The sequence below is a fragment of the Caenispirillum bisanense genome, assembly GCF_900230255.1.
Classification (GTDB): domain Bacteria; phylum Pseudomonadota; class Alphaproteobacteria; order Rhodospirillales; family Rhodospirillaceae; genus Caenispirillum; species Caenispirillum bisanense_A.
Map to the genome: position 1 here is coordinate 1 of NZ_OCNJ01000016.1, position 56,093 is coordinate 56,093.

General features: G+C 69.9%; 53 protein-coding genes and 2 tRNA genes (1 of these 55 running past the window's edge). 19 read left to right on the forward strand and 36 right to left on the reverse strand.

The window, feature by feature from the left end:
- Both CRP50_RS22675 and CRP50_RS22680 read right to left on the reverse strand, forming a co-directional pair.
- A partial coding sequence (locus tag CRP50_RS22675; protein ID WP_141415231.1) for an IS5 family transposase occupies nt 1-277 on the reverse strand: 277 nt, incomplete at its 3' end.
- Between the two features lie 73 nt (nt 278-350).
- On the reverse strand, nt 351-935 hold the full coding sequence (locus CRP50_RS22680) for an NUDIX domain-containing protein (protein WP_245913643.1): 585 nt from the start codon (nt 933-935) through the stop codon (nt 351-353).
- 146 nt (nt 936-1,081) lie between these two features.
- Between CRP50_RS22680 and pepN the strand changes: the two genes are divergently transcribed.
- Nucleotides 1,082-3,712, forward strand: a complete 2,631-nt coding sequence (gene pepN, locus CRP50_RS22685; protein ID WP_097281489.1) for an aminopeptidase N — start codon at nt 1,082-1,084, stop codon at nt 3,710-3,712.
- 7 nt (nt 3,713-3,719) lie between these two features.
- Nucleotides 3,720-5,516, forward strand: a complete 1,797-nt coding sequence (locus tag CRP50_RS22690) for an ABC transporter transmembrane domain-containing protein (protein ID WP_097281490.1) — start codon at nt 3,720-3,722, stop codon at nt 5,514-5,516.
- Here CRP50_RS22690 and CRP50_RS22695 read toward each other — a convergent pair.
- The 3 genes from CRP50_RS22695 to CRP50_RS22705 form a co-directional block, all read right to left on the reverse strand.
- Nucleotides 5,498-5,857 (reverse strand): Spx/MgsR family RNA polymerase-binding regulatory protein, encoded by a 360-nt coding sequence (locus tag CRP50_RS22695; protein ID WP_245913645.1) that lies wholly within the window; start codon nt 5,855-5,857, stop codon nt 5,498-5,500. The two genes, CRP50_RS22690 and CRP50_RS22695, sit on opposite strands and share 19 nt — an antisense overlap.
- Nucleotides 5,858-5,970: 113 nt before the next feature.
- Nucleotides 5,971-6,252, reverse strand: a complete 282-nt coding sequence (locus tag CRP50_RS22700) for a hypothetical protein (protein ID WP_097281492.1) — start codon at nt 6,250-6,252, stop codon at nt 5,971-5,973.
- An 82-nt stretch (nt 6,253-6,334) separates the two neighbouring features.
- On the reverse strand, nt 6,335-6,973 hold the full coding sequence (locus CRP50_RS22705; protein ID WP_097281493.1) for a LysE family translocator: 639 nt from the start codon (nt 6,971-6,973) through the stop codon (nt 6,335-6,337).
- 250 nt (nt 6,974-7,223) lie between these two features.
- On the opposite strand from CRP50_RS22705, the gene CRP50_RS22710 reads away from it, so the two are divergent.
- The 3 genes from CRP50_RS22710 to CRP50_RS22720 all read left to right on the forward strand — a co-directional run bounded on the left by CRP50_RS22710 (nt 7,224) and on the right by CRP50_RS22720 (nt 9,607).
- Complete coding sequence (locus CRP50_RS22710; protein ID WP_097281494.1) at nt 7,224-8,390, forward strand: cupin domain-containing protein; 1,167 nt, start codon at nt 7,224-7,226, stop codon at nt 8,388-8,390.
- A complete protein-coding gene (locus CRP50_RS22715; protein ID WP_245913650.1) occupies nt 8,383-9,306 on the forward strand; it encodes an SAM-dependent methyltransferase in 924 nt (307 codons plus the stop codon). Before CRP50_RS22710 ends, CRP50_RS22715 begins: the two co-directional genes overlap by 8 nt.
- 106 nt (nt 9,307-9,412) lie before the next feature.
- Entirely contained in the window at nt 9,413-9,607 is a 195-nt protein-coding gene (locus CRP50_RS22720; RefSeq protein ID WP_097281496.1) for a hypothetical protein, read from the forward strand.
- Nucleotides 9,608-9,641: 34 nt separating this feature from the next.
- Here CRP50_RS22720 and CRP50_RS22725 read toward each other — a convergent pair whose 3' ends face one another.
- The 5 genes from CRP50_RS22725 to ectB all read right to left on the reverse strand — a co-directional run bounded on the left by CRP50_RS22725 (nt 9,642) and on the right by ectB (nt 14,547).
- A complete protein-coding gene (locus tag CRP50_RS22725) occupies nt 9,642-10,451 on the reverse strand; it encodes a depolymerase (protein ID WP_097281497.1) in 810 nt (269 codons plus the stop codon).
- Nucleotides 10,452-10,454: 3 nt separating this feature from the next.
- A complete protein-coding gene (locus CRP50_RS22730; RefSeq protein WP_097281498.1) occupies nt 10,455-10,751 on the reverse strand; it encodes a hypothetical protein in 297 nt (98 codons plus the stop codon).
- 319 nt (nt 10,752-11,070) lie between these two features.
- Complete coding sequence (thpD, locus tag CRP50_RS22735) at nt 11,071-11,970, reverse strand: ectoine hydroxylase (RefSeq protein ID WP_097281499.1); 900 nt, start codon at nt 11,968-11,970, stop codon at nt 11,071-11,073.
- A gap of 107 nt (nt 11,971-12,077) precedes the next feature.
- Entirely contained in the window at nt 12,078-12,488 is a 411-nt protein-coding gene (locus CRP50_RS22740; RefSeq protein WP_097281500.1) for an ectoine synthase, read from the reverse strand.
- A 121-nt stretch (nt 12,489-12,609) separates the two neighbouring features.
- The gene (gene ectB, locus CRP50_RS22745; RefSeq protein ID WP_097281501.1) at nt 12,610-14,547 is read right to left on the reverse strand and encodes a diaminobutyrate--2-oxoglutarate transaminase; all 1,938 of its coding nucleotides are present in this window, start codon (nt 14,545-14,547) and stop codon (nt 12,610-12,612) included.
- A 560-nt stretch (nt 14,548-15,107) separates the two neighbouring features.
- On the opposite strand from ectB, the gene CRP50_RS22750 reads away from it, so the two are divergent.
- The gene (locus tag CRP50_RS22750; RefSeq protein ID WP_097281502.1) at nt 15,108-15,377 is read left to right on the forward strand and encodes a type II toxin-antitoxin system HicB family antitoxin; all 270 of its coding nucleotides are present in this window, start codon (nt 15,108-15,110) and stop codon (nt 15,375-15,377) included.
- 105 nt (nt 15,378-15,482) lie between these two features.
- Here the strand turns inward: CRP50_RS22750 and CRP50_RS22755 are convergent, their stop codons facing one another.
- The gene (locus CRP50_RS22755; RefSeq protein ID WP_097281503.1) at nt 15,483-15,731 is read right to left on the reverse strand and encodes a hypothetical protein; all 249 of its coding nucleotides are present in this window, start codon (nt 15,729-15,731) and stop codon (nt 15,483-15,485) included.
- Nucleotides 15,732-15,925: 194 nt separating this feature from the next.
- Between CRP50_RS22755 and CRP50_RS22760 the strand changes: the two genes are divergently transcribed.
- The 3 genes from CRP50_RS22760 to CRP50_RS22770 all read left to right on the forward strand — a co-directional run bounded on the left by CRP50_RS22760 (nt 15,926) and on the right by CRP50_RS22770 (nt 19,254).
- Entirely contained in the window at nt 15,926-16,381 is a 456-nt protein-coding gene (locus CRP50_RS22760; RefSeq protein WP_097281504.1) for a PAS domain-containing protein, read from the forward strand.
- A gap of 132 nt (nt 16,382-16,513) precedes the next feature.
- Complete coding sequence (locus tag CRP50_RS22765; protein WP_097281505.1) at nt 16,514-18,754, forward strand: DNA translocase FtsK; 2,241 nt, start codon at nt 16,514-16,516, stop codon at nt 18,752-18,754.
- Between the two features lie 89 nt (nt 18,755-18,843).
- Nucleotides 18,844-19,254: a hypothetical protein gene (locus CRP50_RS22770; protein WP_097281506.1), complete on the forward strand. Its 411-nt coding sequence runs from the start codon at nt 18,844-18,846 to the stop codon at nt 19,252-19,254.
- Between the two features lie 504 nt (nt 19,255-19,758).
- Here CRP50_RS22770 and CRP50_RS22775 read toward each other — a convergent pair.
- From CRP50_RS22775 to CRP50_RS22850, 16 genes are all read right to left on the reverse strand, one after another.
- Nucleotides 19,759-20,841 carry a LysM peptidoglycan-binding domain-containing M23 family metallopeptidase gene (locus CRP50_RS22775; protein WP_245913652.1) on the reverse strand — a complete coding sequence of 361 codons (1,083 nt, stop codon included), beginning with the start codon at nt 20,839-20,841 and terminating at the stop codon, nt 19,759-19,761.
- A 74-nt stretch (nt 20,842-20,915) separates the two neighbouring features.
- Nucleotides 20,916-21,572 carry a protein-L-isoaspartate(D-aspartate) O-methyltransferase gene (locus tag CRP50_RS22780; RefSeq protein WP_097281508.1) on the reverse strand — a complete coding sequence of 219 codons (657 nt, stop codon included), beginning with the start codon at nt 21,570-21,572 and terminating at the stop codon, nt 20,916-20,918.
- On the reverse strand, nt 21,569-22,351 hold the full coding sequence (gene surE / locus CRP50_RS22785) for a 5'/3'-nucleotidase SurE (protein ID WP_097281509.1): 783 nt from the start codon (nt 22,349-22,351) through the stop codon (nt 21,569-21,571). The genes CRP50_RS22780 and surE overlap by 4 nt, the downstream gene beginning before the upstream one ends.
- Nucleotides 22,344-23,621, reverse strand: coding sequence for a serine--tRNA ligase (gene serS, locus CRP50_RS22790; RefSeq protein WP_097281510.1), 1,278 nt, complete (start codon nt 23,619-23,621; stop codon nt 22,344-22,346). The genes surE and serS overlap by 8 nt, the downstream gene beginning before the upstream one ends.
- 69 nt (nt 23,622-23,690) lie before the next feature.
- Complete coding sequence (gene tatC / locus CRP50_RS22795) at nt 23,691-24,533, reverse strand: twin-arginine translocase subunit TatC (RefSeq protein WP_097281511.1); 843 nt, start codon at nt 24,531-24,533, stop codon at nt 23,691-23,693.
- A 3-nt stretch (nt 24,534-24,536) separates the two neighbouring features.
- Nucleotides 24,537-25,034, reverse strand: a complete 498-nt coding sequence (tatB, locus tag CRP50_RS22800) for a Sec-independent protein translocase protein TatB (protein ID WP_097281512.1) — start codon at nt 25,032-25,034, stop codon at nt 24,537-24,539.
- A gap of 77 nt (nt 25,035-25,111) precedes the next feature.
- Nucleotides 25,112-25,381, reverse strand: coding sequence for a twin-arginine translocase TatA/TatE family subunit (locus tag CRP50_RS22805; RefSeq protein WP_097281513.1), 270 nt, complete (start codon nt 25,379-25,381; stop codon nt 25,112-25,114).
- A gap of 103 nt (nt 25,382-25,484) precedes the next feature.
- Nucleotides 25,485-26,606: an ABC transporter ATP-binding protein gene (locus CRP50_RS22810; RefSeq protein ID WP_097281514.1), complete on the reverse strand. Its 1,122-nt coding sequence runs from the start codon at nt 26,604-26,606 to the stop codon at nt 25,485-25,487.
- A gap of 25 nt (nt 26,607-26,631) precedes the next feature.
- The gene (locus tag CRP50_RS22815) at nt 26,632-28,359 is read right to left on the reverse strand and encodes an ABC transporter permease (RefSeq protein WP_245913654.1); all 1,728 of its coding nucleotides are present in this window, start codon (nt 28,357-28,359) and stop codon (nt 26,632-26,634) included.
- 135 nt (nt 28,360-28,494) lie between these two features.
- Complete coding sequence (gene scpB, locus CRP50_RS22820; protein ID WP_097281547.1) at nt 28,495-29,166, reverse strand: SMC-Scp complex subunit ScpB; 672 nt, start codon at nt 29,164-29,166, stop codon at nt 28,495-28,497.
- A 63-nt stretch (nt 29,167-29,229) separates the two neighbouring features.
- Entirely contained in the window at nt 29,230-30,063 is an 834-nt protein-coding gene (locus CRP50_RS22825; RefSeq protein ID WP_097281516.1) for a segregation and condensation protein A, read from the reverse strand.
- Between the two features lie 9 nt (nt 30,064-30,072).
- Nucleotides 30,073-30,774, reverse strand: a complete 702-nt coding sequence (locus tag CRP50_RS22830) for a site-2 protease family protein (protein ID WP_245913656.1) — start codon at nt 30,772-30,774, stop codon at nt 30,073-30,075.
- Between the two features lie 2 nt (nt 30,775-30,776).
- Nucleotides 30,777-31,799: a beta-N-acetylhexosaminidase gene (gene nagZ, locus CRP50_RS22835; protein WP_416045220.1), complete on the reverse strand. Its 1,023-nt coding sequence runs from the start codon at nt 31,797-31,799 to the stop codon at nt 30,777-30,779.
- Entirely contained in the window at nt 31,789-32,898 is a 1,110-nt protein-coding gene (locus CRP50_RS22840; protein WP_097281518.1) for an SPOR domain-containing protein, read from the reverse strand. The genes nagZ and CRP50_RS22840 overlap by 11 nt, the downstream gene beginning before the upstream one ends.
- Nucleotides 32,898-34,697, reverse strand: coding sequence for an arginine--tRNA ligase (gene argS / locus CRP50_RS22845; RefSeq protein WP_097281519.1), 1,800 nt, complete (start codon nt 34,695-34,697; stop codon nt 32,898-32,900). Before argS ends, CRP50_RS22840 begins: the two co-directional genes overlap by 1 nt.
- On the reverse strand, nt 34,694-35,866 hold the full coding sequence (locus CRP50_RS22850) for a deoxyguanosinetriphosphate triphosphohydrolase (RefSeq protein ID WP_097281520.1): 1,173 nt from the start codon (nt 35,864-35,866) through the stop codon (nt 34,694-34,696). Before CRP50_RS22850 ends, argS begins: the two co-directional genes overlap by 4 nt.
- 178 nt (nt 35,867-36,044) lie before the next feature.
- Between CRP50_RS22850 and erpA the strand changes: the two genes are divergently transcribed.
- Nucleotides 36,045-36,401, forward strand: coding sequence for an iron-sulfur cluster insertion protein ErpA (gene erpA, locus CRP50_RS22855; RefSeq protein ID WP_097281521.1), 357 nt, complete (start codon nt 36,045-36,047; stop codon nt 36,399-36,401).
- 22 nt (nt 36,402-36,423) lie between these two features.
- Here erpA and CRP50_RS22860 read toward each other — a convergent pair whose 3' ends face one another.
- A complete protein-coding gene (locus tag CRP50_RS22860; RefSeq protein ID WP_097281522.1) occupies nt 36,424-37,137 on the reverse strand; it encodes a hypothetical protein in 714 nt (237 codons plus the stop codon).
- A gap of 167 nt (nt 37,138-37,304) precedes the next feature.
- On the opposite strand from CRP50_RS22860, the gene xth reads away from it, so the two are divergent.
- Together xth and CRP50_RS22870 are read left to right on the forward strand one after the other, a co-directional pair.
- A complete protein-coding gene (gene xth / locus CRP50_RS22865) occupies nt 37,305-38,087 on the forward strand; it encodes an exodeoxyribonuclease III (RefSeq protein WP_097281523.1) in 783 nt (260 codons plus the stop codon).
- A 136-nt stretch (nt 38,088-38,223) separates the two neighbouring features.
- A complete protein-coding gene (locus CRP50_RS22870) occupies nt 38,224-40,713 on the forward strand; it encodes a cation:proton antiporter (RefSeq protein ID WP_097281524.1) in 2,490 nt (829 codons plus the stop codon).
- A 45-nt stretch (nt 40,714-40,758) separates the two neighbouring features.
- Here CRP50_RS22870 and CRP50_RS22875 read toward each other — a convergent pair whose 3' ends face one another.
- From CRP50_RS22875 to CRP50_RS22910, 8 genes are all read right to left on the reverse strand, one after another.
- Nucleotides 40,759-41,628: a bacteriohemerythrin gene (locus tag CRP50_RS22875; protein WP_176525314.1), complete on the reverse strand. Its 870-nt coding sequence runs from the start codon at nt 41,626-41,628 to the stop codon at nt 40,759-40,761.
- 23 nt (nt 41,629-41,651) lie between these two features.
- Entirely contained in the window at nt 41,652-43,505 is a 1,854-nt protein-coding gene (gene ilvD, locus CRP50_RS22880; RefSeq protein WP_097281526.1) for a dihydroxy-acid dehydratase, read from the reverse strand.
- A 130-nt stretch (nt 43,506-43,635) separates the two neighbouring features.
- Nucleotides 43,636-44,538 (reverse strand): HAD-IIA family hydrolase, encoded by a 903-nt coding sequence (locus CRP50_RS22885; RefSeq protein ID WP_097281527.1) that lies wholly within the window; start codon nt 44,536-44,538, stop codon nt 43,636-43,638.
- Between the two features lie 16 nt (nt 44,539-44,554).
- Nucleotides 44,555-45,112, reverse strand: coding sequence for a hypothetical protein (locus CRP50_RS22890; protein ID WP_097281528.1), 558 nt, complete (start codon nt 45,110-45,112; stop codon nt 44,555-44,557).
- 15 nt (nt 45,113-45,127) lie between these two features.
- The gene (locus CRP50_RS22895) at nt 45,128-47,782 is read right to left on the reverse strand and encodes a valine--tRNA ligase (protein WP_097281529.1); all 2,655 of its coding nucleotides are present in this window, start codon (nt 47,780-47,782) and stop codon (nt 45,128-45,130) included.
- A gap of 117 nt (nt 47,783-47,899) precedes the next feature.
- On the reverse strand, nt 47,900-48,601 hold the full coding sequence (locus tag CRP50_RS22900) for a DUF2497 domain-containing protein (protein WP_322090863.1): 702 nt from the start codon (nt 48,599-48,601) through the stop codon (nt 47,900-47,902).
- A gap of 99 nt (nt 48,602-48,700) precedes the next feature.
- On the reverse strand, nt 48,701-50,131 hold the full coding sequence (locus tag CRP50_RS22905) for a TolC family outer membrane protein (protein WP_097281531.1): 1,431 nt from the start codon (nt 50,129-50,131) through the stop codon (nt 48,701-48,703).
- A 182-nt stretch (nt 50,132-50,313) separates the two neighbouring features.
- Nucleotides 50,314-50,970, reverse strand: a complete 657-nt coding sequence (locus CRP50_RS22910; RefSeq protein ID WP_097281532.1) for a protein-L-isoaspartate O-methyltransferase family protein — start codon at nt 50,968-50,970, stop codon at nt 50,314-50,316.
- Nucleotides 50,971-51,242: 272 nt separating this feature from the next.
- Between CRP50_RS22910 and CRP50_RS22915 the strand changes: the two genes are divergently transcribed.
- From CRP50_RS22915 to CRP50_RS22945, 7 genes are all read left to right on the forward strand, one after another.
- A tRNA-Cys gene (locus tag CRP50_RS22915) sits at nt 51,243-51,316 on the forward strand.
- A gap of 21 nt (nt 51,317-51,337) precedes the next feature.
- Nucleotides 51,338-51,412 (forward strand) — tRNA-Asn (locus CRP50_RS22920).
- A 34-nt stretch (nt 51,413-51,446) separates the two neighbouring features.
- Nucleotides 51,447-51,776, forward strand: a complete 330-nt coding sequence (hspQ, locus tag CRP50_RS22925) for a heat shock protein HspQ (RefSeq protein WP_097281533.1) — start codon at nt 51,447-51,449, stop codon at nt 51,774-51,776.
- A 270-nt stretch (nt 51,777-52,046) separates the two neighbouring features.
- Complete coding sequence (locus CRP50_RS22930) at nt 52,047-52,730, forward strand: hypothetical protein (protein WP_097281534.1); 684 nt, start codon at nt 52,047-52,049, stop codon at nt 52,728-52,730.
- Nucleotides 52,731-52,771: 41 nt separating this feature from the next.
- A complete protein-coding gene (locus CRP50_RS22935) occupies nt 52,772-53,455 on the forward strand; it encodes a hypothetical protein (RefSeq protein WP_097281535.1) in 684 nt (227 codons plus the stop codon).
- 111 nt (nt 53,456-53,566) lie between these two features.
- Nucleotides 53,567-54,628: an SLAC1 anion channel family protein gene (locus tag CRP50_RS22940; RefSeq protein ID WP_097281536.1), complete on the forward strand. Its 1,062-nt coding sequence runs from the start codon at nt 53,567-53,569 to the stop codon at nt 54,626-54,628.
- Nucleotides 54,629-54,738: 110 nt separating this feature from the next.
- On the forward strand, nt 54,739-56,093 hold the beginning of the coding sequence (locus tag CRP50_RS22945) for a bifunctional acetate--CoA ligase family protein/GNAT family N-acetyltransferase (RefSeq protein WP_097281537.1). The gene runs 1,357 nt beyond the window's last position; only the first 1,355 of its 2,712 coding nucleotides appear in the window; its start codon is at nt 54,739-54,741; its stop codon lies off the right edge, out of view.

Here is a 56,093-nt window from a genome sequence, read left to right on the forward strand (position 1 = left end):
TCATCACGATGTCGCCATCGTAAGCCTTTGATACCGCCTCAAGAAGACGGTCCCAGACCCCGGCTTTCCGCCACCGGACAAAGCGGTTGTAGCAGGTTGTAGAAGGGCCGTAGCGCTCCGGGATCTCGGCCCATGGCGAGCCCGTCCGAAACCGCCAGAGAATGCCATTCAGCACGCGGCGATCATCGACGCGGGGAACCCCACGCGGCTTGTTGGGCAACAACGGCGACAGGATTTCCCATTCGCGGTCAGTGAGTTCATAGCGGCGGCGCGTCATTCAAGGCTCCCTGGTTCGGGAACCTTGAATCACGACGGCCGCATAACGCCAAGGAAATTTATGAGTTTACGGCCTAGGCGATCCGCACCCCCGCCGGCAGGTGTCCGCGCAGGCTCAGCAGTTCCAGCCGTTGCAGCGCCGCCACCGCCATGGCGTCGGTGATCTCGCCGGCGGCGACCATGCGGAAGGCCTCGCTCAGCGGCACGCGGCGTACCATCAGGTCTTCCGTCTCCTCGGGCGCCGCCTCGCCTTCCGTCAGGCCCCAGCACAGGAAGATGATGGCCTGTTCGTCGGACAGGGAGTTGGAGAGGTCGAGGCGGATGAGTTCCTGCCAGTGCTCGGCCGCGAGCCCGGTTTCCTCGGCCAGTTCGCGGCGTGCCTCGTCGATGGGCGGTTCGCTCTTGCGCCCGCCGCCCTCGGGGATTTCCCACGAGTAGCGGTCGAGCGGATAGCGCCACTGGCCGACCAGCCACGTATGCCCCGCGTCGTCCACCGGCACCACGCCGATGGCGAGCCCCTTGGGCCGCACCACCCCGTAGATGCCGGGCGTGCCGGCGGGTGTGAGCACGGCGTCCTCGATCACGGTCATCCACGGGTTGTCGTAGACGACGCGGCCCTCGCGGCGGGTCCACGGGTTGCGGTGAACAGGATCGGTCAACGGCTCTTCCCTCGGGGGTGACGGTCGGGGCATGCTCCACTGCCGCTTGCAACGGCACAAGGGTTTTTGCCGTTGCGCCCTTTCCGCCGGGTGCCGCCCATCCCCACATGGGTGGAACGCCAGGACAGCCAGAACCGGAGGATTCCGTGAAGACCGAAGAGCGCCGCGTCATTCGCCTCAGCGAGTATGCCCCCTACCCGTTCCGCGTCGACTCGCTGGCGCTCGCCTTCGACCTGGACCCGGCCAAGACCCGCGTACAGGCGACGCTACGCCTCACCCGCACCGGCACGGCCGCCGACCTGGAGTTGGACGGCGAGGACATGACGCTGGTCTCGGTGGCGCTCGACGGCGAGACGCTGCCGGCCGACCGCTACACCGCCGGCGACGGCAAGCTGGTGGTACGCGGCGTGCCCGACGCCTTCACGCTGGATGTGGTGACCGAGTTCGCCCCGGCCGAGAACACCAAGCTCGAAGGCCTCTACGTCTCCGACGGCATGTTCTGCACCCAGTGCGAGGCGCAAGGCTTCCGCCGCATCACCTACTTCCCCGACCGGCCGGACGTGATGACGCGCTACACCGTCACCCTGCGCGCCGACAAGGCGGCCTATCCGGTGCTGCTGTCCAACGGCAACCGCATCGAGCAGGGCGACCTGGACGGCGGCCGGCACTTCGCCGTGTGGGAAGACCCGTTCAACAAGCCGTCGTACCTGTTCGCCCTGGTGGCCGGCGACCTGGAGCGCGTGCAGGACGGCTTCCGCACCCGCTCCGGCCGCGACATCGAGCTGAACATCTGGGTCGAGCACGGCAACGGCCCGCGCTGCACCTTCGCCATGGAGAGCCTGAAGAAGGCCATGAAATGGGACGAAGACGTCTACGGGCTGGAATACGACCTCGACCTGTTCAACGTGGTCGCCGTCTCCGCCTTCAACATGGGCGCGATGGAGAACAAGAGCCTCAACATCTTCAACGCCAAGGCCATCCTCGCCGACCCCGACACGGCGACCGATGCGGAATACGAATACGTAGAATCGGTGGTCGCCCACGAGTATTTCCACAACTGGACCGGCAACCGCATCACCTGCCGCGACTGGTTCCAGCTGTCGCTGAAGGAGGGCCTGACCGTCTTCCGCGACCAGCAGTTCTCGGCGGACATGCGCTCGGCGCCGGTCGAGCGCATCAACCAGGTGCGATCCCTGCGCGGCCGCCAGTTCCCCGAGGACGGCGGGCCGCTCGCCCACCCGGTGCGCCCCGACAGCTACATCGAGATCAACAACTTCTACACCGCCACCGTCTACGACAAGGGCGCCGAGGTCATCCGCATGATGCACCGGCTGCTCGGGGCGGAGGCCTACCGCAAGGGCATCGACCTCTACGTCGAGCGCCACGACGGCACCGCCGCCACCTGCGACGACTTCGCCGCCGCCATGGCCGATGCGGGCGGGCGTGATCTGAGCCAGTTCAAACTGTGGTATTCCCAGGCCGGCACCCCGCAGCTGCGGGTGACGGAAACCTATGAGGACGGCGTCTACGCCCTCACCATCCGCCAGCACACCGACCCGACGCCCGGGCAGCCGGACAAGCGGCCGCTGCACATCCCGCTGGAGGTCGGCTTCCTCGACCGCACCGGCCAGCCCCTGCCCGTCCGCCTGGAGGGCGAGGACACGGCCGCCGACAGCCGCGTGCTCGAACTGCGCGAGGCGGAGCAGACCTTCCGCTTCACCGGCCTCGCCGAGAAGCCCGTGCCGTCGCTCAACCGCGGCTTCACCGCCCCGGTGCGCCTGGTGGAAACGCCGCACACCGATGCCGACCGCGCGCTCCTGATGGCGCACGATCCCGACACCTTCGCGCGCTGGGAAGCCGGCCAGCAATACGCCGTCGACCTGCTGCTGAAGATGGTCGCCGCCCGCGCCGCCGGCAGCAACGAGGGGCCGGACACCGCCGCCTTCGTGGAAGCCCTCGGCAGCAGCGCCGCCGACGAGAGCCTCGACGCCGCCTTCCGCGCCCAGGTGCTGACCCTGCCGAGCGATGACTTCCTGGCCGAGCAGATGGCGGTCATCGACATCGACGGCATCCACGCCGCCCGGGAGGCCCTGCGGCGCGACATCGCCCGCGCCCACGGCGCCCTGTTCCGCCGCCTGCGCGACACCCACCGCGCCGCCGCCGGCCCCTTCGCCCCGACGGCCGAGGGCGCCGGCCACCGGGCGCTCGCCAATGCCGCCCTGTCCTACCTCGGGCTGGATGCGGCCAACGCCAAGCTGGCGCTGGAGCAGTACCGCGCCGCCGACAACATGACCGACGCCATGGCCGCCCTGCGGGTGCTCAACGACCTCGACGTGCCGGAACGGGCGGAGGCGCTGGACCACTTCCACGACCGCTTCAAGGGCGACCCGCTGGTGCTCGACAAGTGGTTCTCGCTGCAGGCCATGTCGCAGCGCCCCGACACCCTGGCGCGCCTGAAGGACCTCATGGGCCACCCTGCCTTTTCCATGCGCAATCCCAACCGGGTGCGGGCGCTCATCGGTGTGTTCGCCAACGCCAACCCGGTGCGCTTCCATGCCGAGGACGGCGCCGGCTACGCCTTCCTGGTCGACCGGGTGCTGGAGCTGAACAGCCTCAACCCGCAGATCGGCGCCCGCCTGCTGCAACCCATGGGCCGCTGGCGGCGCATGGAGGCGGCCCGCAAGGCGCTGATGACGCGCGAGTTGGACCGCGTGCTGGCGACGCCGGACCTCGCGCCCGACGTCTACGAGATCGCCAGCAAAGCGCGGGCGGAGTAACGACCCCTTGGCACGCGCGCCCACCCCTGCCCTGCCCGACCGGCCGACGACGCGGGACCTCAAGGTCCTGCGCCGCACGGCGGTCTTCCTGAAGCCCTACCGCGGCGCCATGATCGGCGCCGCCCTGGCGTTGTGCGTCACGGCGGCGGCGACGCTGTCCATCGGCGTCGGCCTGCAACGGCTCATCGACCGCGGCCTCAGCGCCGGCAATCCGGCCATGCTGGACCGGGCGCTGCTGCTCATGCTCGGCGTCATCGCCATCATCGCCGCCGGCACCTTCGCCCGCTACTACCTCGTGACGTGGCTGGGCGAGCGGGTGGTGGCCGACATCCGCAGCGCCGTGTTCGACCGCGTACTGACGCTCAACCCCGGTTTCTTCGAGGTGACCAAGACCGGCGAGATCCTGTCGCGCCTGACCACCGACACGACGCTGATCCAGACCGTCATCGGCTCGTCGGCCTCGGTGGCGCTGCGCAACCTGCTGACCCTGTCGGGCGGCCTCGTCATGCTGTTCGTCACCAACGTGAAGCTGGCCGGCATGGTGGTGCTGGTGGTGCCGCTGGTGGTGGTGCCCATCGTGGTGTTCGGGCGCAAGGTGCGGCGCCTGTCGCGCGCCAGCCAGGACCGCATCTCCGACGTGTCGTCCTATGCCGAGGAAGTGCTATACGGCATCCGGACCGTGCAGGCCTTCACCCACGAGGCCATCGACCGCCGCCGCTTCGGCGATGCGACGGAAGCCGCCTTCGCCACCGCCGTGCGCCGCACCCGCGCCCGCGCCGCGTTGACGGCCGTCGTCATCCTGCTGGTGTTCGGCGCCATCGGCCTCGTGCTGTGGGCCGGCGGCCACGACGTGCTGCAGGGCGACATCACGCCCGGCGAGCTGACCGCCTTCGTGTTCTACGCCGTCGTCGTCGCCAGCGCGACAGGCGCGGTGTCGGAGGTCATGGGCGACCTGCAACGCGCCGCCGGCGCCACCGAACGCCTGGTGGAACTGCTGGAGACGCGCCCCGACGTGGAAACCCCGGCGCACCCCAAGCCCCTGCCGCAGCCGCCGCAGGGCCGCGTGCAGATGGAGGGGGTCGCCTTCCACTACCCCTCCCGCCCCGACCGCGCCGCCCTGCACGGCTTCGACCTGACCATCGAGCCCGGCGAGCGGGTGGCCCTGGTGGGGCCGTCGGGGGCCGGCAAGTCGACGGTGATGCAGTTGATCCTGCGGTTCTACGACCCGCACGCCGGCCGCATCCTGCTCGACGGCGTCGACCTGCGCGAGATGGCGCCGACCGACCTGCGCAGCCGCCTCGGCCTAGTGCCGCAGGAGCCGATCATCTTCTCGGCCGACGCCATGGAGAACATCCGCTACGGCCGCCCCGACGCCAGCGACGCCGAGGTGCGCGCCGCGGCCGAGGCCGCCCAGGCGCTGGAATTCATCGAGCGCCTGCCGGAGGGCTTCAACACCTTCCTCGGCGAGAAGGGCGTGCGCCTGTCGGGCGGCCAGCGCCAGCGCATCGCCATCGCCCGCGCCCTCTTGCGCGACCCCTGTGTGCTGCTGCTGGACGAGGCGACCAGCGCGCTGGATGCCGAAAGCGAACGGCTGGTGCAGCAGGCGCTGGAGCGGCTCATGGCCGGGCGCACGTCGCTGGTCATCGCCCACCGGCTGGCGACGGTGGTGTCCGCCGACCGCATCGCCGTGGTGGACGACGGGCGGCTGGTGGCGACGGGCACGCACGCCCAGTTGCTGGAGTCGAGCCCGCTCTACGCCCGCCTCGCCGAGCTACAGTTCGGCCGTCAGGAGGCGGCGGCCTGACGCACCGCCGCCTGCTGCTCGGCCTTGAAGCCGACCACCACCGTCTGCCCCAGATCGAACACCGGGCGCTTCAGCAGCGCCGGTTGGCCGAGTGCCAGCGTCACCGCCCGCTCCGCCGTCAGATCCGCCGCCTGCTCCTCAGGCGGCAGGCCGCGCCAGGTGGTGCCGCGGCGGTTGACCAGGACATCGGGGCCGGTGGCGGTCATCCAGCGGCGCAGGTCGGCCTCCGGCAGGCCGTCGGCGCGCAGGTCGTGGAAGCGGTGGGCGATGCCCTGCTCCATGAGCCACTTCAGCGCCTTGCGGCAGGTGTCGCAGGTCTTCAGGCCGTAGACGACGATCACGGGCGGTCCTCCTCCCTGGTGGTTTGTGTTTGGTGAGTGCGCAGACACGACAAGGCCGGGTCCGCCAAAGGGAACCCGGCCTCTGGGTCTGCGGTGGGTGCAGGGTCTACGGCTCAGCCGACCGTGTCAACCATGCGGCCGCGATCGGGATCGGGCGTCACCGGCACCATGCGGCGGGCCTGCTCGGCCTCGGCGGTGGCGGCGGCCTGCTGGGCACCGGCGGCGACCTGCCGGGCGGCGTCGGCGATGGGGCTCATGCCCTTGTCTTCCTGCGCCTGCTGCGGCGACAGGGCCTGCTGCGCCTGCTGGGCGGGCGTCATGGCGGCGGCGGCGGCGGTTGCGGCCGCAGCGGCGACGGCATCCTGGCTCGGGTAGGGATTGGGTGCGACGTACATGGTTCCCTCCAGCGGCGGGCGCGACTCTGCGTGCGATCAGTCTACCACTCTAGTTCGGTGCGCACCACCCGGCTTCAAGGGGCTATATGCGGCGCACCGCCGCCAGCAGGGCGCCGGCGCCGATCAGCATGCCGCCCGACAGGCGGTTGACCAGCCGGCCGAAGCCCGCCCGCTTGAGGATCGGCACCAGGCGGCCGCCGCCGGTGGCATAGGCCATGATCCACAGGAACTCGCAGATCCCGAAGGTGACGGCCAGGATGGTCACCTGCGGCACCAGCGGCTGCGTGGTGTCGATGAACTGCGGGAACAGGGCGACCAGGAACACGATGGCCTTGGGGTTGGAGACGCACACCAGGAAGGCCTGAGTGCCGAGCTTCCACGCCGAGGCCGGGCGCGCGTCCAGCCCGGCCGCTTCCGCCTGCGAAACGTCGACGTGCGGCTCCGCCCGCCACGTCTTCACGCCGATGAACAGCAGGTAGGCGACACCGCACCACTTGACCACCAGGAAGGCCGTTTCCGACGCCGCCAGCAGGGCGCCGAGGCCGGTGACCGAGACGATCTGCAACAGCGTCAGCGCCAGCACCGCGCCGATGCCCGTCGCCACCGCCCGGCGGGCGCCGTAGCGGATGCCGTGGCTGAGCGCCAGCAGCATGTTCGGGCCGGGGGTGCCGGACAGGAAGAAGACGGTGGTGACGAACAGAAGCCATGTCTGCCACGCCATGAGGGTCGCCTCCGATGCAGGGAGATCGCACCATAGTCTGACGGCCGATGCCGCGGAAGAGCCATTTCCCGGGCTCTTCGAACCACCAAGACACCAAGGGGGCCGGGCTCGGTGGCTCCGTCAGCGCCGGCCTCTTTGTGTCTTTGTGTCTTGGTGGTCTTCCTGCCCCCCGCCCTACCCTCTCGACAGGGCGGGCCGCCGGTGGCAAGGTGCCGGCCCAATCCCGTAAAGATCCTGGAGACCCGCCGCCATGACGGCCGATGCGTCCTTCTTCGGCGTGATGCCCGTATCGCGCTTCCTCGCCGAATACTGGCAGAAGAAGCCGCTGTTCATCAAAGGCGCCTTCAAGGATTTCGTCAGCCCCATCGAGCCCGACGAGCTGGCCGGCCTCGCGCTGGAGGAAGACGTCGAAAGCCGCATCGTCGTCGAGAACGGCAAGACGCCGTGGGAATTGCGCCACGGCCCCTTCACCGAAAAGACCTTCAAGGGCCTGCCCAAGGACAAGTGGACCCTGCTGGTGCAGGGCGTCGACCTGTGGGTGCCCGAGGTTTCGGCGCTGGTGGACGACTTCCGCTTCGTGCCCAACTGGCGCATCGACGACATCATGATTTCCTACGCCGCCGACGGCGGCGGGGTCGGGCCGCACTACGACACCTACGACGTCTTCCTGCTGCAGGCCCACGGCCGCCGGCGCTGGGAGATCGGGCAGATGTGCGAGGCCGCCACGCCCATCCTCGACCACCCGTCCTTGCGCATCCTGACCGAGTTCCACACCACCGACGGCTGGGACTGCGAGCCGGGCGACCTGCTCTACCTGCCGCCGCGCCTCGCCCACCTGGGGGTCGCGCAGGGCGACGACTGCATGACCATCTCGGTCGGCTTCCGTGCCCCCGGCGTCGGCGGCATGATCCGCGAGTTCGCCGACACCATCGCCGAGCGGGTGCCCGAGGAAGAGCGCTACGAGGACCCCGACCTGGTGGTGCAGGACAATCCCGGCGAGATCACCCCGGCGGCGGTGGAGCGCATCCGCGCCCTCATCATGAAGCGCCTGGACGACCCCGACAGCCTCGCGGCGTGGTTCGGCAAGCACGTCACCGAGCCCAAGTACGAATACTTCCCCATCCCCGCCGAGACGCCGCTCGGGCCGGAGGGTGTGCGCCGGGCCTTGGCTGACGGCGCCGATCTGCGGCGCAACGAGGGCAGCCGCTTCGCCTTCCAGGAGCGCACCGGCGGCGGCATCCGCCTGTTCGTCGACGGCGAGGGCTTCCTCTGCGCCGGCGCCGCCGCCGACCTCGGCCGCCTGCTGTGCGCTGAAACGTTCATCGAGGGCGACCGCCTGCGCGAGGCCGTGCGCGACGCCCATGCCCTCGGCCTGCTCGCCGAACTGCACGACCGGGGCTCGCTGCACCTTGATTGAGATCGAGGACTATCCCTTCACCGGCTACCTCGCCGCCGACGGTTTCCTCGACCCGCTGCTGGAGGAACTGGGCGATGCGGTCAGCCACGTGCACGGCCGGCTGGTCTTCGCCCCCGGCCCGCCGCGCCCCGCCGCGTGGTCGCAGAACACCTGGCTGGCGCCCCGCCTCGTGCGCTTCGAAAGCAACGGGGATGCGGCGCGGGCGCTGAAGGACATGCAGCGCAACTGGGCGTTCTACGGCGTCGAGCACCACCGTCGCGCCGCCCTGATCCAGGAGAAGCTGCCGCACGTCTCGGCCAAGCCGCTGGTCTTCCCGCAGGCCGCACCGACGGCGCCGCTGGGCTCGTGGACGCTGCTCGACCGCACCACCATGATCGCCTCGGCCGCGTGCTCCAGCCCCTTCCCCAACGGCGAGGTCGCCTTCGTGGAGGATCGCGAGGGGCCGCCGAGCCGCGCCTACCTGAAACTGTGGGAAGCCTTCACCCTCGCCGGCCGCATGCCGGGTCCGGGCGACCGGGTGATCGACCTCGGCTCCTGCCCCGGCGGCTGGACCTGGGTGCTGCAGCGGCTCGGCGCCCATGTGGTGAGCGTCGACAAGGCGCCGCTCGACCCGCGCGTCGCCCGCCTGCCCAACGTGGAGTTCCGCCAGGAAAGCGCCTTCGGCCTGAAGCCGGCCGACGTGGGCGCGGTGGACTGGCTGCTGTCGGACGTCATCTGCTACCCGCAGCGCCTGCTTCGCCTGGCGCAGGAGTGGATCGACAGCGGGCTCGCCCACAACTTCCTGTGCACCATCAAGTTCCAGGGCGAGACCGACCACGCAACCGCCCGCGCCTTCGCCGAGATCCCCGGATCCCGGGTCCTGCACCTGTCCGCCAACAAGCACGAGTTGACGTGGATCCGCCAGTCTGACGGCTGAGGCGTGGAAAATAGCTGCCATACCATACTCATACCGGAAGACAGTTGCCTTCCCTGCACGCAACTATAAGATAGATGCGGGTATTGGGTAGGGGACACCATCGACCATGGACCGGGAAGACAGGGGCGGCGCCGCCGCCTTCGATGCCCGCATGCGTGACCGCGAGACGCGGGCGCTGCAGTTGTGCATCCGCCACCTCATGCAGGACGCCGAGGCACTGGGCCTCGACGCCGTGTGCGTCGCGCTCGAAGCCGCCGCCGCGGCGGTGGAAGAGGCCATGACGGCGAACGGCGGCGCCTGATCGGGCGCCGCCGTCTTCTTCCGGTCCGGCCGCCTCAGCGATTGCTGCGGTTCGCCACGCGCTCGACCATGCCCCAGACGGCGCGCATCTGCACCCCGTTCTTGGTCAGGTAGTCCTGCGTGGTGAAGCCCCACCAGTCCCAGCAGCCCTTGGGATTGGGCATGCCGAGCGGGTTGAAGGCGCTCTTCTCCGACGCCTTGGTCTGCGGGTAGAGGACGATGATGTCGTTGGCCGCGGCGTGTTCGTTGTAGCCGGTGCGCAGCCAGTAGTCGTCGCCGATGAAGTCCTGGTTCTGCTGGCAGCCGTGGAACACCACGTGCAGCTTGCAGGCGGTCGCGCCGGTCTCGCACTGCTCGGGCACGAAGAGGTGGCCGAGGTCGTGCAGGCCGTCGTAGCCGATGGAGTCCTCGGGCACGAATTCGCGCTGGTCGAACTCGATGATGCGGCCCTTGGCGTCGGGATCGCTCTTCAGCGGGCCGTAGATGGTCGCCAGGGTCTTGCCGGCGCCGTCGAGCTTGCAGTCGTTGATGTAGGGCAGTTCGGTCACCGGGCAGTCGTTCTTGTAGTCGCCGGTGATCATGGCGTGGCCGGCGTCGACGCCGAAATCGCCGGTGACCTGTGCCGCCGGGACGAAGGCGCCGTACCACTGCTTCAGGGCCGTCATCACCGCCTGCGGCACGGTGTGGTCGGCCTTGCCGGAGAACAGGTAGACCTTGTCGTCGGCCAACCCGCTCACCGGATCGATCGCGCCGCTGCGGGCGAGATCCTTGGTGCCGGCCACGAGGTCCTTCACCACCGGCGGCCGCAGGTACGAGCCCTTGCCGCTGACCGGCGTCCACGACACCTGCTAGATGTTGACGCAGCTGGTGATGGCCTCAGTCAGAGTCGCCAGTGTCAGACCGCCGCGGGCGCAGCCGTAGGGCCCGCCGGCGAAGATGCCCGCCCCCATGATGTCGGCCGAATGCGCTGTCTGCATCTGCACCGCCATGTAGGCGCCCGAACTGAGGCCGGAGACGGACACCTGGCTCCAGTCCACGGTGAGCCGCGGCAGCGGCGGCGCCTCCGCCGCATGCCCCGCCGGCACCGCAGCCAGCATCGTCGCCGCGGCGCATACGGCCGCGGCCCCCTTGTTGAAGATCGTCATGACACACATCCCCCTGTTGCCGGGAATCCCCCACAGCAACTTGGAGTGTAATGTGGTTGTGCGGTGCGGCAAGGGAAATGTGCGGTTGTGCGGGCGCGGGGGAGACTGGCGCTGCCGGCGTCACGACAAGGTGCTGAGGTAACTGCAGAAATCGTCATGGCCGGGCTCGACCCGTCCATCCACGGCGTCACCAGCGGCGGCCGTGATTGCGGCATCCTCCACGGCCGCCGCCGGGGGAGCCGTGGATGCCCGGATCAAGTCCGGGCATGACACTGTAGGGAAGAGGCCGCGGCGCCCCCCCCTCGTCGCGACGCACCCCCTACCCGCGCGGCAGCGGTGTGAAGTCGCTGCTGCCGAGGAAGTGCGGCCGGCGCTTGGCCGGGCCGAAGGCCTGTTTGGGCGTGTTCTCGACGCTGTTGTAGACCATGAACACGTTCGACCGCGGGTACGGCGTGATGTTGCCGTTGGAGCCGTGGATCACGTTGCATTCGAACAGCAGCACCGATCCGGCCGGGCCGATGGGCTGCTCGATGCCGCAGCGCTGCTCCAGCCATTCCATGCTGCCGTTGGAGGGCACGCCGAATTCCTGGCGGCGCAGCGAGGCCTTGAAGTGGTCGTCGGGGGTGCCGCCAGAGCAGCCGACGTACCATTTGTGTGAGCCCGGCATGACCATCACCGGCCCGTTGACCGGGTTGTTCTCGGTCAGCCAGATGGCGCAGGAGACCATGCGCATGCGCGGCACGCCGTCTTCCACGTGCCAGGTCTCGAAGTCGGAGTGCCAGTAGAACTCCTTCCCCTTGAACCCGGGCTTGTAGTTGATGCGGCTCTGGTGGACGTAGACGTCGCTACCCAGCAGTTGGCGGGCGCGGTCGGCGAGGCGCGGGTCGGCGGCGAGCGCCCGGTACACGTCGCTGGTCTCGTGCACCCGGAAGATGGAGCGCACGATCTCGCTCTCGGGCTCGCGGATCACCTCGTCACCGGCGTCGGTGGCGGCCGCCTTCCACAGGCGGTCCAGCTCCGTCTTGAACGACGCCAGGTCGTCCGCACCGAAGAAGCCGGGATAGAACAGGAAGCCGTCGCGGTCGTAGGCATCCAGTTCGTCCTGGCTGAGCGGGCCGTCCGCCGCCGTGCCGTAAACCACCGGGTCCTTGCGGTCGGTGATGGTGTCTTCGACACCCTGGCGCGACGGGTAGAAGTCCTGCTCCTGGATCGCGTTCATGACTTGTCTCCTCTTATGATTGTCGTTGTCGGGTGATCAGGTCCCTTTCGCGGAGGGGACGGGAAGGCGCGCGGTCGCGCCTTCCCAGAAGGCCGCAGCGGCGGCGGTCAGGCGGCCGCGTCGTCCTCGTCGGTGATGAGCGGGTAGACGCCGTTCTCGTCGTGGTCTTCCTTGCCCGTCAGCGGCGGGTTGAAGACGCAGATCATGCGCATGGTCTCGGTGGCGCGCAGCCAGTGGCGCTCGTGACCGTTCAGCGCGTACATGACGCCGTCGTGCAGCTCGAACTTCTCGCCGGAGTCGATGACCTCGATCTCGCCCTTGCCGCCGACGCAGTACACCGCTTCCAGGTGGTTGGCGTAGTGGATGTAGGTTTCCGTGCCACCGTGGATCAGCGTGTCGTGGAACGAGAAGCCCATGCCGTCCTTGCGCAGCAGCATGCGGCGGCTGGTCCAGGTGCCCTTGTCGGCCTTCACTTCCGCTTCGGTGCCGATGAGGTCTTCGAGCTTGCGAACGATCATCGCGGTCGTGTCCTTTGTTCTTGGTCGTCGGTCGTTGTCAGTCGGGGGGTATCGTCTTCCGGCAGCACAACGGGCAAGCGCCCGGCTTTTCAGCCGAGCGCCCGTCGTGGCCGGAACTGGATCACGCAGCCGATCTGGCGTCGGTCGAGCCGGTCTTGCCGCGCTTTCCCGCCACCGTGGCGAAGGCCGCTTCCAGGATGTCGAGGCCCTTGGCGAGGCCGTCGCGCGTGATGGTCAGGGGCGCCAGGATCTTCACCACCTCGCCGCTCGGGCCGGAGGTTTCGATGATGAGGCCGCGTTTGAACGCCTCGGCGCAGATCTCCTTGGCGGCACCCTCGGCGCCGAGCGCGATGCCCTGCATGAAGCCGCGGCCGCGCACCTCGCCGTCGAGCTGCGGGAAGCGGTCGCGCAGGCGGATGAAGCGCTCCTTGATGACGGCCGCCTTCTCGCGCACGTCGTCGGCCAGGTCCTCGGTCTCCCAGAAGCGCAGGGCTTCGGCGGCGGCGACGAAGGCCAGGTTGTTGCCGCGGAAGGTGCCGTTGTGCTCACCCGGGCCGAACACGTCGTACTCGGGCTTCACCAGCGTCACGGCAAACGGCACGCCCATGCCGCCGAGCGACTTCGACAGGCAGACGATGTCCGGGTCGATGCCGGCCGGCTCGAAGCTGAAGAAGGTGCCGGTGCGGCCACAGCCGGCCTGCACGTCGTCGACGATCATCAGGATGTCCCAGCGCGTGCAGATCTCGCGCAGGCGCTTCAGCCACGGCATGGAGGCCGCGTTGATGCCGCCCTCGCCCTGCACCGTCTCCAGGATCACCGCCGCCGGCAGGTCGAAGCCCGAGCCGCTGTCTTCCAGCGTCTTCTCGAAGTAGTCGAGGGTGTCGACGCCTTCGCCCATGTAGCCGTCGAAGGGCATGAACACGGTGTTGTTGAGCGGCAGGCCGGCGCCGTCGCGCTTGAACTGGTTGCCGGTGACCGCCAGCGAGCCCAGCGTCATGCCGTGGAAGGCATTGGTGAAGCTGACGATCTTCTCGCGGCCCTTGACCTTGCGGGCGAGCTTCAGCGCGCTCTCGACGGTGTTGGTGCCGGTCGGCCCCGGGAACATCATCTTGTAGGTCATGCCGCGCGGCTTCAGGATCACGTCCTGGAAGCGCTGGATGAAGCGGCCCTTGGCGCTGGTGGCCATGTCCAGGCTGTGCATGACGCCGTCGGACTGCAGGTACGCGATGAGCGCCTGCTTCATGCCCTCGTCGTTATGGCCGTAGTTGAGCGCACCGGCGCCGGCGAAGAAGTCGATGTACTCCCGGCCGTTCTCGTCGGTCAGGGTGTGGCCCTTGGCCTTGACGAACACGGCGGGAAAGTCGCGCACGTAACTGCGGACGTTGGATTCGTAGGTCTCGAAAATGTCCATGGGGTCGGTCCTCCCGGTCTTCTTGGTGTCTCCGGCGGTGGCGGCGGGCAACGGCCCGATGCGGAACAGGCGCTCGGGCTCGTGGTCGGAGCCTTCGTCGCCCGGGAACCACTCGCCGGGGAAAATCTCGGATATCTTCAGGCGGGCGCCCTGGCGGCGCGCGACGGAGCGGAACAGCATTTCCGACGCCGTGTTGGACGGCGTGACGGTCGCTTCCAGATAGCGCGGCCGGCCCTCGGGGCCCTCGCATTCGAGGAAGGCGTCGAGCAGCCGCTTGCCGACGCCGCGGCCCTTTTCGCTGGGCGCGACGCCCACCTGCCACACGAAGATGGTGTCCGGCTGGGTGGGCGGCACGAAGCCGATCACGAAGCCGACCACGCGGCCGTCGCGCTCCGCCACCACGCAGGTGTCGGAGAACCACTGGCCCATCATCAGGTAGCAGTAGGCGGAGTTGAGATCGAGCGAGCCGGTCTGCTTGACCAGCTCGAACATGGCGGCGCCGTCGTCCGCCCGGGCGGCCCGGATGACCAGGTCGCCGATCCGAGTGGCAGGCTCGTCCGCATCGGGCACGGCCCGCAGGGTGGCGGGATGACCGGAATGGCCCTCCGGCGCGGCGCAGGCGCCATATGGAGTTCGAGAAATCGTCATCACCTCGTCACGCAATCTTGAGTCCGAGCCGCCAACTATTCCGTCGGGGCCCGCTCGTTCGTCGGATGGGCATCTAAAACGCATCGGACGCCGCCCGGTTGCCGCCGCGCATGGCACTCATGCAGGGAAGGCAGCCGGAGTGGCGGATTAACCTGAATATCGCCCACCGGACGCTCGCGGTGTGTGAGAATAAAATACGAATCCGCCGCGAAATGTCAACCCCGCCGCCCACCACTTCCTTTCTACTTAGCTTCTCTGCATTCTCAAATCCGACTGCGATTAGGCATAGTTTTACTCAAGACATTATCGGCGTGTTTAGTTACGTGATTACATGGAAATACATTTTTACTCAAAAAGGGGGTTGCATCGCGGGGCGCGAACGCTAACATGGTCGGCGACGGGCGGAACCAATGCCGCCGCGGCCTGATACTCACCCTCTACTCGTTTGGCGGCGAATCGTGGTTCGGCGCGTTTGTGCATCGGGTCGGGAGATTGTGGAGGATCGCCCGTCTGGACTACTCGCCCGAAGACGAGAACCAAAACGGAGGTCGAAGAGACCCATGAAAGGCTATATCACCATCGTGCGACGCGACCGGGACGACGGCTATCAGGCCGAGATCCTGGGCGTGCCCGGCTGCAAGTGCACCGCGCCGACGGTGGATGAGGCCCTGCACGCGGCCAATCAGACGCTGCGCCGCCGCGCCGAGGAATTCCAGGAGCGGGGCGTCGACCTGCCGGAGCCGCGTCCGTCGCATCACCTCATCAGCGAATCCGCCAAGCATGCCGCCGTCGCCGGCGCCTGCCTGCGCGAGCCGAAGCTGAGCGCGTAAGCGCGCCGCCCATCGGCGAACGCTTACGGAAAAAGCCCTCCGCACCGGCTGGTGCGGAGGGCTTTTTGCGGGTCGGGCATGGAGCCCGGGGCCAGGGCGGCGCCGTCAGTCGGGCGCGGTCTGCCGGATGTCGCCTTCGAGCCCCTCGTCGCGGCCCTGGGCGGGGTCGCCCTTCATCATGGGCGCGCCTTCCGTCGGGTTCTGCACCGGCGCCAGGCCGGTGGCGGGCATGACCGCCGATTCCTGGTTCCACTGGTTGAACAGCCACCAGCCGGCCACCACCACCGCCAGAACGACGATGATGGTCAGCAGCTTGCCGCGCCCGGAGCCACTTCTTCCTTTTCTGTCAGCCACTTGCGTCCCTCCGTTGCGGTCATGCGGCGGCCCGGGCCGGACCGGCCGCGAGGTTGCCCTTGCGCGTGTGAGGGAAACGGGGGCCGGCGGCGCCGGGTTCGGCGGCGCGCGGCGGAAACTCCTTGCGCGCCGGGGCGGCGCCCGGTAACCCTTGGGCGCATCGACGCCCGGCAACCCCTGCCAGAAGTGCCGCCATGACCAGCCGCCTCTCCCTCGTCCTGCGCAACCCCCAGCTCAAGTCGCTCTACGCCTACTGGGTATCCCGCTGCGGCGACGACTCGCTGCCCATGGCCGAGGACGTGGAACCGGCGGACCTGCGGCCGTGGATCGGCAACCTGGTGGTGATGGACGTCAGCCGCAACGGCAGCGACGACGCCGCGCGGTATTCGTACGCCTATTACTCCAGCGGCTTCGCCAGCGCCTTCGGCGACAAGGCCGGGCGCTCCATCGACGAGCTGCCGGAGGAACAGCGCGCCCTGCTGAAGGCGGAATACGACCACGTACGGGTCGACCGCATCCCCACCTCGCGCGTCTATACCGCCGAATTCCCCACCGGCCGCCAGAGCTGGGAACGGCTGGTGCTGCCGTTCTTCGATCCCGAGGGCGAGGTCGTGAAGCTGCTGGTCGCCGCCTACCGCCTCGACACCTGAGCGGTTTCGCCGAGTCGCGCCGGTTTCTGTTGATCCCGACGGGCCTCCCCTGAGATAACTGTGCCGGTTCGTTCCGCACCCGCCGGTCGCGCGGGCGCGCCCTCCTTCCTGTCGCTGCAACCGGAATCGCCCATGACCGCCGACCTCTCCGACGTCGCCGCCCCGGACAAGTACGAGGTGATGACCGCCGACGAGTTCAATCTCTGGTGCGCGCTGAACGGCAAGCCCTACCGGCTGGCCCGCCACGTCTGGCCCGACGGCCGCGCCGAGTGGGACGTGGAGGTGAACCCGGGCAAGGCCGACGGCCTGGTGTGCTACGGCACCGGCCGCGAGGACGAGGCGGTCGCCGCCGCCGCCGCCTTCGCCTTCATCGCCGGCGTGGAATGGGCCGAAGCCGCCATCCGCGCCCGCCTGGAAGACGAGATCCTGGCCGACGCCGAGGCGGACGAGGACGGCGAAGGCGACGCCGAGGACCTGCCGTGGTCCGAAGACGACGCCGACGCGGCCGAAGACGACGACGACGGCTACGACGACCGGCCGTCGCAGGGCTGCATCGCCCCGGCGGCGCCCGAGGCGTGGGACGAAGGCGAGGACGGCTCCGACACCCTGGAAGCCGCCGATGCGGACGAGGACCGTGACGAGGAACCGGAGGCCGTCGCCCCGGCCCCGCTCGCCGTCGACGCCCTCGCCGAACTGGGCGCCGAGGCCGGCCCCGCCGCCGTGGACGAAGCCGCCGCCGACGCCGCAGCCGAGCCGGAAGCGCCCGCCGAGGACACCGACGGCTACGAATACCCGCCGCTCGACCTGCTGCAGTTGCCGAGCAACCGCGACAACACGCCCGAGGACGAGGCGAAGCTGGCCGAAAACGCCCGCTCGCTCGAAACGGTGCTGAAGAACTTCCGCGTGCGCGGCGAGATCATGGAGGTCAAGGTCGGCCCCGTGGTCACGCTCTACGAGCTGGAGCCGGTGCCGGGCACCAAGTCGGCGACCATCATCAATCTGGCCGACGACATCGCCCGCTCCATGTCCGCCATCACCGCCCGTATCGCGGTGGTGCCGGGCCGCAGCGTCATCGGCATCGAGCTGCCCAACGAGGCGCGCGAGACCGTGTGGCTGCGCGAGATCATGGACAGCGACCCCTTCCAGGGCAATCACAAGCTGCCGCTGGCGCTCGGCAAGGACATCGGCGGCAACCCCATGGTGGTGGACCTCGCCCGCATGCCCCACCTGCTCATCGCCGGCACCACCGGCTCGGGCAAGTCGGTGGGCATCAACGGCATGATCCTGTCGCTGCTCTACCACCTGCCGCCGGAAAAGTGCCGCCTCATCATGGTGGACCCGAAGATGCTGGAGCTGTCGGTCTACGACGGCATCCCGCACCTGCTGACGCCGGTGGTGACCGACCCCAAGAAGGCCGTACAGGCCCTCAAGTGGGCGGTGCGCGAGATGGAAAGCCGCTACAAGGCCATGGCGACCCTCGGGGTGCGCAACATCGAGGGCTACAATGCCCGCGTGACCGAGCTGGTGGCCAAGGGCGAGCGGGTGATGCGCCAGGTGCAGGTCGGCTTCGACCGCGACCGCCGCGAGCCCATCTACGAAGAACAGCCCATGGACCTGCGGCCCCTGCCCTACATCGTGGTGGTGGTCGACGAGATGGCCGACCTCATGCTGGTGGCCGGCAAGGAGATCGAGGCCGCCATCCAGCGCCTCGCCCAGATGGCCCGCGCCGCCGGCATCCACCTCATCATGGCGACGCAGCGCCCGTCGGTGGACGTCATCACCGGCACCATCAAGGCCAACTTCCCGACCCGCATCTCCTTCATGGTGACGAGCAAGATCGACAGCCGCACCATCCTGGGCGAGGCCGGCGCCGAGCAGTTGCTCGGCCAGGGCGACATGCTCTACATGGCCGCCGGCGGCCGCATCACCCGCGTGCACGGCGCCTTCGTCGCCGACCACGAGGTGGAGAAGGTGGTGCGCTTCCTCAAGGACCGCGGCGAGCCCGAATACCTGCACACGGTGACCGAAGACGACGACCTGGACGGCGACGGCCTCGGCTACGAGGGCGGCGGTTCGGGCGGCGGCGGCGCCGTCGGGCTCGAGAACATCCCCTCCTCCGGCGACGACCTCTACGACCAGGCCCTCGCCCTGGTGCTGCGCGAGCAGAAGGTGTCGGTCAGCTTCATCCAGCGCCACCTGCAGATCGGCTACAACCGGTCCGCCCGCCTCGTGGAGCGCATGGAGAACGAGGGCGTCGTCAGCCCCGCCAACCACGTCGGCAAGCGCGAAATCCTGGTCTCGGCCGCCACCTACGGCGGTGGCATGGGCGGCGGCGGCATGGCCTCCGCCGTGGACGACGACGACGATTTCTGAGCCACTCACCAAGGCATCGGGCCGACGCCTCCTTCCAGGCTGGTCGCGCGTTGCTGCACTGCAACCGCGACCACCGAGGAGCCGCCCGCATGCCCCGTAGACCGTCCGCCGCCGCCACCGTTCCCCTGTTCGGCCTCGACGCCTTCCGCGCGGCGGTGAAGTCGGCGGAGATGCTGTCGGCCGCCGCCGTCACCATCGGCTTCCGCACCACCTCCATGGCCGCCGCCTGGGGCGGCTGGCAGCCCCACGACACCGCCGAGAATACCCGCATGGTGACCGAAAAGATGGCCGCCGCCGGCGAATGGGCGGGCGCCGCCTCCAAGGCCATGATGGGCATGCAGGCCGAAGCGATGCGCCTATGGACGGTCGACAGCTGGACCGGCGGCCTCGACGCCTGGACCCGCCTCGCGACGCTCGGCGTCAGCGGCTACGGCGGCATGCTGGCGCCCTACCACAAGCGCACCACCGCCAACATGCGCCGCCTCGGCCGGAAGGCGTGAGGGGGTGGGCGCCATAACCCACTGAACATCCTCTGAAAATGTCATGGCCGGGCTTGACCCGGCCATCCACGGCGCCCCTGTCAGCCGCCGCGGAGACAGCCCCGAAGCGGCCGGCGCGGTGCACGCCGTGGATGCCCGGCTCGGTGGCCGGGCATGACAAGCAATTGAAAAGACAGAGAAAATTGTCATGGCCGGGCTTGATCCGGCCATCCACGGCCCCGGGCGGCCGCCGTGGAGACAGCCCAGGAACGGCCGACGCCGTGCATGCCGTGGATACCCGGCTCGGTGGCCGGGCATGACAAGCGCTTGATTCAGAAGGCAGAATTGTCATGGCCGGGCTTGACCCGGCCCTCCACGGCGCCCCGGACGGCCGCCGTGGAGACAGCCCCGAAGCGGCCGGCGCGGTGCACGCCGTGCACGCCCGGCTAGGAGACCGGGCATGACAACGTGTTGAAAAGGCGCCGGTAATCGCCCGTGCCGCCGGCCCAGGCGCCCCGCCCTGCCCTACCGCGCCGCCAGGTCGGCGGAGCCGTCCAGGTACTTCACCGGGTCCACCGCCTTGGAGCCCTTGCGCAGTTCGAAGTGCACCTGCGGGCGGTCGACGTTGCCCGTGGCGCCGGACTTGGCGATGACCTCGCCCTTCTTCACCGTCGCGCCGCGCTGGGCGATGAGCTGGCTGTTGTGGGCGTAGGCCGTCATCCAGCCGCCATCGTGCTTGAGCAGCAGCAGGTTGCCGAAGCCCTTCAGCTCGTTGCCGGCGTAGACCACGACGCCGTTCTCGGCCGCCTTCACCGGCGTGCCCTCGGGCACCAGGATGTTGACGCCGTCGTTGTGCAGGCCCTTGCCGGCGGGGCCGAAGCCGGCGATCACCGGCCCCTTCACGGGCCACGCGAAGCGGCCGCCGGAGCGGGCGGGCGGTTCACCGACCGGGGCCGGCTTGGGCGGAGCCGCCGCCACCTTGGGCGGCTCGGCCGGCGCCGCCGGGGCGGTGGTTGCGGACGGCGGCGGAGCGGTGGTCGGTGCCGGCGCGGCCGGGCCTTGCGCCACCACCGGCGGCGCGGGCGCGGCGGACGAACTGCCGGGGTCGGTCTTTTCCACCAGCACCGGCGGGCGCGGCTCCGGTTCCGCCCGGTCCGCAGCCATGGCCTGCACCGTGCCGGGCAGCACCAGGCGCTGGCCCTGGGTGATGACGTAGGGCGGCCCGAGGCGGTTGGTGCGGGCGAGCGCGTTCATGTCCACCGCATGGGCGCGCGAGATGCCGTAGAGCGTGTCGCCCGGCTGCACCACGTAGACCTGCTGCGCCGGCATGCGCAGCACCTGCCCGACGTAAAGCGTGTAGGGCGGCGCGAGGCGGTTCATTTCCATGAGCTGGCGCATGGGTACGCCGTAGGTGCGGGCGATGCCGTAGACGGTGTCGCCGCGCTTCACCGTCACTTCCGGCGGCACGTCTCGCACCGGCGCGCCGGTGCCGCGGCCGGTGGGATGGAAGACGGAGTTGTATTCCGGCTGGGCGTCCCACTGCGTGCAGCCCGCCAGCCCGGCCGCCATGGCTGCGGCCAGGAGAACGGCGCGGCGTCCGCGGCGCATGATGAACCCCCTCATCCTCATGGCCGCCAGCCTATACGGGGTTGCCGCGTCGCTCAATGGTGCAGTGCCGCTGATCAGCCGTTGCCGACCGGCAGCCCCTCCACCAGCGGCACGAAGCGCACGGGGAAGAGATGCGTCACCACCGGCTCGGCGCCCTCCTCCTCGGGCTTCACGACCTTGATGAGTTCCTGGTCGGTGCCCGGCTCGTAGCCGATGGGCAGCACCAGGATGCCGCCCGGCTTCAACTGGTCGAGCAGCGCCTGCGGGATCTCGCGGAAGGCCGCCGCCGTCACCATGATGCGGTCGAAAGGCGCCTGTTCAGGCCAGCCGCGGGTGCCGTCGCCGACCATGGTGGTGATGTTGTGCAGGCCGAGCTGGTGGAAGCGCTGCTCCGCCACCCGGCTGAGCGGCCGATGTCGCTCGATGCTGTAGAGCCGCCGGCAGAGGCGCGACAGCACCGCCGCCTGATAGCCCGACCCGGTGCCGACCTCCAGCACCTTCATGCGTGGCCCGACCTCCAGCGCCGACGTCATCAGGCCGACGACGATGGGCTGGCTGATGGTCTGGTCGCAGCCGATGGGCAGCGCCCGGTTGGCCCAGGCCTGGCTCTGGTACACCGCCTCGACGAAGACCTCGCGCGGGATGGCCTCCAGCACCGTCATCACCCGCGGATCGACGCCCTGGCGGCGCAGCTCCATGACGAGCTGCGCCTTGTGGCTCTGATCCATCATCGCAGCACCTGCTTGAGGGCCAGCATGGTGGGTTCGTGGGTCAGGTCGACGCACAAGGGCGTGACGGACACCACGTTGCGCCCCACCGCCTCGATGTCGGTGCCGACGACGGTGGTTTCCTCGTTGCGCTGGGGGCCGATCCAGACATAGGGGCGGCCGCGCGGGTCGTGCCGCTCGATGAGCCCGTCGCCGAGCTTGCGCTTGCCCTGGCGCACCACTTCCACGCCGGCCACCGCGTCGGGGGCGCAGTTGGGGAAGTTGACGTTGATGGTCACGTTGCGCGCCCAGCCCTGGGCGCAGCACGCGCGTATCACCCGCGCCGCATGGGCGCGCGCCGTCTCCCACGGCACCGGGTCGGGGTGGCGGAAGATCTGGCTGAGGGCGATGGACGGCACGCCGAGCAGCGTGCCCTCGATGGCGGCGGCGATGGTGCCCGAATAGGTCACGTCGTCACCCAGGTTGGCACCGCGGTTGATGCCCGACAGCAGCAGCGTCGGCTTGCGGTCGGGCACCAGCTTGTTGACGGCCAGCAGCACGCTGTCGGTCGGCGTGCCGTCGACGGCGAAGCGCTTCTCCGCCACCTGACGATAACGCAGCGGATGATGCAGCGTCAGCGAGTGGGCCGTGCCGCTCTGTTCCGTTTCCGGCGCCACCACCCAAACGTCGTCGCTGAGGGAGAGCGCGATCTCCTCCAGCAGGGCGATGCCCGGCGCATGGATGCCGTCGTCGTTGGAGACGAGGATGCGGGCGGTCGACAGATCGGTGACGGGCTCAAACATCGGCGGCGATCACCTCCACGCCGCCCATGTAGGGGCGCAGCGCCTCGGGCACCACGATGGAGCCGTCGGCCTGCTGGTAGTTCTCCAGCACCGCCACCATGCAGCGGCCGACCGCCAGCGCCGAGCCGTTCAGCGTGTGCACGAAGCGAGTGCCCTTCTCGCCCTCGGGGCGGAAGCGGGCCTTCATGCGGCGCGCCTGGAAGTCACCGGTGTTGGAGCACGAGCTGATCTCGCGGTAGCGCCCCTGCCCCGGCAGCCAGACCTCGATGTCGTATGTCTTGCGGGCCGAGAAGCCCATGTCGCCGGTGCACAGGGCGACGACGCGATACGGCAGGTTCAGGCGCTTGAGCACTTCCTCGGCGCACTGGGTCATGCGCTCGTGCTCGGCGTCGCTGTGGTCGGGGTGGGCGATGGAGACCAGTTCCACCTTCTCGAACTGATGCTGGCGGATCATGCCGCGCGTGTCCTTGCCCGCCGCACCCGCTTCCGAGCGGAAGCAGAGCGTGAAGGCGGTCATGCGGATGGGCAGCGTGTCTTCCGTCAGGATCTGGTCGGCGACGGTGTTGGTGAGCGTCACCTCGGCGGTCGGGATGAGCCAGCGGCCATCTTCGGTGCGGAACAGGTCCTCGGCGAACTTGGGCAGCTGGCCGGTGCCGTAGAGCGGCTCGTCGCGCACCAGCACGGGCGTGTTCATTTCCGTATAGCCGTGCTCGCCGGTGTGCAGATCCAGCATGAACTGCGCCAGCGCCCGTTCCAGGCGCGCCAGCTTGCCCTTCAGCACCACGAAGCGGGCGCCCGACAGGCCGGCCGCCGTCTCGAAGTCCATGAGGCCGAGGCCGGTGCCGAGCGCGTCGTGCTCCTTGGGATCGAAGTCGAAGGCGCGCGGCGTGCCCCAGGTGCGGATCTCGACGTTCTCGGTCTCGTCCTTGCCCGCCGGCACGTCGTCGGCCGGAATGTTCGGCAGCGCCATGAGCAGGACGTCGATCTCGGCGGCGGCGGCCTTCTCGGCCTCTTCCGCTTCAGCGAGCTTGCCCTTGAAGGCCGCCACCTCTTCCATGATCGCGCTGGCGTCGCCGCCCTGCGACTTGATCTTGCCGATCTGCTTGGACGCCTCGTTGCGCCGCGCCTGCAGGTCCTGCATCTCGGTCTGCAGGGCCCGGCGGCGGGCGTCGATCTCCTGAATCCGGGCCGACAGGGGGCTCAGGCCGCGGCGGGCCAGACCCTCATCGAAAGCCTCAGGGTTGTCGCGGATCCATTTGACGTCGAGCATGAGCGCGTCCGGTCTTTCTTCTCTGAAATCAATGCCATGAACGAAGCCGGTGAGGCCGCTCGCGCGGCCTCACGACTGGTTGAAATCGGTCTCGTCGACGCCGTCGGCCAGGGCCTCGGGGTCTTCCTCTTCCTCCAGCGCCTCCTGCCGTTTGCGCTGCATGAGGCCGACCGTGATGATCGATATCTCGTAAAGCGCGATGAGCGGCAGGGCAAGGCCGACCTGGCTGATGACGTCGGGCGGCGTCATGATGGCGGCGAAGATGAAGACGCCTACGATGGCGTACTTGCGCTTGCTCTTCAAGCCGTCCGCCGTCACCACGCCGGCGCGTGCCAGCAGGGTCAGCACCACGGGCAGCTGGAAGCTGACGCCGAAGGCGAGGATCAGCTTCATCACCAGGCCGAGGTATTCCCCGACCTTGGCTTCCAGCTCGATGGGCAGCACCGTCTCGGATCCCGAAGTCTGGAAGCCGAGCAGGAAGCGCCACGCCATGGGGATGATGAAGTAATAGACCAGCGCCGCGCCGATGGCGAACAGCACCGGGCTCATGAACAGGAACGGCAGGAAGGCCTTCTTCTCGTGACGGTACAGGCCCGGCGCGACGAACCGCCACAGCTGCCAGGCGAACACCGGGAAGCCGATGACGGCGGCGCCGAAGGCCCCGACCTTGATGTAGGTGAAGAAGGCTTCCGTCAGCGCCGTGTAGATCATGCGCTGGCTGCCGCCGACCTCGTGCATGATGTCGGCCAGCGGCTGCACCAGGAAGCCGTAGATGTATTCGGCCACGAAGTAGCAGCCGAAGAACGCCACGATGAAGGTGACGGCGCAATAGAGCAGCCGCTTGCGCAGCTCCAGCAGGTGCTCGAGCAGCGGCATCTTGTTCTGTTCGGGATCGTCCCGCACGACGGCCATGGATCAGGCGCCCCCTTCGCCGCCGGCGATGCGCCGCGGCTCGTCCGCCGCCGGCGCGGCCGGAGCCGAAGCAGGCGCGGCGGCGGGGGGTGCGGCCGAAGCCGGCGCCTGGGCGGGCGCCATGTCCGCCACCGGACGCGCCGGGTCGTCGGTCGGCCGCGCTTCCGCCGCCTTCGCCGCCTGGCGCGGCACGGTGTTGAGATCGAGGTCCTTGCGGGCCTCGTTCAGGTCTTTGGTGAAGTCGCCGGTCGGGTCGACCTGCTTTTCGATTTCGCGGCCAAAATCCATGGTGCGCGCCTTCTTCAGGCCGTCGCGCACCTCTTCCAGTTCCGCCTCGCGGACGACGTCGTCGATGTGGCGCTGGAACTCGCGCGCCATGCCGCGGATGCGGCGGGTCCAGCGGCCCAGCGTGCGCAGGGCCGTCGGAAGTTCCTTGGGACCGAGGATGATCACCGCCAGCACGATGATCAGGCCGAGTTCATCCCAGCCGAGGTCGAACATTCAGGAAACCTTCGGATAAGGGTCGAAGGCGTCGGCGGCGCAGCCTCGCGGGCGCGCCGCCGCACGCGGCTGCGGGATCAGCCCTTGGCGCCCGCCTCGTCGCGCTCCTTGTTCACCGGCGCGGCGCCGGTGGTGTTGGAGGTGGTGGCGGCACCGCCCTCGATGGACTTGCGCTCGGTGGTCGTGGCGGAGGCGTCGTCGGTGTCGTCGCCTTCCTTCAGACCCTTCTTGAAGGCGTTCACGCCCTTGGCGACGTCACCCATGAGCCGCGGAATCTTGCCGGCGCCGAACAGGACCAGGACCACCAGCAGAACGATGATCCAGTGCCAGATGCTGAAAGTACCCATAGACCATATCTCCGAAACTGACTTGTCTGCGCCGCGTCAAGGTTCGCGGATCATCGCAGAAACCCCAGGCCACCGCAACACGCGGGGCGATTGCCGATTTGTGTCAGTCCTGGCCCGCCGGATAGACGAAGGCAAGACTGCGGTCGAGCGACACTTCCAGCCGTTCTTCGGGCGGCGGAAGGTAGCGTCCCGGCACCCGCGCGTGCAGGTGCAGGCCGGCCCCGTCCGGCGTCTCCACCTGCAAGTGGACGAGGCTGGTACGGCCGAGCATGCGCGAGGCGAGCACCCGGCCGACCACGTCGGGCGACGCACCGTCCTCGATGGCCGCCAGTTTCAGCGCTTCGGGCCGCACCATCACGGTGGCGGCGGCCCCGGAGATCAGCCCCCGGCCGTCGAGCGGGCCGAGCGGCGTCTCCACCTGCCCGCCCGCCCCGACGCGGGCGGCGAACTCGTTGACTTCGCCGAAGAAGCGGGCCGCGAAGGCCGTCTTCGGATAGCAGTACAGCTCCACCGGCGATCCCATCTGCACGATGCGGCCGCGGTTCATGAGCGCGATGGCGTCGGCCATGAACATCGCTTCCTCGGGGTCGTGGGTGACCATCACGGTCGCCACCCCGCTCGCCTTCAGCACGTGCAGCGTCTCGTCCCGCACCTGATCGCGCAGCCGGCGGTCGAGGCCGGAGAACGGCTCGTCGAGCAGCATCAGCTTCGGCTCCGGCGCCAGCGCGCGGGCCAGGCCGACGCGCTGCTGCTGGCCGCCCGACAGGGTATGCGGGTAGGCCTGGATATAGTCGGCCATGCCGACCTGCGAAAGAACTTCGCGGGCGCGTTCCTGCTTTTTCTTTCGGGGCATCCCTTCGAGACCGAAGACGACGTTCTCTTCCACCGAAAGATGCGGGAACAGGGCGTAGTCCTGGAACAGGAAGCCGACGTTGCGGCGCTCCGGCGGCACGAAGCTCTGACGGTCGGCGACCAGCATGCCGGCCACCCGCACCTCGCCCTCGGTCGGCGCCTCCAGGCCGGCGCAGATGCGCAGCGTGGTGGTCTTGCCGCAGCCCGAGGGGCCGAGCAGGCACAGCAATTCACCGGGGCCGACGGTCAGCGACACGCCGTCCACCACCGGCTCGCCGCCGTAGGAATGGCGCACGCCCTGAAGCACGAGGCCTGCCTTGTCGGGGTCGACCTCGCCGCGCAGGGACACGGGACGGATGGGGTCGATCCTCATGGGCGGCGGTCCTCGGGGTTGGCTGTCACTGGCGGGCGCTGCCCGGCCGCGACCGGGCGATGGCGAGGCTGAGGAGTACCACCGGCACGATGCCGACGGCAACGATGGCGAGGGCCGCCGGCGCCGCCTCGGCGAGGCGTTCGTCGGTCGCCAGTTCGTAGGCGCGCACGGCCAGGGTATCGAAGTTGAAGGGCCGCATGATGAGCGTCGCCGGCAGTTCCTTCATCACGTCGACGAAGACCAGCAGGGCGGCGGTCAGGATGCTGCCGCGGATCATGGGCAGGTGGACGCGGCGCAGGGTCGACAGCGGCCCGTGGCCGAGGGTGCGCGAGGCCCCTTCCAGGTTGGCCGTCACCTTGCCGAGCGAGGCCTCCACGGCATTGTACGACACCGCCAGGAAGCGCACGAGGTAGGCGTAGATCAGCGCCGCCATGGTGCCGGTGAGCAGCAGCCCGGTGCCGATGCCGAAGGTCGCCTTCATCCAGGCGTCCAGGGTGTTGTCGAAGGACGTCAGCGGCACCAGCACGCCGACGGCGATCACCGAGCCCGGCACGGCGTAGCCGAGGCTCGCCACCCGCACGGCGGCGAGCGTCGCGGGGCTCTTGCGCATGCGCTGGCCGTAGGCGAGCAGCAGGCCGATGGCGGCGGCGGCGACGGCCGCCGTGCCTGCCAGCGTGAAGCTGTTGAGCGCCCGGTCCCAGAACCGCCCGCCGGCCATGACCTCGCCCCAGGTGTCCACCGCCCACAGCGCCAGCACCCACGACGGCACCACGAAGCCGAGCACCAGCGGCAGGGCACAGCCCACCACGGCGGCAGCCGCCTTCCAGCCGGTCAGGGGGATGCGCGGCAAGGCGCGGATGCGGGTGGACATGTGCTGGTAGCTGGCCCGCCCGCGCGACCACCGCTCCATGAGCACCAGGGCGAAGATGAACAGCATGAGCACCGCACCCAGCTGCGCCGCGGCGGCGGCGTTGCCGAGGCCGAACCAGGTGCGGTAGATGCCCGTCGTGAAGGTGTCGACGGCGAAATAGGCGACGGTGCCGAAGTCGTTCAGCGTCTCCATGAGCGCCAGCGCGGTGCCCGCCACGATGGCCGGCCGCGCCATGGGCAGGGCGACACGGAAGAAGCTCTTCCACCGGCCGCAGCCGAGCACCCGGCTCGCCTCCATGGCGCAGACCGACTGCTCCAGGAAGGCGGCCCGCGCCATCATGTAGACATAGGGGTAGAGCACGAGGCTCATCATGGCGATTGCGCCGCCGAGCGAGCGCAGCTCGGGGAACCAGTAGTCGCGTCGGCTGGTCCAGCCGAACACCTCGCGCAGGGCCGTCTGCACCGGGCCGGCGAAGTCGAGCAGGCCGGTGTAGGTATAGGCGATGACGTAGGCCGGCACCGCCAGCGGCAGCAGCAGCGCCCACTCGAACATGCGCGCGCCGGGGAAGCGGCACATGGTGACGAGCCAGGCGGTCGACACGCCGATCAGCAGCACCCCCGCCCCGACGCCCACCATGAGGCCGATGGAGTTGAGAATGTAGCGCGACAGCACGGTGTCGGCGAGGTGGCTCCAGACGTCGCCGGTCGGCACGAAGACGTGGGCGAAGACCACCAGCACCGGCAGGGCGATGAGCCCCGCCACCAGCAGCACGGCGACGCTCCACCAGCGGCTGCCGGTGGCCCGGCGGCGACTGCGCACCGCCGCTCCCGCTTCGGGCTTGCCGACGTAGTCTGGAACGCTGACCTGCTGCACCTGCGACACGATGCTCGACGACCCTTTCTGCGGCCTGTTCAGAGGCGCCGCGGCCCACCGGCGCCGGCGCATCCCGTCACTTTGGTGCAAGCCATTCTCAATTTCAAGACCTTAGTCGCCGTGTGGTGTTGAAGGCTGGCCCGGCTACTCGTCGTCGCCGAGCATGTCGAGCTGGTCTTCGGGCTCGTCCGGCGCGTCTGTATCGACGAACTCGCCGGTGTCGTGGGCGCGGGCGCCGTAGGCGGCGATGGCGGGGCGGGCGTCGAGCAGGCCGGCGGCCTTCAGTTCCTCGATGCCCGGCAGATCCTTCACGGTCTCCAGGCCGAAATGGTCGAGGAAGCGGTCGGTGGTGCCCCAGGTGAGCGGCCGGCCGGGGGTGGCGCGACGGCCGCGCGGGCGGATCCAGCCGGCTTCCAGCAGGGTGTCCATGGTGCCCTTGGACAGGGCGACGCCGCGGATCTCCTCGATCTCGCCGCGGGTGACGGGCTGGTGGTAGGCGATGATGGCCAGCGTCTCGACGGCGGCGCGCGACAGGCGGCGGGTCTCCACCGCGTCGGTCTTCAGGTGCTCCACCAGGTCGGGGGCCGTGCGGAAGGCCCAGTGGCCGCCGGCCTGGAACAGCTGCACGCCACGGCCGCGGTACTGCTCCTGCAGGGTCGCCAGCACCTTCTTCACGTCGATGCCGGCCGGCAGCTTCTCCTTCAGGCCTTCCACCGACACGGGCTCGGCGGCGGCGAAGACCAGGGCCTCGACGATGCGCACGGCGTGGTCGAAGTCGACGTCGAGCGACCCCTGCCGGGCGCCGGGAGCGGCCACCGGCGCGGCGGCGGGGCCGGGCGAATCGTCGAGCACGTCCAGGTCGGGGGTGTCGTCCACGGGTCAGACCTCCTCGATGCGCGGGGTGCGCGGCGGGCGGATGCGGATGGGCGAGTAGAAGCCGCCATCCTGGCGGACCTCCAGCTTGCCCTGCTTGCACAGTTCCAGCGTCGCGATGAAATGGGCGCACATGGCGGAGCGGCGCATGAGCGGCTCGCCGATGCCGGTGGGCAGGAAGTCGGCCAGCGCGCTCCAGTCGGGAATGGCGCCCAGCATGGCCTCCAGCCGCTTGATGGCGTCGTCCACCGAATAGAGCGTCAGCGGCTCGATCTCGAACTCGATCTTGGTGGTGCGCTTCTTGTGGTCGGCGTAGGCGCGCAACAGGTCGTAGAGCGTGACGTCGTAGACCGAGCGCGACACGCCGCCGACATCCTCGGGCGCGCCGCGGACGAAGCGGCGCTGGCCGACGCGCGGCATCTCCAGGAACTTCTCGCCGGCGTCCTGCATGGCCTCCAGGCGGCGCAGCTGGAATTGCAGGGCGGCGGCCAGTTCCTCGCCCGAGGGCTCCTCGTCCTTCTCCTCGGGCGGCAGCAGCAGGCGCGACTTCAGATAGGCGAGCCACGCCGCCATCACGAGGTAATCGGCGGCCAGTTCCAGGTGCTGTTCACGCACCGCATGGACGAAGGTCAGGTACTGCTCCGCCAGCGCCAGGATGGAGATATTGAGCAGGTCGACCTTCTGGTCGCGGGCGAGCGTCAGCAGCAGGTCGATGGGGCCTTCGAAGCCGTCCAGATCGAGCATGAGCGCGGCCAGCCCGTCGCCCTCCTCCGCCGCGCCGTCGGCGGCGGGGCCGGCCCGCCGCGGCGGGTCTTCCTCGAAGGGCACCGGATCGGCCATGGTCGGCCCTTACACGAGTCCGAAGACGGTGAGCAGCACGCGCATCATGGCCTGCACCGGCACCCCGACGATCCACGACAGCACGTTCAGATCATACCCGATCTGGCCGCCGATCAAGGGCAGAAGGAACAGCAGGCCGAGCAGGATGAGGATGCCGAAGCGCTCGGTGCGCGCCAGCCGGACGGCGAGCGGCCGCGGCAGCAGGCCGACGGCGATGCGCCCGCCGTCCAGCGGCGGCAGCGGGATCAGGTTGAACGCCATGAGCACGAGGTTGATGGTCATGGCGTTGATGAGGTTCAGGTACCACCACTCGGCGGCGGCGTGCGGCATCAGCGGCACGGTATAGATGAGCGCCGTGGCGATGGACGCCATGATCAGGTTGGACCCCGGCCCCGCCGCCGCCACCAGCACCATGTCGCGGCGCGGGTTGCGCAGGTTGCGGAAGTCCACCGGCACCGGCTTGGCCCAGCCGAACAGGAAGGGTGCGCGCAGGAGCAGCAGCAGCGCCGGCAGGATCACCGTGCCGAAGGGGTCGACGTGGCGCAGCGGATTGGCCGAGATGCGCCCGGCCAGCCGCGCCGTCGGGTCGCCCAGCTTGTCGGCCACCCAGCCGTGCGCCGCCTCGTGAAAGGTGACGGCGAAGAGGACCGGCAGGACCCAGGTGGAGGCCACGCCGATCCACCCGAAGGCATCGCCCATGAAACCGTCCATGATCAGGCCGCCCGCAACAGGCGGTCCAGCTCGGCCAGCGTCTCCGCCGCGTCCAGCCGGGCGAGGCGCTGCTCGCGGAAACGGCCGAGGCGCGCGGCACGCAGTTGCCCGGCGGTGTCGAGCGGCCGGCAGCCCTCGGCGACGGCGGTCATTTCGTCCCGGTCGCCGTTGCAGTGGAGCACGAGGTCGCAGCCCGCCGCGAGGCTGTCGGCGGCGCGGTCCTGGAACCGGCCGGTCAGCGCCTTCATGGACAGGTCGTCGGTCATCAGCAGCCCTTCGAAGCCCAGTTCGCCGCGCACGATCCCGCCGATCACCGCCGGCGAGGTGGTGGCCGGGCGATGGGCGTCGAGCGCCGTGTAGACGATATGGGCCGTCATGCCGTAGGGCGCATCCTTGAGGGCGCGGAAGGGCACGAAGTCGGTGGCGCGCAGCTCCTCCAGCGAGGCGTCGACCACCGGCAGGTCGAGGTGGCTGTCGGCGACGGCGCGGCCGTGGCCGGGGATGTGCTTGACCACCGGCATGACGCCGCCGTCGAGCAGCCCGGCGCAGGCGATGGACGCCAGATGCGACACCACCGCCGGATCGTGCCCGAAGGCGCGGTCGCCGATGATGTCGTGCGAGCCCTGCACCGGCACGTCGGCGAGCGGGTAGCAGTCGACGTCGATGCCGAGCGCCGCCAGCTCCACCGCCAGCAGGCGGGCGTTCAGGCGCACGGCATCGGCCGCCGCCTTCGGGTCGCGGGCGTAAAGCTCTACGAAGGGCGCCATGGAGGGGGCGTCGCGCCAGTGCGGCGGACGCAGGCGGCGAACCCGGCCGCCCTCCTGGTCGATGAGCACCGGCGCCTCGCGGCCGACGCAGCCGCGCAGGTCGGCCACCAGGGAGGCGACCTGCTCCGGCGTTTCCACGTTGCGGGCGAACAGGATGAAGCCGTAGGGGTCGGCGTCGGCGAAGAAGGCGCGCTCCTCCGCCGTCAGCCGCGGCCCCGACAGCCCGAAGATGGCGGCGAGCGGGGCCTTAACGGACAACAATGCAGCCGACCTTCCGTGCCGCCAGCTTGTCGCACAGCGCCTTGGCTTCGGCCGCCGAGGCGAGACCCTTGGCACGCACGCGGTAGAACACGCCCTTGGCGCCCAGGTCGGCGCGCTGGATGTCCATGTTCAGGTTGCCGAGCAGATCCTTGTTGGCCGCCACCGCCTGGTTCCAGGCGGCGCGGGCCGAGGCCTCGTCCTTCAGGGCCGCCAGCTGCACCATCATGCTGCCACCGCCGGCGGGCGCCGCAGCGACCGGAGCCGGGGCCGGCGCGGGAGTCACGGCAGCCACCTGCGGCTGCGGCGCAGGCGCCGGAGCCGGCTTGGGGGCCGGGGCGGGCGTCGGGGCCGGAGCGGCGGGGGCCTGGGCCTGCGGCGCCGGCGTGGGCTGCGCCGGGGCGGTCACCACCGGCGCCGGCGGCGTCGGCACGGGCTGCGGCGTGGGGGCCGTGGCCACCTGCTGCTCCGGCACCGGCGCGGGCTCGGCGGGCTGTTCCTCGGCGACGGGCTCCGACGGCGGCGGCGGGGCGGTCGGTGCCGCCGGCTGCGCCAGCAGGTTCTCGACACCACCCTCGGCCTGGCTGTTCTGGCCCAGGCGGTCGTAGACCATCTTGTCGGTGTTGGGCACCTGCATGCCGCCCGGATCGGCCGGCCGCACCTTGTAGGGCTGGCCGTCGGCGGCGATCACCGGCGTCTGCGCCACGGTCTGCTCGGGCTCGGGCTTTAGGAACAGGTACCAGCCGGCGATGCCGGCGGCGACGGCGCCCACCACCACGGCGATCATCACGCCGCGCGAGCCGCCGGAGCGGCTCTCGGGCTCGTCGTCGTAGTCCTCGGGCTCGTCCTCGACGTCGTCGTCCACCGCCGGGCCGGCCGACAGGCGGGCGCGCGGCGCCGCACTCGCGGGCGCCGGCGGCGGATCGAACTCGTCCTCGGGGCCGAAGTCGTCGGCGGGGTCGGCGGGGTCGGCCTGGGTGGCGCGCGGCGCCAGACGATCGGGGATCAGGTTCAGGAAATCGTCGTCGTCAGTGCCGTCGGACCCGGACCCCGATCTGGGCGCGCCGAGGCCGGGCTCCTTGCGTTCGCTGGGGGCCATTACCGCATCTCCTCAACAGGATCCACACCGAAGACTGCGAGGCCAGACGCTATCACCGTCGCCACGCCCTGCACAAGCGCAAGGCGCGCAAGGCTCAGCTCGCGATCCTCGGGCAGCAGGAAGCGCAGTTCGGTGTGATCCTTGCCCTTGTTCCACAGGCCGTGGAAGCCGGCCGCGACGTCGTTCAGGTAGTAGGCGACGCGGTGCGGCTCGTGCGCCTCCGCGGCACTTTCCAGCAGGCGCGGCCAGCCGGCGAGCGTGCGGATCAGCGCCATCTCGTCGGGGTCCACCAGCCGCTCCACCGGCGCGCCGGCAAGCGCCTCGGCCGTCACCGTCGCGTCGTCGAACATGTCGGCCGCCGCATGGCGCAGCACCGAGCGGGCGCGGGCGTGAGCATACTGCACGTAGAACACCGGGTTGTCCTTGGACTGCTCCAGGACCTTCGAGTAATCGAACTCGAGCGGCGCGTCGTTCTTGCGGGTCAGGATGATGAAGCGGACGAGATCCTTGCCCTTGCCGCCGCTGCGCTCGTTCAGCTCGTCCACCACTTCGCGCAGGGTGATGAAGGTGCCGGCGCGCTTGGACATTTTCACGGGCTCGCCGTTGTCCATCAGCTTGACCAGCTGGCAGAGCTTGACGTCGAGCGTCGCCTCGCCGGCCGAGACGGCCTTCACCGCCGCCGCCACGCGCTTGACGTAGCCGCCGTGGTCGGCGCCCCACACGTCGATGAGGGTGCGATAGCCGCGCAGGTACTTGTCGCGGTGATAGGCGATGTCGGACGCGAAATAGGTGAAGCTGCCGTCGCTCTTCATCAGGGCGCGGTCGACCTCGTCGCCGAAGTCGGTGGCCTTGAACAGGGTCTGCGGGCGCGGTTCCCAGTCGTCGGGCAGCTTGCCCTTGGGCGGCTCCAGCACGCCTTCGTAGATCAGGCCGCGCGCCTTCAGGTCATCGAGCACCGACTGCACGGTGCCGGCGTCGACCAGGCCCTTCTCCGAGGTGAAGACGTCGTGATGCACGCCGAGCACGGCCAGATCTTCGCGGATCAGCGCCATCATCTCGTCGATGCCGAAGGCCCGCAGCGCCGGGCGCCACTCGTCCTCGGCCACGTCGGCCCACTTGGCGCCGTCGCGGGCGGCCAGCTTCTCGGCCGGCGGCACCAGATAGTCGCCGCCGTACTCGATCTCCTTCGCCGCCAGCTTGGCGTCGAACTGCGCCTGCGTCTCGCGCCCGCAGGCGACGAGGTAGCGGGCGTAGAGCGCGTCGGCCAGCTTGTCGACCTGCGCGCCGGCGTCGTTGATGTAGTATTCCTTGCAGACCTCGTAGCCCGCCTTGGTCAGCAGCAGTGCCAGCGCATCGCCCACCACCGCTCCGCGGCCGTGGCCGACGTGCATGGGGCCGGTGGGGTTGGCCGAGACGTATTCCACGTTCACCTTGTGGCCGCTGCCCATGGTGCTGTCGCCGAAGCGCACGCCCTGGCGCAGCACCTCGCGCAGCACGCCGCGCCACACGCCTTCGTCCAGGCGCAGGTTGATGAAGCCCGGCCCGGCGACCGAGGCTTCCGTCACGCCCGGCACGGTGGCGAGCCTGGCGACCAGCGCATCCGCCAGATCGCGCGGCTTGAGGCCGGCGGGCTTGCTCAGCACCATGGCGGCGTTGGTGGCGATGTCGCCGTGGCTGGCGTCGCGCGGCGGCTCGGCGGTGACGCGGCTGAAATCGAGCCCCGCCGGCAGAGTGCCCGCGCCCACCAGGGCTTCGAGCGCCGCGACGATGTGATCCTTGTAGACGTTGAAAAGGTTCATGGTTTTACCGATGGGTCGAACAATCTGGTGTGCTCGTCGAGCGCGAAGCGATCCGTCATCCCGGCGATGTAGTCGGCCACCTGGCGGGCCGTCTTGCGGCCGCGGGGGCCGTCGCACGGAAGCTGCCAGTCGGGCGGCATCAGGTTCGGTTCGGCGACGAAGAGGGCGAACAGGTCCTTCACCACCCGCTTGGCCTTGGAGGTCATGCGGTTGACGCGGAAGTGCCTGTACATGTTGGGGAACAGGAACGCCTTCAGCGCCCTGTCGTGGGCCACGATCTCGTCGGAGAAAGCGACCAGCGGCCGGCCGAGCAGCCGCACGTCCTCGGGCCGCTCCGGGCGGGCCTCGGCGATGCGGCGGGAGGTTTCGGCCACCAGGTCGTCCACCATGACGGTGATGATGCGGCGGAAGCTTTCGTAGATCAGGCGGTGCTCGTCGATGCCGGGATAGCGCGCCATCACCTCGCGGAAGATGGGGCCGACCAGCGGCAGGGCGAGCAAGTCGTCGATGCGGAACAGGCCGGCGCGCAACCCGTCCTCGATGTCGTGGGCGTTGTAGGCGATGTCGTCGGACAGCGCCGCCACCTGCGCCTCGGCGGAGGCATAGGTGTGCAGTTCCAGGTCCTGGCCTTCCGAGTATTCCACGATGGCCTTGGGCAGCGGCTTGCTGTCGGGGCGGCCGACCAGCGGGCCGTTGTGCTTGACCAGCCCTTCCAGCGTCTCCCACGTCAGGTTGAGGCCGTCGAACTCGGCGTAGCGCCGTTCCAGCTTGGTGACGATGCGCAGGGACTGGGCATTGTGGTCGAAGCCGTCGTACTCGGCGAGGCAATCCTGGAGGGCGAACTCGCCGGCATGGCCGAAGGGCGTGTGGCCGAGGTCGTGGGCCAGCGCCAGCGCCTCCGCCAGATCCTCGTTCAGGCCGATCATCCGGCAGATGGCGCGCGCGACCTGGCTGACCTCCAGGCTGTGGGTCAGGCGGGTGCGGTAGTGCTCGCCCTCGTGATAGACGAAGACCTGCGTCTTGTACTTCAGCCGCCGGAAGGCGTTGCAGTGGATGATGCGGTCGCGGTCGCGCTGGAAATCCGAGCGTGCGCCGGCCGGCGGCTCCGGATGAAGCCGCCCGCGCGACCGGGTCGGATCACAGGCGAAGGGCGCCAGGGTGCTCGTCATGGCGGCGACACTACAGGGGCCGCGCCACCCTGGCAACCACCGCCGTGCGGCGGTGCGGCATTCCCGCACACCGCCCCTTCCTGGAATGGTTCCACCTTGCGGAAAAGGCGCGCGCGGCCTAGATTCCGCTCGACCGCACCCTCCCCCGCTCTCTCCAGGTTCCAGAGGATCGAGACCCATGAGCGACACCGAAACCCTGGCCCCGGCCACCGGCATCTCCATGACCGAGTCCGCGGCCGCCCGGGTGCGCACCCTGATCGCGCAGGAGGCCAAGCCGGGCCTGATGCTGCGCCTGACCGTGTCGGGCGGCGGCTGCTCCGGCTTCCAGTACGGCTTCGACCTCGACGCCGCCGTCAACGACGACGACACCGTGGGCGACTTCCACGGCGTGCGCCTAGTGGTGGACGAGGCGAGCCTCGACCTGCTGCAGGGCTCGGTGGTCGATTACGTGGAAGACCTCATGGGCGCCGCCTTCGTGGTGAAGAACCCCAACGCCACCGCCACCTGCGGCTGCGGATCCTCGTTCGCGATCTGACGCGGGGACGGGCGTCGCCGCCTCACCAGGCGTCGCAGCGCTGCTGCAGGCCGTGGTAGTTGTCGGCCGTGTCGATGGCGGCGTTGCGCAGGCGGTGCTCCGCCCGCAGCGCTTCCAGCGGCTGCGCCAGCGCGGCGTTGATGACGCCGGCCGCGAGGCTCTTGGCCTCCTGCGCCGTGGCCGCCCACCGCACCCCCATGCCGTCGCCCGCCCGCCGTACCGCGCGATCGAGGTGCGGCGCATGGCGCATCAGCACCTCGCGGGTGATGGCGACGTGCTCCAACTCGTGGTCGTGCACGGTGGTATAGGCGCAACTGCCCGGCCGGAAGTCGGCGGGGATGTAGACGCGCAGTTCCGGATAACCGATCTCCACCCGCGCCCCCTGCAACTGGGCGCACCAGCCGCCGCCGGGTGCCGGCCAGGTGGCGGTGCGCGTCGCCGTGCGCACTTCCAGGCTGCTTTCCGTCAGGCCCACCGTCGTCCAGCCGCCGGTGGTCATGCGGGCGTTGTCGCTGCCCTGGAACAGGGTGGTGAGCTGCATCTTGTCGCGGCTGACGTCGAGCACGACGCGGCCGGGATCGAGCACCACTTCGGTCTCCACCGGACCGTGCGGCACCGCGCGGCAGCCGGCCGCCGCGGAAGCCTGTGCCGCAGGCGCGGCGGCGAGCAGCAGGAAAGCCGCCGCGGCGCCCGCGCGCACGACGACACGCCCCGCGGAGACGAACTCCGTCAGCATGATGACCTCGACTCTCTCTCGTCTGTCGTCGACGGGGCAGCCGGTGCGGACCCTGCCCTGGGCGGTCCGTCGCGGCGGTTCATGAGGCTTACCCGGTAGGCACCGTTCCGGGCTTTGTGCTACCACCGTCGACACCGCATCCTGCCACGCCGAACGGAAGCAAGTCCATGCTCAAAATCGCCGCCTGGAACGTCAACTCCATCAAGGCCCGCCTGCCGAAACTGACGGACTGGCTGGCCGAGGCGCAGCCCGACGTGGCCCTGCTGCAGGAGATCAAGACCGTCGACGACGGCTTCCCGCTCATGGAGATCCGCGCCGCCGGCTACGAGCACTGCGCCGTGTGCGGCCAGAAGAGCTACAACGGCGTCGCCATCCTGTCGCGCCACCCGCTGACCGAGGTGCGCCGCGGCCTGCCCGGCGAGCCCGAGGACCAGCAGGCGCGCTATGTGGAAGCGGTGGTGGACGGCCGCATCCGCGTCGCCTCGGTCTACGTGCCCAACGGCAATCCGGTCGACACCGAGAAGTTCCCCTACAAGCTGCGGTGGATGGAGAACCTGCGCCTGCATGTCCAGCGCCTGCTGACGGAAAGCGACATGCCGCTCTTGGTGGGCGGCGACTACAACGTCTGCCCGACGGACGACGACGTCTACGACCCCGACGGCTGGAGCAACGACGCCCTGTGCCGGCCGGAGAGCCGCGCCGCCTTCCGCGCCCTCCTGTGGCTCGGCCTGACCGACACCTACCGCACCCTGCACCCGGAGCCGCACCGCTACACCTTCTGGGACTACCAGCAGGGCGCCTGGCAGCGCGACCTGGGCCTGCGCATCGACCACCTGCTGCTCGACGGCCGGGCGCTCGACCGGGTGCGCGCCTGCGTCATCGACAAGGGTCCGCGCGGCCGCGAGAAGGCCTCCGACCACACCCCCATCTGGGCCGAGATCGAGGTCTGACACCGGCAGCCGCGCCCCCTCCGATCACAGGGCGCCGGCGGCGGCGTCCACCCCTAACATCCGCCCTACCCCCGCCGGACGCGCCGCGCTAAGGTGAGCCGCCCGCGGGGGAAGCGGGTGGAACGGGGGACGACGAATGGCGATGGGCGGCATCGAGCTGGCGGTGCTGGGCGTGGCGGGGCTGCTCGGCCTCGTGATCCTGCTCGTGCCGGCGGCGGCGCGCCTGAACGTGCCGTTCTCGCTCGCCCTCGCCGTGTTCGGCATGGTGCTCGGCGTCGCCGCCGAGGCCCTGCCGCCCGGCCTGCTGGCCGCCGGCCTCGACGCCTTCCACCTCTCGTCGGACGCCTTCATCGTCCTGTTCCTGCCGGTGCTGCTGTTCGAGACCGCCGTGGTGGTCGACGTGCGCCGGCTGATGGACGACATCACCCCCATCCTGCTGCTGGCGGTGGTCGCCGTGGTGGTCTCTACCGCCGTCGTCGGCCTCAGCCTCGCCGCCGTGTCCGACGTCGGGCTGATCGCCTGCCTGCTGCTGGCCGCCATCGTCTCGACCACCGATCCGGTGGCCGTCGTCGCCATCTTCCGCGACCTCGGCGTGCCGCACCGCCTGAGCCTGCTGGTCGAGGGCGAAAGCCTGTTCAACGACGCCGCCGCCATCGTGCTGTTCACCCTGTTCCTCGGCATGCTGACCGGCGAGCGCCAGCCCGACCCGGTGGCGGCCGTGGGCGCCTTCGCCTGGGGCTTCGCCGGCGGGCTCGCCGTCGGCTGGCTGGCCGGGCGCGCCCTCTTCCTGCTGGTGAGCGCCCTGCGCGGCCACCGCTTCGCCGAGATCACGGCGACGGTCGCCGCCGCCTACCTCGTGTTCATCGTCGGCGAGCACGAATTGCACGTCTCGGGCGTCGTCGCCGTCGTCACGCTGGCGCTCGTGCTGAGCTACGAGGGCCGCACCCGCATGTCGGCGCAGACCTGGACCAGTCTGGTGGACGTGTGGCAGCAGTTGGGCTTCTGGGCCAGTTCGCTCGTCTTCGTGCTGGCGACCCTGCGGGTGCCGGAAATGCTGCGCGCCATGACCGGTGCCGATCTGGTGCTGCTGGCCGTGCTCGTGGTGGCGGCGTTGGCGGCGCGGGCGCTGGTGCTGTTCGGCCTGCTGCCGGTGATGACGCGCCTCGGCCTCGCCCAGGGCATCAGCCGGCCGTTGCGCGCCGTCGTGTTGTGGGGCGGCCTGCGCGGCGCCGTGTCGCTGGCGCTCGCGCTGGCGGTGGTGGAGGCGCCGGGCGTGCCGGCGGCGACCCGCGACTTCGTCGCCGTGCTGACCACCGCCTTCGTGCTGTTCACCCTGTTCGTCAACGCGCCCCTGCTCGGCCCGCTGATCCGCTGGCTCGGGCTCGACCGTCTGTCGCCGGCCGATGCCGCCGTGCGCGGCCGCGCCATCGCCGCGGCGCTGGCGACGGTGCGCGGCCGCATCGACGAGGCGGCGGAGGACTACGGCCTCGACCCCACCCGCGCCGCCGCTGTCGCCGCCCGCTACACCGAACGCCTCGCCGCCGCCGAAGCGGAAGCCTCGCCCGAGGGCGGCACCGACGAACGCCTGCGCGCCGGCCTGCTCATGGTCACCGGGCATGAGGCGGCGCATACCCTCGCCCAGTTCCGCGACGGGATCCTCTCAGGCCGCATGGCCCGCCGCCTGATGGCCGAGACGGCGCGGCTGGAAGACGCCCTGAAGACCACCGGCCTCGACGGCTACGCCGCCGCCTGCACGGCCGCCCTCGCCTTCTCGCCGCGTTTCCGCCTGACCCTGGTGCTGCAGCGCCGCTTCGGCTGGGACCGGCCGCTGGCCGCGGAACTGGCCAACCGCGCCGAGGCCCTGCTGCTGACCCAGACCACCCTGCGCCAGTTGCGCGCCTTCGCCGCCGACCGGCTGGCGGCGGTGATGGGCGGCGCGGCGGCGGCGGCTTGCGTGCAGGTGCTGGACGCGCGGGCTGAGGGCGTGGAGAAGGCGCTGGACGCCCTGCGCCTGCAATACGGCGGCTTCTTCCAGGCGCTGCAGCAGCAGTACCTGGAGCGCGCCGCCCGCCGCGTCGAGGAAAGCGAATACCGCCGCCTGCGTGCCGACGGCGTCATCGGGCACGAGGTGCACCGCGACCTGCTCGCCGACCTGCGGACCCGCGCCGCCGCCCTCGCCCGCCGGCCGCCGCTGGACCTGGACCTGGAGCCGGCGGTCCTGCTGCGCCGCATGCCGCTGTTCGACGGCCTGAGCCCGACCGACCTCGCCGCCGTCGCCCGCCGCCTGCGGCCGCGCCTCGCCGTGCCGGGGGAACTGGTGGTGCGCAAGGGGGATCGCGGCGAGGCCATGTACTTCATCGCCTCGGGCGCAGTCGAGGCCAAGGTGGCACCGGCCCCCGTGCGCCTCGGCACCGGCGATTTCTTCGGCGAACTGGCGGTGCTCACCAAGGCGCCGCGGCGCGCCGACATCGAGGCCCTGTGCTTCTGTCAGCTGCTGGAGCTGCACGCCCGCGACCTGGACGCGCTGACGCGCACGTCGCCGTCGCTGAAGGCCGCCATCCACGACACCGCCCGCCGCCGCCTGGATGCGGCGGACAGCCTGCAGCGGGCGGCGGAAGCGGTGTAGCGGCGGCCGTGGCCGTGGCCGTGGCGGTAGCCGTGGCGGCAGCCGTCAGCGGCTGAGGGCGCTGGTGGCGGCGTCGAGGAAGCCGCGCGCGGTGATGGGCTTTTCCAGGAAGTCGTCGACCCCGGCCGCGACGGCGCGGTCGCGCACGTCGTCGTCGGAATAGCCGGACATCATGATGATCTTGGCCTGCGAGCCGCCGGCCCGCGCCTGGCTCACGAACTCGATCCCGTCCATGGCTTCCATGCGCCAGTCGCACAGCACCAGGTCGGGCACCGCCGCCGCCAGGGCGGCCAGCCCTTCCTCGCCGTTGCCGGCCATGGTGATGTCGCGCACGCCGAGGGACTTGAGGATGGTCTGGATGATGATCTGGAAGTTGCGGTTGTCTTCCACCACCAGCACTTTCACCCGCGCCCAGTCCACCAGCGGGGCGCCGTCGTCCTCGTAATCGTCGCCCTCGGCATGGTCGAAGGCGACGCCGGTGGCGGCCTTGATCGCCACCTCGTTGCCGACGCAGGCGCCGCGGTAGGCCATGTCGTGGCCGTTGATGTGGTCGACCAGCCAGGACCGCAGGAAGTTGAGCACTTCCTCGCCGTGGACGCTCTCCGGGTCCTGCTCGAAGCGGGTGCGGATGGCGACCACCTGGGCCGTCAGGTCACGGTGCAGCGCCTTGTGGCCGGCGAGGCCGCCGTAGCCGGCGACCTCCTGCAGCCGTTCCTCGCGGGCGAAGTGGTACTCGGTGTAGTCCACGAGGGAGTTCAGCACGCTGCCGAGCGTCGCCTTCTCCTCGCGGTCACCGACCGTCTCGAACACCTGGTTCAGCAGCGAGACCAGGACCTTGTGATCGGCATCGATGATCGGGATGCCGATCTTCAGGTCTTCGGTCCACTCGATCGGCCGCACCTCAGCAGTACCCACTTGCGCCCCCTCCCTGTCTGCGCTCAGCTCTTTTCGAGCTGGCTCACGTCGCGCACCGCCCCACGCGCCGCGCTGGTGGTCATGGCAGCATACGCCCGCAGCGCCTGACTGACCACACGCTCCCGCTTCACCGGCTTCCACGCCGCCGCGCCCTTGGCCTCCATGGCCGCCCGACGGTGCGCCAGTTCCTCGTCGGACAGGCGCACGGCGATGGTGCGGTTGGGGATGTCGATGTCGATCATGTCGCCCTCTTCCACCAGCCCGATGGCGCCGCCTTCGGCCGCTTCCGGCGAGGCGTGGCCGATGGACAGGCCCGAGGTGCCGCCCGAGAAGCGGCCGTCGGTGACCAGGGCGCAGGCCTTGCCGAGGCCCATGCTCTTCAGGTAGCTGGTCGGGTAGAGCATTTCCTGCATGCCGGGGCCGCCCTTGGGGCCCTCGTAGCGCACCACCACCACGTCGCCTTCCTTGACGACGCCGCCGAGGATCTTGGCGACCGCCTCGTCCTGGCTCTCGCAGATGACGGCGGGGCCGGAGAACTTCAGGTTGCTCTCGTCGACGCCGGCCGTCTTCACGATGCAGCCTTCCAGCGCGATGTTGCCGTACAGCACGGCGAGGCCGCCGTCCTTGCTGTAGGCGTTCTCGGCCGAGCGGATGACGCCCTTGGCGCGGTCGCGGTCGACCTCGGTGTAGCGGCGGTTCTGGCTGAAGGCTTCCGTCGTGCGCACGCCACCCGGCGCGGCACGGTAATAGGTGTCGACCTCGGGCGCCGCCGTGCGCACGACGTCCCACTTGTCGATGGCGTCGGCCAGCGTTTCGGCGTGCACGGTCGACACGTCGGTCGCGAGCAGGCCGGCGCGCTCCAGCTCGCCCAGGATGCCGTAGACGCCGCCGGCGCGGTGGACGTCCTCCATGTGGATGTTCTGCACCGCCGGGGCGACCTTGCACAGCACCGGCACCTTGCGCGACATGCGGTCGATGTCGGCCATGCCGAAGGGCACGCCGCCCTCCTCCGCCGCCGCCAGCAGGTGCAGCACGGTGTTGGTGGAGCCGCCCATGGCGATGTCGAGCGCGATGGCGTTCTCGAAGGCCTTCACGGTGGCGATGCCGCGCGGCAGCACCCGCTCGTCACCCTGCTCGTAGTAGCGCTTGGTGATGCGCACGACGGTGCGGGCGGCTTCCAGGAACAGCTCGCGGCGGTCGGCGTGGGTGGCGAGCACGCTGCCGTTGCCGGGCAGCGACAGGCCGAGCGCCTCCGTCAGGCAGTTCATGGAGTTGGCGGTGAACATGCCCGAGCACGAGCCGCAGGTCGGGCAGGCGGACCGCTCGTAGGCCTGCACGTCGGCGTCGGAGACCTTCTGGTCGGCCGCCACGATCATGGCGTCGATCAGGTCGATGGCGTGTTCCTTGCCCTCCAGGATGACCTTGCCGGCCTCCATGGGGCCGCCCGAGACGAACACGGTCGGGATGTTCAGGCGCATGGCGGCCATGAGCATGCCCGGCGTGATCTTGTCGCAGTTGGAGATGCACACCAGCGCGTCGGCGCAGTGGGCATTGACCATGTATTCCACCGCATCGGCGATCAGCTCGCGCGACGGCAGGCTGTAGAGCATGCCGGCGTGGCCCATGGCGATGCCGTCGTCCACGGCGATGGTGTTGAATTCCTTGGCGACGCCGCCGCTGGCCTCGATCTCGCGCGCCACCAACTGGCCCAGGTCCTTCAGGTGCACGTGGCCCGGCACGAACTGGGTGAAGGAATTAGCGATGGCGATGATGGGCTTGCCGAAGTCCTCTTCCTTCATGCCGGTGGCCCGCCACAGGCCGCGGGCGCCGGCCATGTTGCGGCCGTGGGTGGACGTGCGGGAGCGGAACTCGGGCATGGTCGGTCTCCGGTAAGCCGCAGAACTTATGCGGGAATTTTCGGGCGTCACAAGAGTTTTATACGCTTAAGCGCCCAGGGCTTTACAATCAAGCCCCGCCATGCGCCGGCGAAGAAATTTCATTCAAGATTCAGGGCGTCTTCGCGACATAATCGGGAAGAAGCCCCGCCTCCCGGCAGCGCGCCAGCGTATCCTGCCCGGCCAGGAAGCCGCATTCCACCAGCACCACCTTCATGCCGGCCCCACGGGCACCCAGCACGTCGGTGTGCGGGCTGTCGCCGACCATGAGCATGCGGTCGCGGGCGACGTCGGGGAAGCGTTGCCCCACCAAGTCGTAGACGGCGCGGAAAGGCTTGCCGAGGAAGGTGACATCGGTCAGGCCGCGCTCCGCCAGTTCGTGGGCCGGGTGGCCGGGTTCCAGCGAGATGCGGCCCTTATATGGGCAGGCGACGTCGGGATTGCACACGATCATCGGCCGCGGCCGCTCCGCCAGCGCATCGGCCAGCAGGGCGGCGTGAGCCTCGTCCCAGAAGTTGTTGTCGACGAACAGGAAGCCGTCCACGGCGGCGTAGTCGGCGGCGGTCGCCTCCGCCCCCAGCGGTCGACAGTCGGCGAAGCGGGCGGCGATGTCGGCGGCATGGCTCGTCACCACGCCCCAGGGGCCGGGCGCGCGCTGCGCCATGACCTCGGGCAGCAGCGAGCGGCCGGAGATGATCTCCTGCGGCGTCACGTCGTAGCCGCGGGCATTGAGGCCTTGCGCGACGCCCTCCGGCCCGTGGGTGACGTCGTTGGTGACGACGCACAGGCGCTTGCCCATCTCGCGCAGCGCCCGGAAGGCCGCGAGCCCCTCCGGCAGGGCCTCGCCGCCCAGGTGCAGCACGCCGTAGGCGTCGAACACCACCAGGTCGAAGCCGTCCACCACGTCGAGCAGCCCGGCCACCCGGCGCGGTTCCACCGGCGGCGGGAAGGCCGGCAGGCGGGGACGCGCGGCGAGGTAGACGCGCCAGGCGTCCTCGAAGGTGACGGACAGCATGACGGGTACTCTCTCCTCAGCTCGGGTCCAGGTCGTGGGCGTCCAATTCCTTCTGGAGGCCCTTGGCACGCGCCTTCAACTCGTTCTCCAGGCGGCGCACCTGGCGGTGCAGGTCGTCCATGCGGCGCAGCGCCGCCTGCCGCCGCTCGTCGCGGAAGCGGCCGAGGGGCGAGCGGACGAACAGCGCCCCCATGATCCACAGCAGCACGAAACCCGCCGCCATGATGGCGACCGCCGCCCAGACGCGATCCGGCGCCTGCCCGATGGCCAGCGCGGTGCCCCACACGCCGATGGTCGACAGCGCCGCCCCGCCGAGCAGCACCAGCCGGTCGAGGACGCGGCTGTCCTTGGCCTGCTCGCCCTCCACGGCGCGCACGGCGTCGGCGATCTCCTGCTTCGCCATGGCCTGCCAGGACTTGAACGACACGCCGGCGGAGGCGGAGCGCTTCTCGCGGATGAAGCGCTCCAGCTTGGTCACCACCACCTCGGCCCGTTCGTCCGGCGTCGGCGCGCCGGGTGGCCGCGGGGCCTTGCCGGCCCCGCCTGCCCTGCCCTTGGCGCCCTTGCCGGCCACGGCGACGACCGCGTCTTACAGCGCCGCGAGACGGTCGAGCGCCTCGGCGAGCTTCGCCTTGGCGGCTTCCGCCTCGGCCAGACGCTCGCGCTGCTCCTCGACCACCTCCGGCGGCGCCTTGGCGATGAAGCCCTCGTTGCCGAGCTTCTTCGCCAGCTTGTCGATCTCGCCGCCGACCTTGGACAGTTCCTTGCTCAGGCGCGCCTTCTCCTGGTCGACGTCGATGACGCCGGCCAGCGGCAGCAGGGCCGTCGCCTCGCCGATGACCACCTGCGCCGCGCCCTTGGCCGGGGCGTCGTCCACCGCCTCGACACTCTCCAGGCGCGCCAGCGTCTGGACCAGCGCAGTGTGGCGCGCGAGGCGCTCCTTGGTGGTCGCGTTGGCGTCCTTCAGCAGCAGCGGCAGGCGGGCGCCCGGCGGCACGTTCATCTCCGACCGCACCGAGCGGACGGAGGTGACGAGGTCCACCACCCAGTCCATCTCCGCCACGGCATCCGGCGCGGCGAGGCCGCTGTAGTCGCCCCAGGCTTCGGAAATGAGCATGCCGGCGCGCTGCTCGCCGCCGATGGCGCCCCACAGCTCTTCGGTGATGAAGGGCATGAAGGGGTGCAGCATGACCAGGATGCGGTCCAGCACCCAGGCCGCCGTCGCCCGCGTCTCGGCCTTCAGCGCCTCGTCGGTGCCGTTGAACACCGGCTTGGCGAATTCCAGGTACCAGTCGCAGAAGGTGCCCCACACGAAGGCATAGGCGCCCTGCGCGGCATCGTTGAACTTGTACTCGTCGATGCCGACGGCGACCGCCTCCGCCGCCTCCGCCGTCTTGGCGACGATCCAGCGGTTGAGCGTCAGGGTCACGCCCTTGGGGTCGAAGCCGGCCTGCGGGCGGCACTCGTTCATCTCGCAGAAGCGGGCGGCGTTCCACAGCTTGGTCGCGAAGTTGCGATAGCCGGCGACGCGCTGCTCGCTCATCTTGATGTCGCGGCCTTGAGCGGCCATGGCGGCGAGCGTGAAGCGCAGGGCATCGGTGCCGTACTGGTCGATGATGACCAGCGGGTCGATGACGTTGCCCTTGGACTTGGACATCTTCTGGCCCTTCTCGTCGCGGACCAGGGCGTGGATGTAGACGTCCTTGAACGGCACCTCCTGCATGCCGTAGTGGCCGAACATCATCATGCGGGCGACCCAGAAGAAGATGATGTCGAAGCCCGTGACCAGCACGTCGGTCGGGTAGTAGCGCGCCAGCTCCGGCGTCTGTTCCGGCCAGCCGAGGGTGGAGAACGGCCACAGCGCCGAGCTGAACCAGGTGTCGAGCACGTCGGGGTCGCGCGTCAGCTCCACACCCGCCTTGCCGTAGTGCTTTTCGGCGGCGGCGCGGGCTTCGTCCTCGGTCTCCTCGACGAAGATCTCGCCGTCGGGGCCGAACCACGCCGGCACCTGATGGCCCCACCAGATCTGGCGGCTGATGCACCACGGCTGGATGTTGCGCATCCACTCGTAGAAGGTGTTCTCCCAGTGCTTCGGCACGAAGCGGGTGCGACCTTCCTCGACCGCCTTGATCGGCTCCTGCGCCAGGGTCTTGGCGTCGACGAACCACTGGTCGGTCAGCCACGGCTCGATGACCACGCCCGAGCGGTCGCCGTAGGGCACCGTCATGGGGTTCTCGTCGATCTTCTCGAGCAGGCCGAGCGCCTCGATCTCGGCGACCACCTTCTCGCGCGCGGCGAAGCGGTCGAGGCCCTGGTAGGCCTCGGGCGCGTTCTCGTTCACGCGGGCGTCGCGGTCGAAGATGTTGATCATGGGCAGGTCGTTGCGGCGGCCCACCTCGAAGTCGTTGAAGTCGTGCGCCGGGGTGATCTTCACCGCGCCCGAGCCCTTCTCGGGGTCGGCGTACTCGTCGGCGACGATGGGGATGCGGCGGCCGACGATGGGCAGCACCACGTTCTTGCCGACCAGATCCTTGTAGCGCTCGTCCTCGGGATGGACGGCGACGCCGGTGTCACCCAGCATGGTTTCCGGGCGCGTGGTGCCGACGGTGACGAACACGCCGTACTGGCCTTCCACCGGGTAGCGGAAGTACCACATCTTGCCCACCGTCTCGCGCTGCTCGACTTCCAGGTCGGAGATGGCGGTGTGCAGCTTGGGATCCCAGTTGACCAGCCGCTTGTCGCGGTAGATCAGGCCCTTGCGGTGCAGGTCGACGAAGATCTTGCGCACGGCGGCGGACAGGCCGTCGTCCATGGTGAAGCGCTCGCGCGCCCAGTCCGGCGAGGCGCCCAGGCGGCGCAGCTGGCGGGTGATGGTGCCGCCACTCTCGGCCTTCCACTCCCACACCTTGTCGATGAAGGGGCCGCGGCCGAGGTCGTGGCGCGTCACGCCGTCCTTCTCCAGGCGGCGCTCCACCACCATCTGCGTCGCGATGCCGGCGTGGTCGGTGCCCGGCTGCCACAGGGCATCGCGGCCCTTCATGCGGTGGTAGCGGATCAGCACGTCCTGCAGCGTGAACGTCAGCGCGTGGCCCATGTGCAGGCTGCCCGTCACGTTGGGCGGCGGCATCATGATGGTATAGGGCTTGGCGGACGAGGCGGGATTGCAGGCGAATACACCGGACGATTCCCACCGTTCGTACAGCTTCTCTTCGACTTCGGCGGCGTTGTAGGTCTTGTCCAGCATCGCGATGGTCTTCCCGTTGGTGGCTGCGACGGTATGGGGGTTGCGTGTCACGCTAACGAAAGCGCCGGGCCCACGGGGACCCGGCGCAGTCATGGGGTAATGGGACCCGGAGCGGTTCTAGAACTTTTGCGACCGCGATACCAGCCTCTGGATTTCCTGCTTCACCAGGCGCTCCACGATCTCCGGCAGGTTGGCGTCGATCCACTCGCGCAGCAGCGGCTTGAGGGCATCGCGCACCAGTTCTTCCAGGGTGATGGCGCCGTGGCCGACGGCCAGCTGGCGGTCGCTCGCCATGGTGCGGGCGAGCTGCGACAGGGCGGCGGCGGAGGCGGCCTCGGTGGCGCGGCTCATCAGGCCGTCGTCGTCGTCCTCGGGCTCCATGCGCGGCGGCGGGGGAGGAGGCGGCGGAGGCGGAGGCGGCGGCTCGGGCTCGGGTTCCGGCTCGGGCTCGTCCCACTGGAAGGGGGCGGGCTCCGGCTCGGGCTCCGGCTCGTCCCACGAAACGGCTTCGGGTTCCGGCTCGGGCTCCGGTTCCGGCTCGAAGACGGCCTCCGGCTCCTCCTCCGGCAGCATCATGCTGTCGGTGAGTTCGAGGATGTCCTCCTCGGGCTCCGGTTCCGGCTCGGGCTCCGGTTCGAACACGGGTTCGGGTTCCGGCTCCGGCTCGGGTTCCGGCTCGGGCGGTGGTGGCGGCGGCGGAGCGGCCGCCTTCTTGGGAGCCGGTTTCGGCTCCTCGTCCTCGTCCTCAGACAGGATCTTGCGGATGGAGGCGAGGATGTCCTCCATCGATGGTTCCTGCTGGCCCTTGTCGTCCATCATCCCAAACCGTCAGCCAAAACTAATCCCGCGCCGAAGAGTAGCGGATAACACCGCACCACACCACGGGAAAAACCCCCTGCCCCCGCAGGGGGCGCGACGTCACTCGCCGAGCTTCACGCCGACGACCCCGCCCTTGTCGGTGCCGGTGCGCGCCAGTTCGGCGTCGTCGTCGGCCCACTGGCTGGAGCCGAACCACTGGTTCCGCACATCCAGGTAGTGAGCGTCGGGGTCGTAGGTCTCCACCGGCAGGCCGAGAGAGCCGACCGTCATGCGGCCGACGGCGGCCAGCAGCTGGTAGCCGGCGACGTAGCTGTTGCGCTGGGCGCGCACCAGCGAAACGCGGGCGTTCAGCAGTTCCTGTTCCTGGTCCAGCACGTCGAGCACGGTGCGGGCACCCACCTGCGCCTCGCGCTGCACGCCTTCCAGGGCGATGTTGGCGGCTTCCACCTGGGCCGACAGCGACTCGATGGAGGCGCGGGCGGCGGCGAGGTTCTCCCACGCCTGCACGGCGGCCTCGCGGGCCTCGAAGCGGGCTTCGTCCACCTGGATGCGGCTCTGGCCGGCGCGGTGCTTCTGCTCGCGCAGGCGGGAGTACACGGCACCCGCCTGATAGAGCGGCACGGTCGCCTGCACCACCACGCTCGCCGTTTCGGTGGAGCTGTCTTCCTGGGTGCGTTCCCAGTCCTCGCCGTAGGAAGCGCGCAGGTTCACGCTCGGCAGCAGTTCGCCGCGCACTTCGCGGATACCGTCGACGGCGGCGTCGGCGGTGTACTGCTGCGACACCACGCCCGGCGCCGAGGTGATGGCGAGGCGCACGGATTCTTCCAGGCTGTCGGGCAGGTTGCTCACTTCGGCGGGGTTCTGCACCTCGCCGGGGACGGCGCCGACGACGCGCTCGTAGGTGGCGCGACGGGCCTGCAGGTCGCTTTCCGCTGCGATGCGGTCGGCGACGGCGCCGGCGACGCGGGCTTCGGCCTGGGCGACGTCCGTGCGCGTGACCTCGCCGACGCGGAAGCGGTCGCGCGTGGCTTCCAGCTGGCGCTCCAGCACCTGCACGTTGTTGGTGGTCAGCTCCACCACCGCCTGCGCCTCGATGACGTCGAGGTAGGCGACGGCGGCGGCCAGCAGCACGTCCTGCTCGGTGGCCTGCAGCCCGGCCTGGGCGGCGCGCACCGAGTTCTGCGCCCGGTCTACGGCCGCTTCGGTGCGAAAGCCGCGGAACAGCGGCTGCGTGACGGTCAGGTCGTAGCTGCGCGTCGTCAGGTCCTGGTCGCGGCTGACGCTGGCCACGCGGCTGGTGGTGTCGGCGAGGCCGGCGCTGCCGTTCAGCGTCACCGTCGGGCGCCAGCCGGACAGCGCCTGCGGCACCGATTCGTCCACGGCCCGCACGGCGGCACGCTGCGCCCGCAGGGTCGGGTTGTTGAGGTAGGCCGCCGCCAGCGCCTCCTCCAACGATTCGGCGTGGGCCGCCGGCACGGCGGCGGCGCCGAACAGGAGAACCGCGACAGCGAGCGAAACCGTCTTCTGCATCCCGATCACCTTCAAATGGGCGGCGCGGCAGGCGCCGGGTCCGGAACCCGCAGCATACCCGACCGCAACCGCAAATCAAACGGGGGAAAATAAGAGAACTCTAATGTACTCGACGCCCCGCACGGGCCGCGCCCATATGAGGTGGCGGCGCGGCCCGCCGCAACCCCCGGACGCATGAAGATTTAGAACGTGAACTTCACGTCCGGCTCGAAGCCCGGCAGCACCGGCACGTTGGCCTCGAACACGGCGCGGCGGCCGACGGCGCCTTCGTTGCGGGTCACCAGGACGGCGCGGCCGAGCTGGATGCGGTCGGCTTCCGTCACGGCGACCAGGCGGCCGCCCTCGGCCAGCTGGTCGCAGATGGCGGCGGGAATCTCCGACACGCCGCCGTCGAAGAAGATGACGTCGTAGGGCGCCTGCTGCGGGTAGCCCTGGTCGAGCGGCCCGGTCACCACGGCGACGTTGTCGATGCCGAGGTCGGCCATGAGGCGCGAGGCGGTGTCGGCGAGGCCCTGGTCGCTTTCCAGCGCCACCACGGCCGAGGCCATGTGGGCCAGCGCGGCGGCGGCGTAGCCGGTACCGGCGCCGATCACCAGCACGGCGTCGGTGTTCTGCACGGCGGCTTCCTGCAGCAGGCGGGCGAGCGCCAGCGGCTCCATCAGCGCGCGGCCGCCGCCCAGCGGCACGCCCTCGTCCATGTAGCAGATGCTCTGCATGGCCTTCGGCACGAACATCTCGCGCGGCAGCGCCTTCAGCGCGTTGAGCACCAGCGGGTCGGTCACGCGGTTGGTGCGGATCTGGCCCTCGACCATGTTGCGGCGAGCGACGTTAAAGTCCATGGAAGACCCCTCTGCGGTGCCGGAGGCCGGCGGCGGTGCGCCCGGCGGTCCGTCGTCACGATGATCCCGTTACCCTGCCCCTTCGTGCAGGTTTCCGCGGACTTATAGCCCTCGCGGGCGCGAAAGACAACGCCCCGCGACCACGCCGCCGGCGCATGCCCCGGCCGCACGCCGAGAAAGGGTGTTGACCGGCGTTTCGAAGGTCCCTATAAAACGCGCCTCCCCCGAGGGGGAAACGACGATCCCGCCGCGCGGTGCGCGAACGGATCGAGGGCCCGGTGGCAGAGTGGTCATGCAGGGGACTGCAAATCCCCGTACATCGGTTCGATTCCGGTCCGGGCCTCCATATATACAGAGCTGGTACTGGTCCGGCGTAGCTCAACGGTAGAGCATGCGACTGTTAATCGCAGGGTTGTAGGTTCGAATCCTACCGCCGGAGCCACCTTCCCAGCCTCTTTGCTCCAGGGAGCGCCAGCGTGTCCACGCGATCCACCCAGCGGCGAGCCCGGTTCTCCATCGGTCAGACCGTCCGCCACAAGTCCTACCGTTACCGCGGCGTCGTGGTGGACGTCGATGCCTCGTGCCGCATGGACGACGCCTGGTACGACACCCAGACCGAACGCCGCCCGCCCAAGGACAGCCCGTGGTATCACGTGCTGGTCGACCAGTCGGAAATGTCGACCTACGTGCCCGAGCGCAACCTGCAGGCCGACGACAGCGACGACCCCATCGACAATCCCGACATCGAGGAGTGGCTGGGCGAGACCGACGACGGCCTCTACCTGCCCCTGACCCGGCCCAACTGAGGCCGCCCCTCCGCCGCCTGCCCCCGCCGCCCCGCCGCGCACCTCCGCCCGGCGGGGTTTTTCGTGCCTGCCTGCAGCGCGTGCGGTCATGGCGCAATCGGGCCGATCCACGGGTATTGCCACAAGTCATATTGCCCGTGGGCATGGAACCGTGGCATGACTCATCCGAAAGACAATACAACCGGAGAGTCACGGGAGCCCCGCCGCCACGCGGCACCGGCCCTCGCGACGGCACCGGCGACCACCGTCCGGTCGGCAGGAGCGCACGCCATGATCCCCATAGCCTCCCCCGGCGGCCTTACCCTGGCTGCCGTGAAGCAGTTGTTCGGCGGCGCCCAGCGGACACCGGGCCTCGTCGGCACTGCCAAGGCGCCCGGCCCCGACCCCATGGATACCGCCGCCAAGCGGGTCAAGGCGGCGGAGCCCCAGCCGGCGCCGCACACGACGGCGGCGCGCATGCGGGACGACGGGTCTGCGTCGGCTACAGACCGGGCCATGCGCACGGGGGAAAGCCTCGGCGTGATGACAGGCTTGGCTGACGCCGCACTAGCCATATTGGACGGTCGGGCTGGGCCATCGACGACGTCCTTGAAGAACGCTGTGGACAAGGCCGACCCCGAGAGTATCGACAGAAAAGAGCACAGAGAGAGCGTCGCCTCTCTGCTTCTGGAGACGATGCTCGGCCATCTCGAAAGGGCCCTCGGCAAGCCCGCCGAAATCGAAACCACCGCCGAGGGTTACCGGCGCGTCGCCGCCTTCGAGGTGACGCGAGAGCTCAAGGACGGTCCCGCCGAGACCGACGGGGTGTCCATGACCTTCACCGGCGGCGGCGGGCGCGAGTCCCGCTACAGCATCACCGACAACCGCAGCGGATCGACCTGGACCTACCGCTACGAACCCCGCTTCGACGAAAGCCAGGAGCCCCGCGGCGTCCTCGTCGACGCCTCCGCCTGAGGCGGGATCCGACGACCGCCGCGCGCACAGGAGCCGCCGCCATGACCCCCATCGCCCCCGCCAACGGCCTCACCCTGGCTGCCGTGAAGCAGTTGTTCGGCGGTGCCCAGCAGAGGCCGGGCCTCGTCGGCACGGCCAAAGCGCCCGGCATCGACCCCATGGATACCGCCGCCAAGCAGGTCAAGGCGGGGGAGCCCCAGCCGGCGCCGCACACGACGGCGGCGCGCATGCGGGACGACGGGTCTGCGTCGGCTACAGACCGGGCCATGCGCACGGGGGAAAGCCTCGGCGTGATGACAGGCTTGGCTGACGCCGCACTAGCCATATTGGACGGTCGGGCTGGGCCATCGACGACGTCCTTGAAGAACGCTGTGGACAAGGCCGACCCCGAGAGTATCGACAGAAAAGAGCACAGAGAGAGCGTCGCCTCTCTGCTTCTGGAGACGATGCTCGGCCATCTCGAAAGGGCCCTCGGCAAGCCCGCCGAAATCGAAACCACCGCCGAGGGTTACCGGCGCGTCGCCGCCTTCGAGGTGACGCGGGAGTTCAAGGACGGTCCCGCCGAGAATGACGGGGTGTCCATGACCTTCACCGGCGGCGGCGGGCGCGAGTCCCGCTACAGCATCACCGACAACCGCAGCGGATCGACCTGGACCTACCGCTACGAACCCCGCTTCGACGAAAGCCAGGAGCCCCGCGGCGTCCTCGTCGACGCCTCCGCCTGAGGCGGCCGGGAAACTGCTTCTCCATTGACGTCCGTCAATTACATTAGGTATCACTTATGTAACTGTCGGAGGCGTCCCCCTTGTCGCCGTTCCCGTCCATGGAGCCGTCCCATGTCGCAGTCCCCGCCGCCCGTGCCCACACCGGCCGCCGCACCCGCCGATGCCGCCGCCGGGGCGCCGCCGGCGGGGGCCATTCCCGCCGCCACGGCGACCGCCGGGCCGTGGCTCATGCATGTGCCGGTGCCGCTGTTCGCCGTGGTGATGGGCGTCACCGGCCTCGGCATCGCGTGGCGCAAGGCGGCCCATGTGCTGCATGCGCCCGCCGCCGTCGGCGAGGGCATCCTGGCGCTCGCCGGGGTGCTGTTCGTCGCCATCGCCGCCCTCTACGCCGCCAAGGCGCTGCGCTTCCCCAAGGCGGTGGCGCACGAGTTCGGCCACCCGGTACGGGCCAACTTCTTCCCCGCCGTCTCCATCGGCATGCTGCTGCTGTCCATCGCCGCCCTGCCCCATGCCCACGGCCTGGCGGTGGCGCTGTGGGGGCTCGGCGCGGCGATCCACCTGACGCTGACCGTGACCCTGCTGAAGCGGTGGATCCTGCGCGACGTGGAGCTGGTGCATTCCAACCCGGCGTGGTTCATCCCCATCGTCGGCAACATCATCGTGCCGCTGACCGGCATGCAGCTGGGGCAGGTCGAGGTGTCGTGGTTCTTCTTCTCGGTCGGCCTCGTGTTCTGGCTGGTGCTGCTGACGGTGATGATCTACCGCATCATCTTCCACGCGCCGCTGCCGGTGAAGCTGCTGCCGACGCTGTTCATCCTGCTGGCGCCGCCGTCGGTCGGGTATCTGTCGTACATGGGCCTGGCGGGCGGCGAGGCGGCGGCGCTGGACGGTTTCGCGCGGGTGCTGGTCTACATCGCCCTGTTCAAGGCGCTGCTGCTGCTCGCCATGGCGCCGACCTTCCTGAAGGTGCCCTTCGCGGTGTCGTGGTGGGCCTTCACCTTCCCCTCGGCGGCCCTGGCGGCGGCGACCATCGATTACGCCGCGCGCACGGGATCGCCGGTGCTGGCGGCCGTGGCCTGGGCGTTGCTGGCGGCGGCGACGGCCATCATCGCCACCGTCTTCGTGCGCACCCTGCGGGCGCTGGTGGGCGGGCACCTGTTCGTGCCGGAGTGACGGCGCCCCTCCCCTTCCGAACGGCCAGGGGGAGCCCTTTCCTGTTGCACTGCAGCGTGAAGAGACTAGGCTGACCCCCGAGAGCCATGCGCATGATGACGAGGGGGATCATGAGCGTCCGCAACCTGCCCAGCCTGTTCAAGCCGCAGTCCGTCGCCGTGATCGGGGCGTCCAACACGCCCGACACCGTCGGCAACATCGTCATGCGCAACCTGCTGGCCGGCGGCTTCGCCGGGCCGATCATGCCGGTCACGCGCTCCGCCCAGGCGGTGCAGGGCGTGCTCGCCTACCCCGACGTCGCCAGCCTGCCGCTGACGCCGGAACTGGCCGTGGTGGTCATTCCCGCCGCCGAGGTGCCGGCGGTGGTCGACGACCTGGGCAAGCGCGGCACCCGCGCCGTGGTCATCGGCTCTGCCGGACTGTCCAAGGCGGAAAACGCCGACGGCCGCACCCTGATGACGGCGGTGGACGAGATCGCGCGCAAGTACGGCATGCGCATCCTCGGCCCCAACAGCATGGGCCTGATGGTGCCCGGCGCCGGGCTCAACGCCAGCTCGCTGCACCTGCCGGCGCGCAAGGGGCGGCTCGCCTTCGTGTCGCAGTCGGGCGCGCTGTGCGCCTCGGTGCTCGACTGGGCGCACACGCGCGGCATCGGCTTCTCGCACTTTCTGTCCATCGGCGAGGCGGTGAACACCGACTTCGGCGACATCCTGGATTTCCTCGGCAGCGATCCGCAGACGGCGGCCATCCTGCTCTACATCCAGTCGGTGAAGGACAAGCGCAGCTTCCTGTCGGCCGCCCGCGCCGCCGCCCGCAACAAGCCGGTGCTCGCCATCAAGGCCGGCCGCCACGAAGCGGTGAGCCACGCCGTCGCCAGCCACACCGGCGCGCTCGCCGGCTCCGACCACGTCTACGACGCCGTGTTCCGCCGCGCCGGCATGCTGCGGGTGTACGACTTCGAGGAACTGTTCGCCGCCGTCGAGACCCTCGGCCGCTCGCGCAAGCTGAAGGGTGACCGGCTCGCCATCGTCACCAACGGCGGCGGCGTCGGCATCATGGCGACCGACGACCTCATCGGCCTGGACGGGCGCCTCGCCACCCTGACCGAGGACACCATCGCCAAGCTGGATGCCGTGCTGCCGGGCATCTGGTCGCGCACCAACCCCATCGACCTCATCGGCGACGCGCCGCCCGACCGCTATCTGGAAGCGCTGAAAATCCTGCACGCCGCCAAGGAAGTGGACGCCGTGCTGGTGATGCACGTGCCGGTCGCCATGGTGGACGCCACGGCCGTGGCCGAAGCGGTGATCGCCTTCGCCAAGGAAAAGCGCACCGCCCACATCACCACCTGCTGGGTCGGCGACGAGAAGGTGCGCGAGGCCCGCCGCCTGTTCGCCGAAGCCGCCGTGCCGACGCTCGACACACCCGACAAGGCGGTGCGCGCCTTCATGCACACGGTGGAATA

Coding starts and splice junctions, on each gene's coding strand:
- CRP50_RS22700 (WP_097281492.1), bottom strand. CDS start 6,252: ATGTACGTCGCACCCAATCCCTACCCGAGCCAGGATGCCGTCGCCGCT.
- CRP50_RS22705 (WP_097281493.1), bottom strand. CDS start 6,973: ATGGCGTGGCAGACATGGCTTCTGTTCGTCACCACCGTCTTCTTCCTG.
- CRP50_RS22710 (WP_097281494.1), top strand. CDS start 7,224: ATGACGGCCGATGCGTCCTTCTTCGGCGTGATGCCCGTATCGCGCTTC.
- CRP50_RS22720 (WP_097281496.1), top strand. CDS start 9,413: ATGGACCGGGAAGACAGGGGCGGCGCCGCCGCCTTCGATGCCCGCATG.
- CRP50_RS22730 (WP_097281498.1), bottom strand. CDS start 10,751: ATGACGATCTTCAACAAGGGGGCCGCGGCCGTATGCGCCGCGGCGACG.
- thpD (WP_097281499.1), bottom strand. CDS start 11,970: ATGAACGCGATCCAGGAGCAGGACTTCTACCCGTCGCGCCAGGGTGTC.
- CRP50_RS22740 (WP_097281500.1), bottom strand. CDS start 12,488: ATGATCGTTCGCAAGCTCGAAGACCTCATCGGCACCGAAGCGGAAGTG.
- ectB (WP_097281501.1), bottom strand. CDS start 14,547: ATGACGATTTCTCGAACTCCATATGGCGCCTGCGCCGCGCCGGAGGGC.
- CRP50_RS22750 (WP_097281502.1), top strand. CDS start 15,108: ATGAAAGGCTATATCACCATCGTGCGACGCGACCGGGACGACGGCTAT.
- CRP50_RS22760 (WP_097281504.1), top strand. CDS start 15,926: ATGACCAGCCGCCTCTCCCTCGTCCTGCGCAACCCCCAGCTCAAGTCG.
- CRP50_RS22765 (WP_097281505.1), top strand. CDS start 16,514: ATGACCGCCGACCTCTCCGACGTCGCCGCCCCGGACAAGTACGAGGTG.
- CRP50_RS22770 (WP_097281506.1), top strand. CDS start 18,844: ATGCCCCGTAGACCGTCCGCCGCCGCCACCGTTCCCCTGTTCGGCCTC.
- CRP50_RS22775 (WP_245913652.1), bottom strand. CDS start 20,841: ATGCGCCGCGGACGCCGCGCCGTTCTCCTGGCCGCAGCCATGGCGGCC.
- CRP50_RS22780 (WP_097281508.1), bottom strand. CDS start 21,572: ATGATGGATCAGAGCCACAAGGCGCAGCTCGTCATGGAGCTGCGCCGC.
- surE (WP_097281509.1), bottom strand. CDS start 22,351: ATGTTTGAGCCCGTCACCGATCTGTCGACCGCCCGCATCCTCGTCTCC.
- serS (WP_097281510.1), bottom strand. CDS start 23,621: ATGCTCGACGTCAAATGGATCCGCGACAACCCTGAGGCTTTCGATGAG.
- tatC (WP_097281511.1), bottom strand. CDS start 24,533: ATGGCCGTCGTGCGGGACGATCCCGAACAGAACAAGATGCCGCTGCTC.
- tatB (WP_097281512.1), bottom strand. CDS start 25,034: ATGTTCGACCTCGGCTGGGATGAACTCGGCCTGATCATCGTGCTGGCG.
- CRP50_RS22805 (WP_097281513.1), bottom strand. CDS start 25,381: ATGGGTACTTTCAGCATCTGGCACTGGATCATCGTTCTGCTGGTGGTC.
- CRP50_RS22810 (WP_097281514.1), bottom strand. CDS start 26,606: ATGAGGATCGACCCCATCCGTCCCGTGTCCCTGCGCGGCGAGGTCGAC.
- CRP50_RS22825 (WP_097281516.1), bottom strand. CDS start 30,063: ATGGCCGATCCGGTGCCCTTCGAGGAAGACCCGCCGCGGCGGGCCGGC.
- CRP50_RS22830 (WP_245913656.1), bottom strand. CDS start 30,774: ATGGACGGTTTCATGGGCGATGCCTTCGGGTGGATCGGCGTGGCCTCC.
- CRP50_RS22840 (WP_097281518.1), bottom strand. CDS start 32,898: ATGGCCCCCAGCGAACGCAAGGAGCCCGGCCTCGGCGCGCCCAGATCG.
- argS (WP_097281519.1), bottom strand. CDS start 34,697: ATGAACCTTTTCAACGTCTACAAGGATCACATCGTCGCGGCGCTCGAA.
- CRP50_RS22850 (WP_097281520.1), bottom strand. CDS start 35,866: ATGACGAGCACCCTGGCGCCCTTCGCCTGTGATCCGACCCGGTCGCGC.
- erpA (WP_097281521.1), top strand. CDS start 36,045: ATGAGCGACACCGAAACCCTGGCCCCGGCCACCGGCATCTCCATGACC.
- CRP50_RS22860 (WP_097281522.1), bottom strand. CDS start 37,137: ATGCTGACGGAGTTCGTCTCCGCGGGGCGTGTCGTCGTGCGCGCGGGC.
- xth (WP_097281523.1), top strand. CDS start 37,305: ATGCTCAAAATCGCCGCCTGGAACGTCAACTCCATCAAGGCCCGCCTG.
- CRP50_RS22870 (WP_097281524.1), top strand. CDS start 38,224: ATGGCGATGGGCGGCATCGAGCTGGCGGTGCTGGGCGTGGCGGGGCTG.
- ilvD (WP_097281526.1), bottom strand. CDS start 43,505: ATGCCCGAGTTCCGCTCCCGCACGTCCACCCACGGCCGCAACATGGCC.
- CRP50_RS22885 (WP_097281527.1), bottom strand. CDS start 44,538: ATGCTGTCCGTCACCTTCGAGGACGCCTGGCGCGTCTACCTCGCCGCG.
- CRP50_RS22895 (WP_097281529.1), bottom strand. CDS start 47,782: ATGCTGGACAAGACCTACAACGCCGCCGAAGTCGAAGAGAAGCTGTAC.
- CRP50_RS22900 (WP_322090863.1), bottom strand. CDS start 48,601: ATGATGGACGACAAGGGCCAGCAGGAACCATCGATGGAGGACATCCTC.
- CRP50_RS22905 (WP_097281531.1), bottom strand. CDS start 50,131: ATGCAGAAGACGGTTTCGCTCGCTGTCGCGGTTCTCCTGTTCGGCGCC.
- CRP50_RS22910 (WP_097281532.1), bottom strand. CDS start 50,970: ATGGACTTTAACGTCGCTCGCCGCAACATGGTCGAGGGCCAGATCCGC.
- CRP50_RS22930 (WP_097281534.1), top strand. CDS start 52,047: ATGATCCCCATAGCCTCCCCCGGCGGCCTTACCCTGGCTGCCGTGAAG.
- CRP50_RS22935 (WP_097281535.1), top strand. CDS start 52,772: ATGACCCCCATCGCCCCCGCCAACGGCCTCACCCTGGCTGCCGTGAAG.
- CRP50_RS22940 (WP_097281536.1), top strand. CDS start 53,567: ATGTCGCAGTCCCCGCCGCCCGTGCCCACACCGGCCGCCGCACCCGCC.